Source organism: Microcoleus sp. FACHB-831 (assembly GCF_014695585.1).
Taxonomy (GTDB): domain Bacteria; phylum Cyanobacteriota; class Cyanobacteriia; order Cyanobacteriales; family FACHB-T130; genus FACHB-831.
The window spans coordinates 1-57,671 of sequence record NZ_JACJON010000035.1; the positions used below are offsets into that span (position 1 = coordinate 1).

The 57,671-nt window shown below is 44.9% G+C and carries 44 protein-coding genes and 1 pseudogene (1 of these 45 running past the window's edge); 25 read left to right on the plus strand and 20 right to left on the minus strand.

The genetic code is table 11. The features are described 5' to 3' along the window. Positions 1 to 161 precede the first annotated feature (161 nt). From H6F77_RS07765 to H6F77_RS07785, 5 genes are all read left to right on the plus strand, one after another. A complete protein-coding gene (locus H6F77_RS07765; RefSeq protein ID WP_190487014.1) occupies positions 162 to 2,756 on the plus strand; it encodes a sigma 54-interacting transcriptional regulator in 2,595 nt (864 codons plus the stop codon). 192 nt (positions 2,757 to 2,948) lie between these two features. Next, a complete protein-coding gene (locus tag H6F77_RS07770; protein ID WP_190487016.1) occupies positions 2,949 to 3,329 on the plus strand; it encodes a calcium-binding protein in 381 nt (126 codons plus the stop codon). An 11-nt stretch (positions 3,330 to 3,340) separates the two neighbouring features. Further along, positions 3,341 to 3,682, plus strand: a complete 342-nt coding sequence (locus tag H6F77_RS07775) for a 2Fe-2S iron-sulfur cluster-binding protein (RefSeq protein ID WP_190487018.1) — start codon at positions 3,341 to 3,343, stop codon at positions 3,680 to 3,682. 36 nt (positions 3,683 to 3,718) lie between these two features. Then, entirely contained in the window at positions 3,719 to 4,483 is a 765-nt protein-coding gene (locus tag H6F77_RS07780) for a GUN4 domain-containing protein (RefSeq protein ID WP_190487020.1), read from the plus strand. A 49-nt stretch (positions 4,484 to 4,532) separates the two neighbouring features. Continuing rightward, positions 4,533 to 4,985, plus strand: coding sequence for a hypothetical protein (locus tag H6F77_RS07785; RefSeq protein WP_190487022.1), 453 nt, complete (start codon positions 4,533 to 4,535; stop codon positions 4,983 to 4,985). 30 nt (positions 4,986 to 5,015) lie between these two features. Here H6F77_RS07785 and H6F77_RS07790 read toward each other — a convergent pair whose 3' ends face one another. Both H6F77_RS07790 and H6F77_RS07795 read right to left on the minus strand, forming a co-directional pair. Next, positions 5,016 to 5,300 (minus strand): DUF2470 domain-containing protein, encoded by a 285-nt coding sequence (locus tag H6F77_RS07790; protein WP_190487023.1) that lies wholly within the window; start codon positions 5,298 to 5,300, stop codon positions 5,016 to 5,018. A gap of 32 nt (positions 5,301 to 5,332) precedes the next feature. Then, positions 5,333 to 6,253 (minus strand): alpha/beta fold hydrolase, encoded by a 921-nt coding sequence (locus H6F77_RS07795; RefSeq protein ID WP_190487025.1) that lies wholly within the window; start codon positions 6,251 to 6,253, stop codon positions 5,333 to 5,335. 119 nt (positions 6,254 to 6,372) lie between these two features. On the opposite strand from H6F77_RS07795, the gene H6F77_RS07800 reads away from it, so the two are divergent. Next, entirely contained in the window at positions 6,373 to 7,254 is an 882-nt protein-coding gene (locus tag H6F77_RS07800; RefSeq protein WP_190487027.1) for an alpha/beta fold hydrolase, read from the plus strand. Here H6F77_RS07800 and H6F77_RS07805 read toward each other — a convergent pair whose 3' ends face one another. Further along, positions 7,255 to 7,839, minus strand: coding sequence for an endonuclease dU (locus H6F77_RS07805; protein WP_190487029.1), 585 nt, complete (start codon positions 7,837 to 7,839; stop codon positions 7,255 to 7,257). It lies immediately after the preceding gene. Between the two features lie 88 nt (positions 7,840 to 7,927). Between H6F77_RS07805 and H6F77_RS07810 the strand changes: the two genes are divergently transcribed. Further along, the gene (locus H6F77_RS07810) at positions 7,928 to 8,683 is read left to right on the plus strand and encodes a 4'-phosphopantetheinyl transferase family protein (RefSeq protein WP_242021993.1); all 756 of its coding nucleotides are present in this window, start codon (positions 7,928 to 7,930) and stop codon (positions 8,681 to 8,683) included. A gap of 7 nt (positions 8,684 to 8,690) precedes the next feature. Here the strand turns inward: H6F77_RS07810 and H6F77_RS07815 are convergent, their stop codons facing one another. Continuing rightward, positions 8,691 to 9,185 (minus strand): GNAT family N-acetyltransferase, encoded by a 495-nt coding sequence (locus H6F77_RS07815; protein WP_190487033.1) that lies wholly within the window; start codon positions 9,183 to 9,185, stop codon positions 8,691 to 8,693. Between the two features lie 352 nt (positions 9,186 to 9,537). On the opposite strand from H6F77_RS07815, the gene treZ reads away from it, so the two are divergent. The 4 genes from treZ (at position 9,538) to H6F77_RS07835 (ending at position 16,922) form a co-directional block, all read left to right on the plus strand. Continuing rightward, positions 9,538 to 11,367, plus strand: a complete 1,830-nt coding sequence (treZ, locus tag H6F77_RS07820; RefSeq protein ID WP_190487035.1) for a malto-oligosyltrehalose trehalohydrolase — start codon at positions 9,538 to 9,540, stop codon at positions 11,365 to 11,367. A 250-nt stretch (positions 11,368 to 11,617) separates the two neighbouring features. Next, positions 11,618 to 14,419, plus strand: coding sequence for a malto-oligosyltrehalose synthase (gene treY / locus H6F77_RS07825; protein WP_190487037.1), 2,802 nt, complete (start codon positions 11,618 to 11,620; stop codon positions 14,417 to 14,419). A 100-nt stretch (positions 14,420 to 14,519) separates the two neighbouring features. After that, positions 14,520 to 15,350 carry a class I SAM-dependent methyltransferase gene (locus H6F77_RS07830; protein ID WP_190487038.1) on the plus strand — a complete coding sequence of 277 codons (831 nt, stop codon included), beginning with the start codon at positions 14,520 to 14,522 and terminating at the stop codon, positions 15,348 to 15,350. A 45-nt stretch (positions 15,351 to 15,395) separates the two neighbouring features. Then, entirely contained in the window at positions 15,396 to 16,922 is a 1,527-nt protein-coding gene (locus H6F77_RS07835) for a trehalase family glycosidase (RefSeq protein ID WP_190487040.1), read from the plus strand. 17 nt (positions 16,923 to 16,939) lie between these two features. On the opposite strand, the gene H6F77_RS07840 is transcribed toward H6F77_RS07835, so the two are convergent. Then, positions 16,940 to 17,410, minus strand: coding sequence for a tetratricopeptide repeat protein (locus H6F77_RS07840; RefSeq protein WP_190487042.1), 471 nt, complete (start codon positions 17,408 to 17,410; stop codon positions 16,940 to 16,942). A gap of 74 nt (positions 17,411 to 17,484) precedes the next feature. Continuing rightward, positions 17,485 to 19,413 (minus strand): alpha-amylase family glycosyl hydrolase, encoded by a 1,929-nt coding sequence (locus tag H6F77_RS07845; protein ID WP_190487044.1) that lies wholly within the window; start codon positions 19,411 to 19,413, stop codon positions 17,485 to 17,487. Positions 19,414 to 19,802: 389 nt separating this feature from the next. On the opposite strand from H6F77_RS07845, the pseudogene H6F77_RS07850 reads away from it, so the two are divergent. Beyond that, a pseudogene (locus H6F77_RS07850) lies at positions 19,803 to 19,997 on the plus strand (IS1 family transposase); the annotation flags it as partial. A 53-nt stretch (positions 19,998 to 20,050) separates the two neighbouring features. Here the strand turns inward: H6F77_RS07850 and H6F77_RS07855 are convergent. From H6F77_RS07855 to H6F77_RS07875, 5 genes are all read right to left on the minus strand, one after another. Further along, entirely contained in the window at positions 20,051 to 20,668 is a 618-nt protein-coding gene (locus H6F77_RS07855) for a pentapeptide repeat-containing protein (protein ID WP_190487046.1), read from the minus strand. Positions 20,669 to 20,834: 166 nt separating this feature from the next. After that, positions 20,835 to 20,981 (minus strand): hypothetical protein, encoded by a 147-nt coding sequence (locus tag H6F77_RS07860; protein ID WP_190487048.1) that lies wholly within the window; start codon positions 20,979 to 20,981, stop codon positions 20,835 to 20,837. Next, positions 20,978 to 23,293, minus strand: a complete 2,316-nt coding sequence (locus tag H6F77_RS07865) for a PAS domain-containing sensor histidine kinase (protein WP_190487050.1) — start codon at positions 23,291 to 23,293, stop codon at positions 20,978 to 20,980. The genes H6F77_RS07860 and H6F77_RS07865 overlap by 4 nt, the downstream gene beginning before the upstream one ends. 249 nt (positions 23,294 to 23,542) lie before the next feature. Then, on the minus strand, positions 23,543 to 26,743 hold the full coding sequence (locus H6F77_RS07870) for a sensor histidine kinase (RefSeq protein ID WP_190487052.1): 3,201 nt from the start codon (positions 26,741 to 26,743) through the stop codon (positions 23,543 to 23,545). Positions 26,744 to 26,824: 81 nt separating this feature from the next. Continuing rightward, positions 26,825 to 27,838 (minus strand): BMP family protein, encoded by a 1,014-nt coding sequence (locus H6F77_RS07875; protein ID WP_190487054.1) that lies wholly within the window; start codon positions 27,836 to 27,838, stop codon positions 26,825 to 26,827. Between the two features lie 618 nt (positions 27,839 to 28,456). Between H6F77_RS07875 and H6F77_RS07880 the strand changes: the two genes are divergently transcribed. After that, entirely contained in the window at positions 28,457 to 32,344 is a 3,888-nt protein-coding gene (locus H6F77_RS07880) for a PAS domain S-box protein (RefSeq protein WP_190487055.1), read from the plus strand. A 475-nt stretch (positions 32,345 to 32,819) separates the two neighbouring features. On the opposite strand, the gene H6F77_RS27825 is transcribed toward H6F77_RS07880, so the two are convergent. From H6F77_RS27825 to H6F77_RS07910, 6 genes are all read right to left on the minus strand, one after another. Continuing rightward, on the minus strand, positions 32,820 to 35,723 hold the full coding sequence (locus H6F77_RS27825; RefSeq protein ID WP_242021994.1) for a GAF domain-containing protein: 2,904 nt from the start codon (positions 35,721 to 35,723) through the stop codon (positions 32,820 to 32,822). Between the two features lie 375 nt (positions 35,724 to 36,098). Next, positions 36,099 to 36,506: a protein tyrosine phosphatase family protein gene (locus tag H6F77_RS07890; protein ID WP_190487057.1), complete on the minus strand. Its 408-nt coding sequence runs from the start codon at positions 36,504 to 36,506 to the stop codon at positions 36,099 to 36,101. 134 nt (positions 36,507 to 36,640) lie between these two features. Then, positions 36,641 to 37,027, minus strand: a complete 387-nt coding sequence (locus H6F77_RS07895) for a response regulator (RefSeq protein WP_190487059.1) — start codon at positions 37,025 to 37,027, stop codon at positions 36,641 to 36,643. Next, a complete protein-coding gene (locus H6F77_RS07900; RefSeq protein WP_190487060.1) occupies positions 36,999 to 40,370 on the minus strand; it encodes a PAS domain S-box protein in 3,372 nt (1,123 codons plus the stop codon). Before H6F77_RS07900 ends, H6F77_RS07895 begins: the two co-directional genes overlap by 29 nt. A 132-nt stretch (positions 40,371 to 40,502) precedes the next feature. Continuing rightward, positions 40,503 to 41,399, minus strand: a complete 897-nt coding sequence (locus H6F77_RS07905) for an AlbA family DNA-binding domain-containing protein (protein ID WP_190487061.1) — start codon at positions 41,397 to 41,399, stop codon at positions 40,503 to 40,505. Between the two features lie 155 nt (positions 41,400 to 41,554). Continuing rightward, entirely contained in the window at positions 41,555 to 43,909 is a 2,355-nt protein-coding gene (locus H6F77_RS07910) for a response regulator (RefSeq protein WP_190487063.1), read from the minus strand. Between the two features lie 306 nt (positions 43,910 to 44,215). Here H6F77_RS07910 and H6F77_RS07915 point away from each other — a divergent pair, with 306 nt between their 5' ends. Next, positions 44,216 to 45,415, plus strand: a complete 1,200-nt coding sequence (locus H6F77_RS07915; RefSeq protein ID WP_190487065.1) for an FAD-dependent monooxygenase — start codon at positions 44,216 to 44,218, stop codon at positions 45,413 to 45,415. Between the two features lie 20 nt (positions 45,416 to 45,435). Here H6F77_RS07915 and H6F77_RS07920 read toward each other — a convergent pair whose 3' ends face one another. Further along, on the minus strand, positions 45,436 to 46,887 hold the full coding sequence (locus tag H6F77_RS07920; RefSeq protein ID WP_199321227.1) for an alpha/beta fold hydrolase: 1,452 nt from the start codon (positions 46,885 to 46,887) through the stop codon (positions 45,436 to 45,438). A gap of 382 nt (positions 46,888 to 47,269) precedes the next feature. Here H6F77_RS07920 and msrA point away from each other — a divergent pair, with 382 nt between their 5' ends. After that, positions 47,270 to 47,746: a peptide-methionine (S)-S-oxide reductase MsrA gene (msrA, locus tag H6F77_RS07925; RefSeq protein WP_190487067.1), complete on the plus strand. Its 477-nt coding sequence runs from the start codon at positions 47,270 to 47,272 to the stop codon at positions 47,744 to 47,746. Between the two features lie 114 nt (positions 47,747 to 47,860). Here msrA and H6F77_RS07930 read toward each other — a convergent pair whose 3' ends face one another. Then, a complete protein-coding gene (locus tag H6F77_RS07930; protein ID WP_199321228.1) occupies positions 47,861 to 48,955 on the minus strand; it encodes a spore photoproduct lyase family protein in 1,095 nt (364 codons plus the stop codon). Between the two features lie 504 nt (positions 48,956 to 49,459). Next, a complete protein-coding gene (locus H6F77_RS07935; protein ID WP_514131585.1) occupies positions 49,460 to 50,413 on the minus strand; it encodes a class I SAM-dependent methyltransferase in 954 nt (317 codons plus the stop codon). Between the two features lie 77 nt (positions 50,414 to 50,490). Between H6F77_RS07935 and H6F77_RS07940 the strand changes: the two genes are divergently transcribed. From H6F77_RS07940 to H6F77_RS07985, 10 genes are all read left to right on the plus strand, one after another. After that, on the plus strand, positions 50,491 to 51,522 hold the full coding sequence (locus H6F77_RS07940; RefSeq protein ID WP_190487070.1) for an endonuclease/exonuclease/phosphatase family protein: 1,032 nt from the start codon (positions 50,491 to 50,493) through the stop codon (positions 51,520 to 51,522). 398 nt (positions 51,523 to 51,920) lie between these two features. After that, positions 51,921 to 52,199 carry a hypothetical protein gene (locus H6F77_RS07945; protein ID WP_190487072.1) on the plus strand — a complete coding sequence of 93 codons (279 nt, stop codon included), beginning with the start codon at positions 51,921 to 51,923 and terminating at the stop codon, positions 52,197 to 52,199. A gap of 260 nt (positions 52,200 to 52,459) precedes the next feature. Further along, positions 52,460 to 52,687 (plus strand): hypothetical protein, encoded by a 228-nt coding sequence (locus H6F77_RS07950; protein WP_206753449.1) that lies wholly within the window; start codon positions 52,460 to 52,462, stop codon positions 52,685 to 52,687. Further along, positions 52,615 to 52,902: a hypothetical protein gene (locus tag H6F77_RS07955; RefSeq protein ID WP_190487076.1), complete on the plus strand. Its 288-nt coding sequence runs from the start codon at positions 52,615 to 52,617 to the stop codon at positions 52,900 to 52,902. Before H6F77_RS07950 ends, H6F77_RS07955 begins: the two co-directional genes overlap by 73 nt. Before the next feature lie 87 nt (positions 52,903 to 52,989). Continuing rightward, positions 52,990 to 55,203, plus strand: a complete 2,214-nt coding sequence (gene topA / locus H6F77_RS07960) for a type I DNA topoisomerase (protein ID WP_190487078.1) — start codon at positions 52,990 to 52,992, stop codon at positions 55,201 to 55,203. A 417-nt stretch (positions 55,204 to 55,620) separates the two neighbouring features. Then, positions 55,621 to 56,109, plus strand: coding sequence for a DUF6335 family protein (locus tag H6F77_RS07965; protein WP_190487080.1), 489 nt, complete (start codon positions 55,621 to 55,623; stop codon positions 56,107 to 56,109). After that, positions 56,096 to 56,233 carry a hypothetical protein gene (locus H6F77_RS07970; RefSeq protein ID WP_190487083.1) on the plus strand — a complete coding sequence of 46 codons (138 nt, stop codon included), beginning with the start codon at positions 56,096 to 56,098 and terminating at the stop codon, positions 56,231 to 56,233. The genes H6F77_RS07965 and H6F77_RS07970 overlap by 14 nt, the downstream gene beginning before the upstream one ends. 142 nt (positions 56,234 to 56,375) lie before the next feature. After that, complete coding sequence (locus H6F77_RS07975; RefSeq protein ID WP_190487085.1) at positions 56,376 to 56,588, plus strand: hypothetical protein; 213 nt, start codon at positions 56,376 to 56,378, stop codon at positions 56,586 to 56,588. A gap of 85 nt (positions 56,589 to 56,673) precedes the next feature. Beyond that, positions 56,674 to 57,423, plus strand: a complete 750-nt coding sequence (locus H6F77_RS07980) for an SDR family NAD(P)-dependent oxidoreductase (protein ID WP_190487087.1) — start codon at positions 56,674 to 56,676, stop codon at positions 57,421 to 57,423. Further along, positions 57,420 to 57,671, plus strand: partial view of a 2-phosphosulfolactate phosphatase gene (locus H6F77_RS07985; RefSeq protein ID WP_309228818.1) — the 5' portion only. The gene runs 489 nt beyond the window's last position; the window shows 252 of its 741 coding nt (coding positions 1-252); the start codon lies at positions 57,420 to 57,422; its stop codon lies off the right edge, out of view. The genes H6F77_RS07980 and H6F77_RS07985 overlap by 4 nt, the downstream gene beginning before the upstream one ends.

The window sequence follows — 57,671 nt, forward strand, 5'->3', positions numbered from 1 at the left end:
CGTTCATCGCGGCTGGAATCTCTTTTGTGAAGGAAAATGTCTCTTTTTATACAAAAATAGCCTTTTTATCTCCGTAATTTCCGATTGTGACAGTTGTGGGTGCGGAATGTGGGTTATAGTAAAAACCTATGATGATTGCGTAAGTTAATGGAGAGCGTAAGATGACATTAACAGATGCGGTGATATGGCTGCAAGAACGAACAGCGCTAGGGGTTTTGTCTGCATCAGTATTAAATGCGATCGCCCTCGTCTTAGAAGAACAACTGATACCGCCGCAAACTAACTTAGTAGTAGATGACACTACCCCACAAGGTCTGTATATTCTAAAACACGGCCACCTAGAGAGCCAACGCACCAACCAAACTTCGGCTTGGGCGATTGGTTTACTGCCAGGAGCCATCATTAACTTGCAAGAGCTACTATTAAACCAGCCAGCTCAAAGAACAATCATCACCACAAGCGAATCGTGTCTGTGGTTTATTCCAGCCGACCGATTTCGGGAATTAGTCAGCCAATACCCTGAAATATCGCAATTTTTATCACAGCAGCTAGCGCAAGAACTGGCTCAACTGTCTTCTCAACTATCTTACGAACAGGAGCGTCAAGCAGTATTACTGCCCTATTTAGTAACTAGGGCAAAACGAGGCATTGTGGGCAAAAGCCGCTATGCAGTGCGACTGCGACAGCAAATTAAACAAGCGTGTAGCGATCGCAAACCTGCTGTCATCTTCGGCGAACCAGGACTAGAAAAAGACAACATCGCTGCTTTGCTTCACTTCGGTTCTCCCCAGCGACGCGAACCGATCATCAAACTAGACTGTAGTAAATTGCAAGCAAGCGGGGGGGAACTTTTCGGTCGCGCAGGCGGCAAACGCGGGCTAATTGAATGGCTAGGCGAAGGCACCTTGGTACTCAACAACATTCAAGAACTTCCCCGCGATCTAACGCCGAAAATAGCTAAATTGCTAGAAACCAATACATACATTCCCGTCGGTGGGGAACAGGAAAAAGGGGGGGAAGAAATAAACCCCAAATTGCAATGTAAGGCACGCATTGTAATGATTTCCGAACGAACTTTGCCCACAATCGATCGCTGGGTACGTCATTCAATTAAAGTCCCACCGCTGCGGGTACGAAAAGCCGATATTAGCGACCAAATAGAATACTACATCCGGCTATTTTGTCGCGCTAAAGGTCTTGAAAGACCCCATGTAACACCAGAAGCTTTGCGCCGATTGCAAGCTTATGATTTCCCTGGAAACCTCAAAGAATTGCAAAGTCTTGTAGAAAGGGCAATCGTCCAGTCGGAATGTGCTAAAGAACTAACAGAAGAAGTATTCTGGTCGGTCGAAACCCATAAAAAGCGATTTCGCCTTAATCTCTTAAATTCCTACCCCCAACTGCGGCGATTTTTGCGTAGTTCTTGGTGGCCGGATAAGATTAATTACGGCTTTACTTTAGGCTTTTTTGCTCTAGTTGTAGCTGTCCTATTTCTTGGCCCCCAGCGTCGGCATGAAAATTTTGCTTTAAATATGTTTTGGGCATGGTGGTGGCCGTTGGTGCTAATAGGTTTCCCCTTTGTCGGACGGTTATGGTGCGCTGTTTGTCCATTTATGATTTATGGGGAAGTCACGCAGAAGCTTTCTTTGTGGCTTTGGCCGCGACAGCTGAAACGTTGGCCGCGACAGTCAGCTGAAAAGTGGGGTGGCTGGTTTTTATTTGGCTTATTCGTTCTAATTTATCTATGGGAAGAACTGTGGAATTTAGAAGATACGGCCTATCTTTCTGCTTGTTTGCTACTGTTGATTACTGCCGGAGCGATGATTTTCTCGGCAATTTTTGAGCGGCGATTTTGGTGTCGGTATCTATGCCCAATCGGGGGAATGAACGGGCTGTTTGCCAAGTTGTCGATGACTGAGCTAAGGGCGCAACAGGGCACTTGTTCGGCTGAATGCACGACGTATCAATGTTATAAGGGGGGGCCTCAAAAAGGGGAGGGTTTGGAGACAGGCGGATGTCCTTTGTATTCTCATCCAGCACAGTTGGAAGATAACAAAGATTGCGTGCTTTGCATGACGTGTCTTAAGGCTTGTCCGCACAGGTCAGTTGAACTCAATTTGCGTCCCCCTGGAATTGAGTTATGGACAACTCATGTGCCTCATGCTTATGAAGTGGCGCTGTTGCTGTTGTTGTTTAGCGGGGTGTATTTGCATCGATTACCTGAGTTGCGCTCGCTGTTAGGTTTGCAACTGGATTTGACTCAGTTTTGGCCTCATTTGGGCTTATCCCTAGCAGCTTTAATTATCCCCGCTACTGTGCCTTTAATTTGCTATGGCTGTATGCAGATGTTTTACCGATTGGGTAATTACATACAAGAAGTAAGAAGCCAAAGCAAAAATAAAAAATCTCAAATTCCAAATCTTAAGCCTCGCTCGTTTGTAGAGTTAGCTTATGGATATTTACCTCTAGTGCTAGGTGGGAATTTGGCTCATTATTTGCGGCTGGGCTTGGGAGAAGCTGGAAGAATTCTGCCAGTAAGTTTGGCCACTTTTGGGCTGGGTGGCGAGGGTTTACCAGTGTTGGTGGCTCATCCAGCTGCGATCGCGTTTTTGCAGGGGATAATACTAATTTTCTCCGTCCTTTTGAGTGTCGTATTAACGCAGAAGATTGCTCGTCAACCGCTGCGATTTCTGCTACCGCAACATATAGGGGCAATAGTGCTGGCTGTTGGTCTGTGGGCAATTGTTGTTGAATAACAAATGATTTGTCGTCGTTAACCAAGTAATGTCGTTGAACGGTAACATTGCTACCAATCGGGAGCTATTTGCGACTAATGGTAACTAACATATAGCGATCGCTATATACTCCTCAAATCTCAGAGGTAAATCTTTTGCGCTATCGCCCAAAAGATTTACCATATTACAAGCGATCTAAACAGCAGGTGCTACATGAGTGAAGTTGAAATAGACAAAATTCGAGAAGAGCGCATTGACATGGAGATAGTGGTCGATGCCTATAACGACGAAGAACGGGCGATGGGTTGGTACTGCTATCTTGAGGATAATCTCAATTTCCCCTTTAAAGCTAACTGGGTGAGAAAGGGACGCAAATCCTTATCGCCTGAAGCCAAAGAAGTTGAGGTGCTGGAAATGTCATCCGAGGAGGAATGCTTGGAGGATATGTTTGTGGAAATATTGTACAAAGATGCTACGGGTGATGATACTTTTTCTGCCCGTTTATCTGATATAAAGCCGATTGATGCTGATAGCGAAACTCAGGAAGCGATCGCAGACTGGCACTATTGGCTTGCCAGAGGATATGAGTTCTAAAGGATTATAAAATGGCAGTCTATCAAGTCCGGCTAGTCAATTCAACACTCAATCTCGACCGTACTATTTCTATACCAGACGATCAGTATATTTTAGATATCGCTGAAGATGCTGGGATTCGATTACCTTCGGGGTGCAAACAAGGGGAGTGTTCTGCTTGTGTCGCCAAACTGGTTAGTGGTGAAATAGATCAAAGCGAGCAAAAATTTCTCCGTCCACAAGAATTAGAGGCTGGCTACACTATTACCTGCGTTGCTTACCCGCTGTCTGATTGCACCCTAGAAACCCATCAAGAACAAGTTTTGTATAAATCTGCTCTTTATTTTAAGGCAGAGGCATCTAAGACAGAGTAATTTTTGTTATTACTGGGATAGTAGGAGGAGCAAATCATGCCCGATAATCCCAATCAACCAAAGCCTTATGATGCTGTCATAGGCGGTCAAAATCCGCCTCCCTCTAATGGCGCAGTTTTAGGAGGCTTGCAAGGTGTAAAAACGCGTATAGCTAATGCTTCTCTAGAGATAAGAAAGGGCGGGATAAGGGAAGCTCTAAAATATGGGCAAGATGGCTTAGAATTAGCAATTCAAGCTCTAGAAGATCCCGCCGAAGAAGTGCAGTGGTTCGCGTATTTACTACTAAAAACCCGGCCAGAAACCAGCATCAGAAATGCCTTGCAGGATTATATTCCTGTAATATATAGAAAGTTGCGCGACCTCTTGGAAACAGGAAATTGGAAAGACGCAGATGGGGAAACTGCGGCGGCTATGCTGAAGGTAGCTGGGAGGGAAAAACAAGGCTGGTTGCGAGTAGAAGATATCAGCAGGTTTCCTAGCGATGAACTGCGTATTATCGACCAACTTTGGCTGCGATACAGCAACGGACGCTTTGGTTTTAGTATACAAAAACAGATTTGGCAAAGCGTTGGCAATAATTATTCTCCATTTGGCGATCGCGTCCGCTGGCGACAGTTTGGCGGGTGGTTGAGTTATTCTCAGTTCAGTTTTACCGCAGAAGCCCCCGAAGGCCATTTGCCTGCTGCACACCTTACCTGGGATTCATTAAAGCGCGATCAGACATGGCTTTGGTATGGCGGTACCGTAGATGATGTGCGCTGGTTTGAACTTAAATCTCTTCTCTCGCGTCGAGATTTGTAGAGTAGAGCAGAAATTTTATTTGTACATTTACCTTTAATGCCAAATTGTTATGAGTCGGTTCCTCTACGAAAAATCAGTTTCCTATAAAGGGCATCTAATTATTCCGTTTGTTTTTGGGATAGTTGATGGAAATCCTATTTACTCATATGTCTTACTATCGGAGTTGGGACATAAAGGTAAATTTCATAAGTCAGAAAACCCTGTTGGTATGTATTCGTGTAGCATATCCGACATAATTGATATAGCAAAGTCCCATCTTGATGATAATTCCGATGTTGTAACTGAGGGAGATTATTTTAAGTCTAGATACACTTATCGCGGCGACATTATTATTACATACAAATTAGCAGATAAATATTTTTATGACCATTATAAAAATGACAGTTTAAATAATGTTGCTGCCCCCAGATTATTTGCAAGCGAACAAGAATGTATAACTTGGGTAAAAGAGGGATTGGATCGTTCGCATATAAATGAAGAAGTTGAACGGGCACAGGGATAAACGTAAGGTGGGCAGTGCCCACCTTATGTTTTATTGTGAATTGGAACGTGCTTGTTTAACCATTGCAATTAGAGTGTGATGGGCGTCTTCTGCATCTGCTAAAACATGATCGAACTCAACGCGGACTGGAACAGCAGCACCGTTAACGATGGCATTTAAATTCATACCCTGCGGATCGATTGAAAGCATTTCTGCTGAAGCAGCATCGGGAGTATTACCAAATTTTTGGGCGTAAAGAACGACAGCATTAGCATGATCGTCGTTCATGTGCTTGCAGATGCGATCGCTGATTTCAGGAGTGATAGGTTCAGACATTATTAGATTAATCCAACGCGATAATTCGACAGCTATTTTCCCACAAAGTCTGCGATCGCTGCGATAAACTCTGCTGTTGATTCATAAGGCAAAACATTCCTACCAGGAATTTTCATACCTTTGCTGTTAGGCAGAAGTTGCAAATATTCGGCCAACCTTTCATCTGGCGTTTCTCCCTTGCCTTTCTTACTAATACTAGATGCCTCCTCGCCTAACACTACTAAAGTTGGTTGCTTAATAGCTGCGATCGCGTCTTTATAATCTTGTCGCCAAAACCCAGCCAGGAAGGAAAAAACAGCATGGCGACTATCAGGATTTGCCGCACCTTTCACCAAAGTATCCAACCATTCAGCATCTACTGAATCTTGATCGGCAAATAATTGCCGAATCGAAAACGAATCTAAAAACTGCGGTCGCCGCGCATAGCGATAAAAAGCTTTGCCAAAAGGAGAATCTAATATGTTCCATCTCACTCGTTGCCGCACAGGCGGAGAATTTTTAGTTATCAGTGGCAAAGCAGGCGGGCCAGCCAGCACTAAAGCGCTAATTAAATTAGGTTCATTTTGTAGATTAACTAACTCAATTGCTACAGGCAGCAAGGCACCTTGAACTATTATAATTACAGGTTGTTTTACAACATTCTGCAAAAAATATTGCAACTGTTCAGCCCAATCTCTAGGGGTGCAGGCGACGTGCGGCATATCGCTATTACCGCATCCCAATAAGTCTGGATTGTAGATAGGATTAGAATGACCTGTTTTATACCACTCCGTACAGAATCGCTGCCAGAAATGCCGGGATAAGCCAACACCGATGGGATGGATTAATAGTAAAGGAGTAGCGGGAGCGTTATTGGCATCTGTCGGAATGTGGAATTCGTAAGCGCATTTGTAATTTTTCCAGGTGTAAAACTGAGTCGCAGTTTCCGTCGTCGGTGAAGTTTGGGTAGGCATATTAAAATTATCCCGGACTATAGCAAAAGTGCGTTAATTTGACAGTACAACAGCCAAACTGATTTTTTCAACCGCTGGAACATGATTTATTCAAAACAGCGAATAATTAACGAGTTTCTATGTTTGCCGCTTTTCTACCTGACAAATGCAATCAACTGAGAGATTCCACCTGTATTACCACCGTCCAAAGCCTCAAGCAGATTGCCATTACTACACCATTGAGCGATCGCACCATCGCCACAAATTACTATCATCAAGGTAAGGGCGGCACTCCCATTCTTTTGCTGCATGGGTTTGACAGTTCCCTACTAGAGTTCTTCCGCTTGTTGCCCCTACTCGCTGCCCATAACGAAACTTTGGCAGTGGATTTATTTGGTTTTGGCTTTACGGAGCGATCGCCAGGTATTCAGTTTAGCCCAGCTACCATTAAATCGCACCTTTTCTGCTTCTGGAAAACTTTGATTAATCAGCCGATGATACTGGTGGGAGCATCTATGGGAGGTGCGGCTGCAATCGATTTTGCACTCGCTCATCCCTCATGTGTTAAAAAACTGGTTTTAATCAACAGCACTGGCTATAGTGGGGGATTTCCTTTTGGGCAATTTCTGTTTCCCCCCTTCGAGTATTGGGCAGTAGAATGGTGGCGCTTCCTTAAACTTCAAACTTTAGCCAATGCCAGAAATCAACGCAATCCAGATCACGCTTATTTGGATGCTGTTTTGTGCGCTACCCTGCCTATGGATATGCCTGGTTGGTATGAAGCTATCCTCGGTTTTACAAAAAGTGGTGCTTATAATATTGAGAAAGATATCGCCAAAATTGATAAGCCAACTTTGATATTGTGGGGGGAGGGGGATAATATGTTGGGTACTGCGGATGCAGAGAAATTTAAAAGAGCGATCGCTCGCTCTGAGCTAATCTGGATCTCAAATAGCGGTCACGTCCCTCAATTCGAGCAAGCCGAAATTACCGCCAAACACATTCTCGCTTTTGCCTGCTAATTAAGCAGAACTGCCACTTTCTCCGTTAACCGTCGCCGCACCAATTAAATGTGCAAGGCGTAGCGCTTCCGGAACTTTGCCGCAATCTGTTAAACGTTGCAGAACCGCTGCTGTAACTTCTGGAGTTTCACCGCAAACTTGAAAGAAAAACGGTGGAAATGCATGAATTTCGCCAGCACGTTGCAATATTCGCAAGCGGCGTTCTGGCTGTGGCAAACGCCTAATTGCTTGTTCTACTGCGGGAAGATTTGGCTGACGGCGCATTACTGCAACGCAAGGAAGCGATAGAGTATCTGCAAGTTTGGGCAAATCGACTACATTAAACCCGCCGAAGGCAATTCCATCTAGCAACACAATATGCAGTTGCGGCAGAAATTTGCCACCGATTAGTAACTTACAGAGGGTGCCTGTAGCATTCCAACCATCCTGTCTCGCGTGTCCCCACACCATACCTTCAAAGCGCGTACCCGCACAAACCACCCCGGCTATGGATACGCGACTGCCACGCCGACGTTGGAATGGCGCATCGTCGAAGCCGATGACGCGAATGACGCGATGTAGTCTGAGTAATGATTCGAGATTCACTGTAGAAATTTTATCAGCCTACTGGGGAGGCGGAGCATCCCAAACTGCAATTCCCTGCGTATACAAATGAGGATATTACCTAGCGGCTATGGAAAGAGAGATTATGACCGGGAATAACGAGCTGTGGCGACCTGGAAATGAAAATTTGGCCTTATCCAGAGATGATGTCCATGTTTGGCGTGCTTCGCTAGACCAAGCGCCATCTAGGGTGGATTATCTGGCGCAAACGCTTTCTAGAGACGAGCGATCGCGAGCGGATCGTTTTTACTTCGAGAAAGACAAAAAGCGGTTTATTGTCGGGCGCGGGCTACTTAGGACAATATTGGGGTACTACTTAGATATTCAGCCTCATCACGTAAAGTTTAGTTATGGCTCAAAGGGTAAGCCAGCGCTGGAGGTAGGAGACGAGGGTTGTAGGCTGGAGTTTAACTTGTCCCACTCCCAGGGAATGGCTATATATGCGATCGCGCGCGATCGCAAGATTGGTATTGACATCGAACACAAGCGTACAATTACTGAAGTCGATCAGCTTGCCAAAAACTTCTTTTCTGCGCGAGAGAACACTATATTAAGCGGACTCTCTCCCAGCCAGAAGCAAGAGATGTTTTTCCATTGCTGGACTAGCAAAGAAGCCTATCTCAAAGCAATCGGGGAAGGCTTGACTAAACCGCTAGATGAGATTGAAGTCAGCTTGGCGATCGGGGAACCACCGAAGTTACTTAGCATTGCAGGCGATCCGCAGGAAGCACAGCGCTGGTGTCTCCATTCCTTGACACCCGCCGCCGACTATGTAGCGACTCTTGCAGTTGAAGGACACGGTTGGCGTCTCTCTTGCTGGGAGTAAATTAGCCCTAAGTGCCTAATTCAATCAGCATTTCCGTACTGCTTAGGCGAAAACCGCAGGATGCAAACAACCGCCTCGCCGCATCGTTGGGAGCAGCAGTATCGAGCCGAATTTGCTTAACTCCCTTTTGGCTAAAACTATCAACAGCCATCATCACCATCTGGCGTGCAATTCCGGCGTGGCGATATTCCGGCTCCACCCATAAGTCGTGAATAAAAGCGAATTCTGCTAGACGATAAATTGGGATTTCACGCTCGATAGTCGCCACCAGAAACCCAACCAGTTGAGCAGGTTGGGTTGGCGTAGCAGCTTCAGACTCAGCTACCAGGAACACGCTGCGATCGCTAGTCGCCACTTTACTCAACCACCGTTGATAACCCAACTCCGGATTTGCTAAAAATCCATACTTAGCCGAATCCCACAATTCGTGCAAAGCGCAAATCGCCGCAACCATCGGTAGAACTGCGGGTACATCAACTGGTGTGGCAGGGCGGATAATCATGTCATACCATTTTGGATTTTAGTCTCGTTCCCAGGCTCTGCCTGGGAATGCGGATTTTGGATTGTAAAACCCAAGCCGGATGGCAGATTTGCGGGATTTTAACTGTTGCAAGCATAAAGCATATATGGTGTCGGTTCAAGCGCAACGGCTCTCTTTGACAGCATAAATACTCCCTATGGCAGGTCTACTTAACGAAAAGTAACTATATTCTGGGAAAGGTTATGTAAACCCCCACGATAAGCCGACTTGTACCCGAATAAAGCGGCAAATACCTAAATATAACAACCCGTTTTCTTGTAAGAAAGCGGGTTGAGAGGAACCGAGATATTAATACAGAGCGAGGCGAATTAAGGTGAGAATTGGCGCTTATTACTTGGGCAACGGAAATTGTGAATTTACCGTTTGGGCACCCACTCTCCAAGAGGTAGCTGTAAAAATCGTTTCTCCTAAAGAACACCTGATTCCGATGGAAAAGGATGAATGGGGATACTGGAAAGCAACAGCATCGGGCATCGAACCAGGAACGCATTACTATTACAAACTAGAAGAAAACAAGGAAAGACCAGATCCCGCATCGAAATATCAACCCAAGGGAGTGCATGGCCCTTCTGAGGTAATTGATAATAGCACTTTTGCTTGGAATGACGCTGATTGGTCGGGCGTTCCTTTAGATGAATGGATTATTTATGAATTGCACGTTGGTACTTTCACGCCTGAAGGTACATTTGAGGCAATGATTCCCCGGCTGAGTACATTACGCGATTTGGGAGTTAATGCAATTGAGATTATGCCAATTGGACAATTTCCAGGCGATCGCAACTGGGGATATGATGGCGTTTATCCCTTTGCCGTACAAGATTCCTACGGTGGCCCGGAAGGATTTAAAAAACTCGTCGATGCGTGTCACCAACACGGTATTTCAGTAATTCTCGATGTAGTTTACAACCACCTCGGCCCCGAAGGAAATTACTTTAGAGACTTTTCCCCCTACTACTTCAATGCCAGATATTTTGGCGAGTGGGGAGACGCTATGAACTTCGATCATGATTACAGCTACGGCGTGCGTAATTTCTGTTTAGAAAACGCTGTTTGTTTTTTCCAAGAATATCACATTGATGCCCTGAGATTAGATGCAATCCAGGGCATTTACGACTTGGGTGCTAAACACTTTTTGCAGGAACTAGCAGACACAATTCACCACCTTTCCCAAGAGCAAGGACGCAAACTTTACATAACAGCCGAAAGCGATTTAAACGATGTCCGAGTCATTCGACCCAAAGAAGTGGGTGGCTGCGGAATAGATGCCCAGTGGAACGACGATTTTCATCATTCAGTACACACCTTACTCACGGGTGAAGACGACAGGTATTACTCGGATTTTGGCAAGTTAGAACAACTAGAAAAATCATACCGAGAAGGGTTTGTTTATTCCGGGCAGTTTGCACCTAATAGAAAGCGACATCATGGGAGCGATTCTACACAAGAACCCGGCTATCGATTTATTGTATTTACCCAAACTCACGACCAAATAGGAAATCGTGTTTTAGCAGAAAGAATAGCTAAACTTGTTTCCCTAGAAGGATTGAAACTAGGAGCAGGTGCAGTCTTCCTCTCTGCGTTTATTCCGTTTCTGTTTATGGGTGAAGAATACGGGGAAGACGCCCCATTCTTCTACTTTATCAGTCACTCAGATAAGGAGTTGATTGAAATTATCCGCAAGAGCAAGCAAGAAGAGTTTAAAGCATTTGCAGGACGAGGTGAGGCGCCAGATCCACAGAGTCCTGACACCTTCAACAAGTGCAAACTCAAATGGGAACAGCGAAACGAAGGTAAACACAAAGTTTTGTGGGAATTTTATCAGCAGTTAATTCAGTTCCGGCGGACGCTTCCTGCTTTGAAAGAGCTAGACAAAAAACGTCTAGAGGTGTCCAGCGTTGAAGCAGATAAAATATTGTTTCTCCGTAGATGGAACGAGGGTAGCCAGATATTCAGCGTTATGAACTTCAATCAGAAAGATGTTACATTTACGGCTAATGTGCCTAGTGGCAACTGGCGAAAGATTTTAGATTCTGCTGATACTAAGTGGATGGGTTCTGGCTCCACATTGCCTGAAAGTTTGGAACCGGGTAAGGAATTGACAATCAAACCCCAGAGTTTTGCACTCTACGAAATAGCAGGATGATAAACGAAGAACCGAGGCAGCAGCCCCGATCTTCTCGTTCCCAGGCTGGAGCCTGGGAACGCCTGCCGAGAGGGCTGCTGCCTCGTTGTTTGGAGAGGCTCTGCCTCTATGAATGCATTCCCTAGCAGAGCCTGGGAACGAGAGTGAGAGCCTGGGAACGAGAGTCAAGAGCCTGGGAGCAAGAGTCAAGAGCCTGGGAACGAGAGTCAAGAGTAAGATTAAAAGATTAATTAGGAGTGAAAATTAGATCATGCGTATTCCCAAAGCAACATATAGAATTCAGTTCAATTCTGCTTTTCCCTTTGAAGCGGCGCAAAAAATTATTGCTTATCTGGCTGAATTAGGTATTTCAGATATCTATGCTTCACCTATTTTTAAAGCTAGAGCAGGAAGCACTCACGGCTATGATGTAGTTGACTCCAATCAACTTAACCCCGAACTGGGTACAGAAGAAAACTATGAAGCATTGGTAAGCGAAGTTAAGAAGCATGACATGGGATGGGTACAGGATATTGTTCCCAACCACATGGCTTACGATAGCGAAAATTTGCTATTGATGGACGTGCTAGAAAATGGCCCTAATTCCGAGTCGTTTGACTATTTCGACATTGACTGGAATCACCCTTATGAAGCTATCAGAGGGCGGGTGCTTGCCCCTATGTTGGGAAATTATTATGGTGATTGTTTAGAAAATGGCGATATTCAATTAAAGTATGACGAAAATGGGCTGAGTGTCAATTATTTTGGTCTAACACTTCCTGTAAAAATAGAATCTTACGCTCGGTTCATAACTTATAATTTGGGCAAGCTAAATAGGGCATTGGGAAGACATAATCCCGACTTTGTAAAGCTTTTGGGTATTCTTTATCTGCTTAAAAATACTTCTGATGAATCAAAAGGCAAGGAACGATACGACCAGATTGCCTTTGTCAAAGGACTGCTTTGGGAACTATACAACCAAAATCCAGAAATTAAGGAATTTATCGATAGCAATATACAGTTTTTCAATGGAGAGAAAGGCAATCCAGAGAGTTTTAATCCTCTAGATAGCTTACTTTCTGAACAGTTTTATCGGCTTTCGTTCTGGAAAGTGGGCGCTGAAGAACTTAACTACAGGAGGTTTTTTACCGTCAATGAATTGATTTCTGTCAAAGTTGAAGAAATCAAAGTTTTTCACAAAACTCACGCTTTGATCGCTCAGTTGGTTGAGTCTGGCAAGATAACTGGATTAAGAATCGATCATATTGACGGACTCTACGATCCAACACAATATCTGGAAAGACTCAGGGAGAAAACAGCAGATGTCTACCTTACAGTAGAGAAAATACTGGAACATAAAGAAGACTTGCCGGAATATTGGCCAATTGAGGGAACAAGCGGCTATGACTTTTTAAATTACGTTAACGGCGTCTTCTGTAAGAGTGAAAGCGAGGAGCCGTTGACTGAGATTTACTCGCGGTTGACAGGTTTTAAAGATTCCTACGAGCAGCTTTTTATAGAGAAGAAAAGGCTAATTGTAGAAAAGAATATGGCGGGAGATGTAGACAATCTCGCTCACTTGCTGAAAAGAGTATCGGGTTATTCAAGAGTAGGTAGCGATTTTACTCAGCATGGTCTTCAAAGAGCATTATCCGAGGTGCTGATAGTTTTCCCAGTTTATCGAACATACATAAATCAAGACGGGTTGAGGGAATCGGATCGGTTTTATGTGAAGGAAGCGATCGCTAAGGCTAAGGAGCAAGTCCCCCTGCTGTTAAAAGAGCTTAATTACATCGAAAAATTACTGTTGCTGGAAGAGGAAGAGTCTTTAAAACCAGAACAAAAAGAGTTACAGCGTCACTTCGTAATGAGGCTTCAGCAGCTAACTGGCCCGCTGACGGCAAAAGGAATTGAAGACACTCTTTTATATGTGTATAACCGCCTTTTATCGCTGAATGAAGTGGGTGGAAATCCCAGCCAATTTGGTGTTACAGTTGCAGACTTTCACGAGTTCAACAAAAAGCAACAAGAACTCTGGACTCATAAAATGAATGCAACTGCAACGCACGACACTAAGCGCGGTGAAGATGCCAGAGCAAGAATTAATGTCATTTCAGAAATTCCAGAGGAGTGGGAAAACCAGGTAAAGCTTTGGAGCGAAATTAACAACTCTAAAAAAGTCAAAGATAAGCGCCGGACTATTCCCTCAAAGAATGACGAATACTTCTTTTACCAAACCCTAATTGGTTCATTGCCATTTGCTGAAAGCGAGTATGCGGAATTTGTGGAACGGGTTAAAGACTATGTAATTAAGGCTGTACGAGAGGCGAAAGTTCACACGGCTTGGCTCAGACCTGATTCCGATTATGAAAATGGTTTTATTGCCTTTGTTGAGGACGCGCTAAAGCCTGGGGAAGATAATGAATTTATGAAGGCATTTCTGCCTTTTCAGAAGTTGGTGGCTGAATATGGAATATTCAACTCGCTGTCACAAACTCTGTTAAAGAGTACGTCTCCTGGCGTGCCTGATTTTTATCAGGGTACGGAGTTATGGGAGCTGAGTATGGTAGACCCGGATAATCGCCGTCCGGTTGACTTTGAGCAACGGTTAGGGTTTCTAAAAGATATCAAAGAAAAAGCACAGAAAGATGTGTTGAAGCTGATTGATGAATTGTTGGCATCTTCGGAAGATGGAAGAGTTAAACTTTTCCTAACAACGAAAATTCTTGAGTCGAGAAATAAGAATCTAGAAGTTTTCCAGAATGGGGATTATTTACCCCTTGAGGTGGTTGGAAAGTTTAAAGATCATATCGTTGCTTTTGCGAGAAAGTATGAGAATAAGGTAGCTATTACCGTTGCTCCACGATTGCTAACAAGCTTGGTGGGACAAGGAGAATATCCCCTTGGCGAACAGGTGTGGCATGATACTCAATTAAAGTTACCGCAGGAAATGCCTTCGGGTTGGCTAGATGCGATCGCTTCTCAAGCGATTCAAGCTAATGGAACCCTTCTGGTAGGTGAAGCTTTGAAATATTTTCCTGTTGCTTTACTAATTGGTCAAATCAATAGCTAAATATCGCGATTTGCACGCTTCAACGATGAAATTTTTGGCTCATGCTCATACATTAGCTTAATTGTGGGCAGTGCCAGGCTAATTATTAGGAAAAACTGAAATGCTTGACGAGGAAGGTATCAACGAATTTAAACAGCAGATGCTTGTTGACTTCAATTCGAGAACTAATTACGACAACAAAGGGTCTTTCCACCCTCGTGTTGCTAATCGGTTGATTGAACTAGCTCCGCTGCAAAGCGGACAGAAAGTTCTCGATGTTGCAACTGGTACTGGTAATGTAGCGATCGCTGCTGCTAAAATCGTTGGTTCTTCAGGTCAAGTAATTGGAGTTGACATTGCTAGCGGGATGCTAAACCAAGCTAAACAAAAGATTGAGGCGGCAGGTTTAAATAATATCGAACTAATGGAAGCAGATGTAGAGCATTTAAGTTTCAGCGATCGCTGTTTCGATGCAATTATCTGTTCTTTGGCAATTTGTTACTTAACCGATATTCCTGCTGCTTTACGTCAATGGTATCGCTGGCTCAAAACGGATGGATTTGTGGCGTTTAATTGTTGGGCTGAAACAGCTTTTACGCCGTCTGTTTTGTTTAGAGCAGTTGCTCAAAGGTATGGCATAAAAGTTCCAAATCCTAACGAACCGCTGGGCACGATTGACAGGTGCGACAAGCTATTAAAGGAGGCAGGATTTACAGACATTGATATAAAAACCGAGCAGTTTGGCTGGTATTACACGCCGGACGCTAGCTATGCTGAAGGCTTGTGGAACATAAACTCTAAGAACCCCTTCGGTTTTCAGATAAATCAACTATCGCCGGAAAAATTAGAACAATGCAAGGCTGAATACTTCGCACACCTAGAGATAGAGCCAACAACAGAACAAGGAAATTGGTGTGATGCTACAGCATTTTTTGTATTAGCTAGGAAGTAATAGTTTTTAATTTTTTTGAAACGCTATAAATAATAAGGGCAAACCATGAAAAATCCAATTTTAAAGCAAAATCAACTGTTCCCAGCACCAGACCAGATTAAGGCAGTAAGAGCTTACATCAAAGAAACTTGGCAGACACTTTCTCGCTCTCATAAGCATATTCTAGAATCTGCCCGCGACCCTAAAATCGATCATGCCCCAAGCAAGCCTTGGCCTATTTATATCTCGCCCAAGGAGGACGTAGAAGTAATTAAAAAAAGCTTGGAAAAATCTATCAGCAAAGAGGAATTTGCTCAAATAGAAATTCGCGTTTTACCTGCCGAAGTAGAGCAAATTCAAGAGCATGGATTGCTCTACTTACCTCATGATTACGTGGTTCCGGGCGGTCGCTTTAATGAGATGTACGGCTGGGATAGTTATTTCATTCAATTGGGATTGTTACAAGATGGGGAATTGAATTTAGCGAAAAGTTTGGTGGATCAACTGCTATATGAAATCGAGCATTACGGAACGATTTTAAATGCAAATCGCACTTATTTGCTAACGCGATCGCAACCCCCCCTATTAACGCCGATGATTTTGGCACTCTTTCAGCATACGCAGGATAAGGAATGGTTGCAATCTTTACTGCCAACGGTGGAAAGATTTTATTACTACTGGACATTGCCCCCCCATCTCAATCAAGCAACGGGACTTTCGCGTTATTTTGCTTTGGGTGAAGGGCCAGCACCAGAAGTACTTATTTCTGAGCGAGATGAGCAGGGAAGAACTCATTACGATCGAGTTTTGGAGTATTATCGCCAGTTTGAAGTTGAGGATTATGATGTCAATTTGTATTATGACAGGGAGCAAGACGAGCTAACTAATTTGTTCTACAAAGGTGACAGAACAATGCGCGAATCGGGCTTCGATCCGTCTAACCGTTTTGGCCCCTTCAATGTAGATATTATTCACTATGCGCCCGTTTGCTTGAACGTTTTACTGTATCAAATGGAGCAAGATATAGCGCAGATAAATGATATTTTCGGTTATGAAGCAGTTGCTAATCAGTGGCGCGATCGCGCTGCCTCCAGGCAAGAATTAATTAACCGCTTCCTCTGGGATGAAGAAGCAGGGCTTTACTTCGATTACAACTTCACAACTGGCGATCGCCGCCGCTATGAATTCGCTACCACATTTTATCCTCTGTGGGCGGGTATCGCATCAGTTGAACAAGCCCAGCGAGTTGTGCATAATTTGCCCGAATTTGAAGCACCAGGAGGATTGCTCACCAGCACCCGCGTTACCGGAAGCCAATGGGATGCCCCCTTTGGTTGGGCACCTTTACATTTATTTGCCGTCCAGGGATTGCATCGATATGGCTATCACCGAGAAGCTGAACGATTAGCAAGAAAATTTATATCTTTAGTAGTCCAAGAGTTTGAAAAATGCGGAGCGATTGTCGAAAAATACGACGTTTTTAATTGCTCTGCCGATGTTTCAGATGAGATTCAATTCGGCTACAGTTCCAACGAAATTGGTTTTGGTTGGACTAACGGAGTATTTCTGGAACTATTAGCAACTCTGGAATAAATAGGGAATGCTCTGCATTAACTCAACCTAGCCGTACATTCAAGAACCAACCTTTGGTTCTCTACAGAGTATGGCTGAATTTCCAAAGCGCGTCGAAAAGCTTGTATAGCAGCGCGGTAATCTCCGAGTGCAGCATGGCATAAACCCATACCGTGCAATGCGCCAAAATGGATGGGATTGAGTTTAATTACCATCTCACAATCGGCGATCGCTTCTTGGTAATACCCTTGAGTAAAATAAAGAACTGCTCGTCTATTCCAAGCTTCAGCAAAATCCGGCTGAGTGTCTATCAGTTCTGTGAGTAATTCTTCTGCTTGTGCAATCTCTCCTGCTTGGAGCATTACTTGGCTGCGCTGAAGAAGTTCAAACCCCACCACTCCCTTTTGTTGGAACCAGATACGCCATAGTTCCTCAGTTGCCCGTTGGCGGACAGCTTCAGCGGGGTTTTTTAGGGCTTCTAGTAATGCATTGATTGATGATTTATCCATAAATTTGCGATGTATAAAAGGGTAAATTCCACTTACTCTCGTTCCCAGGTAGAACCTGGGAACGAAAACGATAATTAAGACTCGCGTCCTGTAGCCCACTTATCTCGCCATTTTACCGTCCCTTCATTGGCGATAACCCAACGACGACCTACATTATTTTCACGCAATGGTGACTGGCCTTCACGCCACAGCGCGTATTTGTAAGTTATCAATTTTCCAGCACTTTCATTAAAGGGAATTTCCCCAAACCAAGTGTTAGTGTTGATGTATTCTAAGGGGTAAGCTTTGGAGATATCCCAGTTGCCTAACTCCGGACAATCACCCGTCACCACAACAATTTCACCAGGCTGTGTTTGAACAGCATTGAGTTGTGCCCGCACGATGGTTTGCGCCTTAATTCGCTCCCCAACGTGACTGATGACAATTACTTCCCGCGCGCCTAATTCTAAGTTATGGATCTGTCCGTCTTGAACTTCAAATTTGCGTCGCGTTAAAACATCAGTATGTTCTCCCTCTGGTAACTCTGTACCAACTGCTTCAATCTTGACAGCTTCCCCACGATTCATTGCTACAAATACAATGGAATCGCGGTAACGCCGCACATAACAATAGACATCTGGAGTCAGATATTTTTGCCATTGACTGCCCATAGATACTGCTGGATTCAGTCGCCGCAAACCTGATAGCAACCGGGTATACCGATAAACCTCCGTTTCGGTGTCCCAAGTCGTCATCATCGGGCGGTTGTAGGGGTCATTACCGCCGTTTGTGTCGTCGTGGAGATACTGTTCTGTGCCGTAGTAGATGCAGGGAATACCTCTGGTTGTCATAATCAGAGCGATCGCTACCTTCAGCATTTCTGGATCTGGATTCAATGACTGAAAGCGGGGCATATCGTGATTATCAATAAATGTAATCAACTCTGTCGCCCCGTAGTAGCAATGGTCTAAATCGAGAACATCCTGAACTAGCTGAAATCCTCCTTCAGCGCCTTGGCCTAAAGCCCCCCGAATTGCCAAGCAAAGGCCAAAGTCCAACATTGTCATCCCAGATTCATTGGCAAATTCAACCGAACGCTCACTTCTGGGGTCGCTAAAAATCCACTCGCCAAAGATAAAAACATCCGGCTTGTGGGTTGTAATGTCTGCGTTAAATTCTTGCCAAAACCAAATGGGCATATGCTTAACGGTATCCACCCGCAAAGCATCAACCCCTCTGTCTAACCATTGCTTAATTGCTGATTTGATGTAATTTCGATAGTCGGGATTATTCTCGTTGAAAGTGGCTAACCCAGACAGTTCGCAGTTTTGCACTTGCCACTCATCTTCCCAGTTTGTAACTTCACCATAGTGGTGATACCAGCCATTTTTATCGTCGTTAAAGTCAGCAATTTTAACGCCGTCGTCGTAGAGTTCTCCCTTCTTACCGCTGAAATCTGGGTTGCTGTGGTTACACACAATATCCAGGATCATTTTCATTTTCCGTTTGTGTAACTCAGCAATCAAGCGGTCAAAAGCTGTATTTCTTGTTTCCTGAGTTTTGTTGAGAGAAGGTTCTTCACCTTGGGCAATAAAACGAGGATTTAGTCGCTTAAAATCTTTTATCCAGTACCCGTGAATTGCGGCTTGTTCAACAAATAATGCTTCAACTTGCTCAAAGAGAGGAGTTAGCCAAAGGGCTGTTACTCCCATGTCTTTTAAGTAGTCAAGCTTGTCAATAATTCCTTGGATATCGCCTCCCCAATATTTACCCCAGTCTTTTCCTTCGGGATCGTAAAGTTCTGGGTTTGGCCCTTCGCTGTTTTCCGGATCGCCGTCAAAAAAGCGGTCTACAACAATGAAGTAAATTGTCTCTTGACGAAATTCAATATCTCTGGTGTAAAGGAATTCTAAATCGATTTCGCTCTCCGGTTTCGGTTCGGCTATCAAAGCCTCAACTTCGGCTTCGGGATTGCTAACTTCATATTGAGATGAGGAAGCTTGAGACGGAGGAGTTGATACCATAATATTGAGTTCTACTACCCTAGAAATAGGTTGCCAATTTGATCCAAGTTTCCCAGTCACACCTCGGCGATGACGAAGGCAAACTTCTTTAAATTATTACAAACTGTATTATTTTTTGTGTATCTGGCTTTAGGTAGTAGTAAAAACTACACTTCTATGCTATATAACTTTGTATTTTGGTAGCAGTAAATATATAGTTAAAGGGGGTAGTAGTAAATATGTAGTTAAAGGGTAAATATATCAACTAAAAATAATTTTATTTTTACACTTTGCGGTGGTTATTTATTTGTCTGGATAAGTGGTTATTTAGACAATTAACATAATTAAAATCGATTTTTAAAGCTTATCTCATATTAAATGCTATATTTTTTAAAAATTATTAAATTGGTTTTTCAAGCAAACGGCATAAAGCCGTAGGTAAAAAAAGTGGGCTGACCAACCATATTGAGAGGTTTAATAATATGATGCGTCAAATAATTTATCGATTGGTTAGGAAAACTTTGTCTTCTTCTAAAAAGTTAGAAAACCACGTTGGGGCTATCTGGTATTTTATCCATAATTATAATGCGTCGCTATCTAGGTAGTAATTTTTTCACTACATATTTACCACTACCCATTTTCTATAGATACCGCCACGTCAGCATTCCTCATTCCGAATAGTTCCATCTGGCATGACCGTGTTTTGGAAGTATACGCGCCTGAATTCAACTCCTTCCAAGTTAGCCCCGGTCAAATTAGCTTCAACCAAGCCAGTGTAATCCAAAATGGTATTGCTGAGGTTGGCTCCGGTCAAGTCAGCTTTCCTGAATCCAGTATCTCTGAGTTCAGCACCACTCAGATTGGCACCACTCAGATTGGCACGGAGAAAGCCTGCCTCCGCCAAGTTAGCACCACTCAGATTGGCACCACTCAGATTGGCACTGTCAAGGGAGGATTGCCACAGGACGGCACCACTCAAGTTGGCATTACTCAAATTGGCATGACTCAGGCAGATCTCATCCATCCTAGCTCCACTCAGATTGGCACCACTCAAATCAGTTCCAATCAAGTAAGTACAACTGAATTTAGCTCCACTCAAGTCAACCCCGCTCAAGTTGGCACCACTCAGCTCCTTGGCTCCACTCCGGTCACCACGCTCCCACCTTTTTTCGTATTCGGTAAGCCCCAAGGATGCGATCTCAACATTGGCAAAATTTCTCTCCCCAGCAGCGTAGCGTCTGAGCAATTCCTCAAAAGTAATACTCTTCCTCTTCATAACTCAGTTGTCGAATCGCTTGACACCGTTAATAATAGCGGCCTTTCTGTGTGTGAATTCACCACCACCCTCACCACCACAGCCTTCCGCGCCACACCCAACTTAGAAGCCTACGGTCACTACGACCTCCTCGCCACCCGTATTTTTTAGGTATTTTGTAGCGTAACTAGCGATCGCTACTATAATTTGCCAACTTAGCCTTGAAGCTTCCATTACCGCAAATATAAAATGCACCCTTATGAATCAGCAAGCGATATTGTTCTATGCGTTCCGAAACTGAGTATTTAGTATAATTTGTTTCGTCTAATGTCACGCTAGAGGTAAAGTGAACCAGAAAGTTGAGCCGCGATTTGGGCGACTTGTTACGCCAATTTCGCCGCCGTGAGCGGTAATAATTTGCCGACAAAGATATAATTTAAGGCCGATGCCTGTAGAGCAGCGAGATTGAGGATCGCGCACGTAGAGATCGAATAAGCGATCGCACTCTAGTTGGCTCATGCCCACACCTTTATCTTCAATAGTGCAGCGAATCATTTTTCCCTCAACTGTAGCTTTGAAAGTTAGCTTCAGTCCGGGTGGATTGTGTTTCAGCGCATGGTTAAGCAGGTTTGCTACCACTCGCTGTAGCTGAGTTGGATCTGCCATAACTAATGGCAAATCTGAGGGAACAAGATTTTTTACAGCCGCTTTATTTGTCGATAATAAAGGTTGCAAGTCTTTGATAATCGCCTGGGTTAGCGCACCAAACTCGACTGGTGTCCGCTGAAGGACAACTCCCCTATCTTCAGTAGTATGAGTTTCTAACAACGAGTCAATCGTACCAAGTTGGCGCTCGTTACCCTGAATCATCCGCTCTACAATAGAGCGAGAAAGCGTAATTTTTTCATCCTGGCTTTTTAGCAAATTGTTTAACACCATTAAGTTTCCCATCACCGATGTGCGAAAGTCATGGGAAACTGTATGTAAAACTACGTCCTTAAGTCGGTTCAGTTCTTGCAGTTCCGCGACGGCTTGTTGTAGCTGCGCCGTGCGTTCCTCAACTTGGCTTTCTAAGGTGGAATTAAGCTCTTGCAATTGCTTGAACAGCGAAGACTGTTGAATGGCGATCGCTACTTGCGTTGCCAATTGATCCAGCAAATTAATTTCACATTGCTGCCAGTTACGAGGTGCAGAACATTGATTGGCAATCAACAAGCCAAACAGTTTGTCGCCTAACATAATTGGTACGCCTATACCAGCTTTTATCTCAAATTTATTGTGGTATTCTGCTATAAAGTCAGACTCATTTTCCTGCTTCGCATCGTTAACGATCCGAATCGGATATTTGTTAAATATCTCTTTTATTTCTTTGTAAGCATTATTATCAGTCACCCATCCCAAAATTGGCGGAAAATTCGCACCTACAGACTCAGCGACGACTCTACCTTCGCCATTTTCATCAAAGTAACTGATAAAAACGCGATCCGCTTGCAAAAGTTGGCGGACTTCCTCAACTGTGGTGTTGAGAATTTCATTGAGATCGAGCGATCGCCTAATTTTTAAAGCTATTTCTCCTAACAAGCGATCGCTTTGTGCAATCGCACCTAATTGCGTTTCTGCCTGTTTGCGGCTGGTAATATCAGTAACTACAGCCAGCACGCATTGCTCGCCATTAATGTTAACAACTTCTGCTGAATACAGCGCTACTATCACCCCGCCACACTTCCGGCGGAACTCAACTTCCTCGTTGTAAACAGCTCCCTGTTGCTGCAATATTTGTTGTATTCTGACGCGATCTTCACGATTCACCCAGCTATTTAACTCAAGGGAAGTACGACCAACTACCTCTTCACGGCTATAGCCGCTAACGCGCAAGAAACTATCATTAATATCAATAAATCTCCCCTCGTGTAGCGTGCTAATTATAATAGAATCAGGACTGTGGCGAAAAGCAATAGAAAATTTTTGCTCTGAAAGCAATAGTGCCTCTTCGCTAGATTTGCGCGAGGTAATATCTATCAGCAAGCCATTCCAAAAAATGTCGCAAGACGCCGTAATTATAGGACGTGCAGCAGATTGCACCCACTTAATTTTGCCCTCTTTGGTAATAACGCGACCTTCCCATATCCAAGGTTGCAATTTATCTGCTGAAATACTAATAGATTGTTCGTAATCTGCCCGATCTTCGGGATGGATTAAGTTATAAAGCAGGGTAGGTTCTGCGTGATGTGACTTTGACTCTAACTCTAATAATTCTTGACAGCCCGAATGTGCAAATAGCAACCAACGGCAGCTATCCTCATTGCGATTTATAAGGTTAAAAATTATTCCCTGCTTGTTTGCTGGGGGGTTTTCAAATTTCAACTCTGAGGCGTGTAGTGCAATTTCCGCGTGCAGGAGATTTTCCCACGAATAATCGGAAGTTACTTGTGTTGGATACTGGCTTACTATTTCCTCAACATTTTCAACTGCTGGATTAAGAATTTGCTTAAGCCGTTCAAAAGCTGCTTCATCTTTACAGCACTCCCGTAAAGCTTGCATATAGTTTAAATCGGGAATCATGTCCCTCCTAAATAATGGATAACAATTAAGCGCTGATGGATTAGCAGAATTTGATGCATTTCCATTAGCTATTTTTTCCCACATGGCAGCCACCCTCCAATATTAGTGTTACTGTCTTCAATTTAAAATGGGCATCGCGATCGCACTTCGTTCAGTTGATTCACCCAATCGGGTGATTTTCGGATGCGATCTCAAATGCTAAAGTCAGCACGCCACAACCCTTATGACTTTAGGCATAAATCTCGCGGCGTAAAACTTAAGGAATAAGACTTAATTCATCCTTAATTGTCCATATTCCCTCATTTTCTAGCCCTTTTATATTTATGACTTCAGTCAAAGCGCTGAAGTTGCATTTTGCGTTGCTAGAGGTAAAGTGAACCAGAAGGTGGCACCTTCACCAAGGGAACTGATACAGCCAATTTGTCCGCCATGCGCTGTTATGATTTGCCGACAAAGATACAACCCTAGACCGATGCCAGTAGAGCGTCGGGCACGCGATCCCCGCACATAACGCTCGAACAGGCGATCGCACGTCTCGGGGTTCATGCCTATGCCATTATCAGCAACCGTGCAGCGAATCATCTCTTCCTCAAGAGTGGCGTTGAGGGTGAGGCTAAGTCCAGGTGGGTTGTGGTTTAAAGCATTAGTAAGCAAATTTTCAAACACTCGCCTCAGTTGCAATGGATCTGCTGTTACTAACGGTAAATTTGTAGGAACTAAATTTATCAACGTAGCTTGATTTTTCGCCAGCAGCGGTTCCATATCTTGGGCAATGTTTTGAATTAACGTACTTAGTTGTACAACTTCATAGTGGAGTTCAACACCTCGAACTTCGCTAGAGTGGGCTTCTAAAAGAGAGTTTATTAAGCCGAGTTGGTTATTACTACTCTGGATCATTCGCTCTAAAATTGAGCGAGAAAGCGGTATCGTATCCCCTGGCTTATTCAACAAGTTATTTACCACCAGAGACATTCCCATAATCGGCGTGCGAAGATCGTGGGAAACTGCATGGAGGAACTCATCTTGGAGTTCGTTTAACTCTTTAAGTTCCCTATTTCGCTCTTGAAGTTCAGCCGTGCGTTCTTCAACTTGACGTTCCAAACTTGCACTGAAATCCTGCACCTGTTGGTAAAGTTTTGCTTGCTTGATTGCTATAGCTACTTGCGTTCCTAATTGCTCGATCAATTCAATTTCAAATTGTTGCCAATCGCGAGAACCGCTACACTGATGGGCAACCAATATTCCATAAAACTGCTCGTCCAACATTATCGATACAGATAAGGAAGCTTGAATGTGATAGTAAAGCAGGTAGTCTTTTTCGAGCGGGTATCTTTCCCACTGATTTCTATCGTTGAATACCTGAATGTTTCCTTGAGAAAAAAGTGCTATTACGTGCTGTATATAAGCTTCATCGGTAATTGCTAATCCTAGCATGGACGGCCAACTATCGGTTACAGATTCCGCTACAATCTTGGCGGTTTTCTCAGTTTTCATTAAACCAATAAAAACACGATCTGCTTGCAGAAAGTGCCTGACCTCATTGACTGTAGTGTTGAGAATTTCATCCAGATCTAACGATGCGCGAATGCGGAGGGCGATCGCGCCAAGCAAGCGATCGCGCTCTGCTGCGGCACGTAATTTAATTTCAGCCTGTCGGCGTTCGGTGATGTCAATTCCTAAAGCAAACAAGAAGTTAAGTTCGCCATTTTCTTTAAAAACTGCCCTGCCCTGCCACTCTACTAACAGCTTTTGTCCACTCTTAGTAATAACATGGTTTTCTTTGGCAGGCAGTTGCTTATACTTAGAGGCACTCTCGTGGATCTGATAAACTATATAACGCTCGCTTTCTGGAATAAAATTAGAAATATAATCCTTTCCTACAACTTCATCTAGCGTATAATCAAGCGCGTGAAGCATTGCTTCATTCATCATCCTGACTTTGCCATCGTGGTTGATAGCAACATAAAATGCTGGAGAAGTTTGGACAATGGTTGTGCTGAAATCTCTTTCTCCGCGTAATTTCTCCTCCGCCTCTTTCCTGTCGGTAATGTCTTGCGTCATTACCATGCCTGCCCAGATTTCTCCGCGTTCGTTTTTAAGCGGAAGTGCGTGCAAAAGATAAGCGCGATCGCGGTATTCTACTTCCTGAACGGTTGTAGTTCCCGCGATCGCATCGCGATAAATTTTTTCTATAACTTCTACTGTTTCTGGCGGGAATGCCTCCCAAATAGTCTTTCCTTCTATTGCATCTTTAGAAAGTTCGATATCGGCTAAACCCGCACCTTCAGCAATGCGGAAGCGTAGTTCTTTATCAAATAAGAAAACTGCACCGTTGGGAAAATTTCTCGCCAGCGTGCTGTATTGCTCCTCGCTTTGGCGCAGCGCCTCAATTAAACGGCGCAACTGAGCGGTCATTTCATTAAAAGTTGTCGCTAATACGCCTAACTCGTTCCCACCTAAAGACACTATAAATGGCGTCTCTACAAACGTATCTAAATTACCATCGCTAATTTCCGCTGCTGCCCGCGTTAAACGCTGCAAAGGTAAGACGATCTGCCGGGAAAAGTACCAGCCCAACCAAGCTGCGATCGCTATCGCCACAATTAACCCTATTACCATCACTCCAACCATTCTTCGCACAGGCGCATAAGCCTCAGCCGTAGGCAATTCAACTACGACGTTCCAGCGCCCGGTGCGGATGGTAGAACTCGCTCCCACTACTTCAACACCCCTCAAACCTCGATAGGTTTTAAGGGGGCGATCGCGGTTTAATTTTGTTAATTCTTTAATAAAATTTCTATTCGATAGATCTTGCAGCTTAAACGTTTCCAGCGCTTTCCCTTTTTCAGCTATTAAAAGCTTCCGGCTGTCGATCGCATAAGCATAACCAGTCTTTCCTACTTTTATATGAAAAAGAAAACTCCACAAAAATTTTAAGTTTATCCGCGCCATTAACACACCATTTACTTCATCTTGCATATTCCGTATAGGCACGGCTAAAATTACCGTTTGCAAGCGAGTATCCGGCTCTATTTTTACGCTGCTAACAAAATCTTCCTGTTGTTTATAAGCACGTAAAAATGCTATCTTCGCATCTTCTTTATCGAAGCTGGGATTACCATAAGGTGAAACAAAAGCAACCACTTTACCATTTTTATCAAAGGTCGCCACTGTTTCATAAGCACTGTGGTGGCGCGTTAACGCTACCAAAAATCTGCCTTGAACTTCAGGCGAAAGGTCTGTTAAACCAGGCACTCTCGCTAAATAGCTAAGTTTGCGTTGCAAATCATCCAAATAAGCATTAATCTCGCCAGCAGCCGCATGGCTGCGCTCCTGTTGGGCAATTTGCACCTGTTGCACTTGTGCCTTAAAGCTTAGATAAATTAACGTCCCCGATGCGAACAACAAAGCTAAAATTACTAGCAGAACAATTCCATATCTAACCTGATTCGCAATTGAAAAAAAACGATTACCTAATAAATTAATAAGTCTATTACCTTGAGGCGAAGCACTGCTGTGCTTTCTTTTCTTCATCGTGTCTCCTTGCCCAGAAAGTTCTTTATTCTCGTTTCCAAGCTATACTTTGCGAGAGAACTTCGTTATGTATAATTTTTCTTAAGGCGAAACATCTATTTTGCCAGTCATTATATCTTCTTTAATGGAGTTAACTAATTTTTCTTCTTCTGGTGTTAGCGACCCATAAAAAGGAGCGAAGTCTTGCACTCCCTCTAGCAGACCAAACTTGTACTGCTTGCCCTCCCATCTTCCTTGCTGTACCAAAGTCGCTCCCTCCAACAATAACATTGGCACTTGCTGCACAACGCTTGTGAGGATACTATTTGAAGTCGGTTTTTCCTTATCCAAACCCTCTATAGCGTGCAGACAGCGAATTACATAAACTTCCTTGTTTTGGGCAGCTACTTTAACAACACCTGCATTACCTCTATCGGCATCTACCATTAAAACATCAGCACCAGCACTAACTTTCTTGCTGGCAATCTGTATTGCTTTGTCTTCGTCTGACCAACTGTTAAGCCACTCGATCGAAACTTGGCTCCCCGGTTTAGTTTCCTGGACTCCCCGTTTAAATAAGTTAGCCTCTTCTTGCAAAATTGGATATGGTTGACCTCCAATATAAGTAACTTTATTAGTTTTTGTTTTGAGTGCTGCAACGACGCCAGCTAGATAACCTACTTCGCCGCTGCGGAATGCCAAAGCTCCTACGTTTCTATTGTCACCTGCATAGCCGCTTACTATGGCAAATTTAATGCGAGGAAAATCTTTGGTTACTTCTAGGGCTGCATCTAAAAAATTATTTCCATGACTGATGATAAAATCAAAATTTTTATTTGCATACTGCCGGAAAAGCCTAGAAGCATCGGCAACGGCTACGTCAGCACTGTAAGCCACCTCTGCTCCAAGTTGTCTTTTAATTAACTTCATACCTTCGTAGCCGGATTGATTCCAGCCTCTATCGTTTATTGATCCAGGGAAAAGTATGGCTACTTTAAAAGCACCTGCACTTTCAGGTTTAGATGTGGGTGATGTACTCTCGCGTACTATATTGCAACCTATTAATATTAAGGTTAAAATTATTACAATTAGTTTCTTGAGAAAACGCAAATACATAATTTTATTTAGTTAAAATAACCCGCCATATGTGGCGGGCTAATTAAGTTAAAAACCCCCTTTCTCTAACAAAAAGGGTTTCTAATGTTGTGTGCTTCGTGGCTAGCCGCTAAAGCCCACCAGAAATACGGCGAGCGCTCCCGCTAATGCTACCATTGACAGCACGAACCCCGCGTTTGGGCTGCCCTTCCAAGAATAGTCTTTGTCTTTCATGTCAAGTTCCTTTTTATTAAATTTCTATTTTCTATTTTTACATTTTTTAATAAAATTTCAAGCTTAGTAATTGGTGGGTGCGATCGCGAGCGCACCTAAGAAAAGCGCGTGCGGGGCTTTGAATTATCAGATACATCGGTAGATAGATACTATCAACCCTTATTTGATTTATAATTTATCTCTAAACGCAGATAAAAAACAATTATAAAAATGCTACCTGGGCACCAAAGGCAAATTGCAGAGGCGAGGGGCTTTGAGCGGCTTATATGCTGCAAGTAATACAGGAAAATTACCCCGGAGGCTGCGGCAAAAAGATTGAGAAAAACCCCGCTCCCGATTGGCGCTCGCGGCTTCGTTTGCTCAAGGCTCTGTAGTTTCTAGTTGAGAATACTGCCTCAATCGCCCATGCGTAGTTCTAACAACGTCACAGCAAGTTCATCTAGAGCCAGCATTTGGCAGCTTCTTAGAAGCCCGCTGATTACTGTACTAACGCTGCTGGGAATTGAACTGGTATCTAGAACAGTATTCCCCATTCCCAACCCCGGCCCTATTTACATCACGGCGGTTGTTTATTGTGCCTTTAGCGGTGGTTTGCGATCGGGGCTGATTAGCGCTGCCATTACGCTGGTTTATGCAGTCTATTTCTTATCTACTCCCGGCACCCTGTTTCAATATACCCCTGACAGCCTTCAGCGGTTAATAGTACTGCTGGTGACAACACCAGCGATCGCCTTGATGGTGGGGATTTTAAAACGCCGTAACGAACTCCGCGAACAGGTAGCGCGGAATGAGGCGATCGCCAGCGAACATAAACTCCGTGAATTTATTCAGGGACTTGACGCCATAGTTTGGGAAAGAAACCCAGCCACCAGCGAATTTACCTTTGTCAGCCAGCGAGCGGTTGAAATACTTGGTTATCCCATAAAACAGTGGCTAGAAGAACCGAATTTTTGGCAGAACCACATCCATCCAGAAGATCGCGATCGCGCCACCGCCCTGTATCAGCAAGCAATATTAAACAGAGGGCGAAGTGACATTGAGTTCCGCTTCATCGCTGCTGACAATGGAGTAGTCTGGCTGCGCGACAGAATGAATGTAGTGCAGGATTCCTCTGGTTGCTTGCAACAAATTAGCGGTCTGATGGTGGACATTACCGAACGCAAGCAGGTGAAAGCGGCACTAGAGGAAAGCGAAGAGCGGCTGAAATTAGCCCTAGAAGCGGCGAGTATGGGAACTTGGGACTGGAATATGACTACCAACAGCGTTGCGTGGTCTAAGAAGCAAGAAATGCTATTTGGCCTTACTCCAGGTACATTCGACGGAACCTTCCAAGCAGTAATCGAGTGCATTCATCCTGAAAATCGGGAGCTTTGGAACCAATCACTGACACGCGCCTTGGAGGAAAAAACAGACTACAAAGATGAATTTCGCGTAGTTTGGCCTGACGGAAGCATCCACTGGATTGCAGCGCAAGGGCAATTTTTTTACGACGAAACAGGTCGTGCAATTCGCATGATTGGTGTGTGTATGGACATAAGCGATCGCAAACAAAGCGAACAGGCTATCCAAGTTCAAGAAACCCGTTTCCGCAAGCTGTTCGAGCAGTCCCCCTTAAGCATCCAGATTCTTTCACCAGATGGACGGACGCTACAAGTCAACCAAGCTTGGCAAGAACTTTGGGATCTGACTCTTGAAGAAATCCCCAACTACAACATATTGCAGGATGAGCAGTTGGTAGTTAAGGGAATAATGCCCTATATCAAGAAAGCCTTTGCTGGGGAAGCATCGGCTATTCCTGCGAACGAGTACGAACCCACGCCAACTACTCGCAAACACCGCTCTCGCTGGGTGCAGGCTTTCATCTACCCCGTTAAAGATGACGCTGGAAACATCCGCGAAGTGGTACTAACTCACGAGGATATCACCGAGCGCAAGCAAGCAGAGGAAGTAGAAGCGCGATTAATCGCATCTCTACAAGAAAGCGAACAAAGATTTCGTCTCATGGCAGATACAGCCCCCATACTGCTATGGATGTCTGGCCTAGATAAGCTCTGTTATTACTTCAATAAAGTCTGGCTGGACTTTACGGGAAGGACTTTGGAACAAGAGATGGGCAACGGCTGGGCGGAAAACGTCCATCCTGAAGATTTTCAGCGTTGTTTAGACACATACGTGAATGCGTTTGATGTCCGCCAAGAGTTCCACATGGAATACAGAATGAAACGGTTTGATGGCGAGTATCGCTGGATTTGGGATAAGGGCGTTCCCCGGTTTAATCCAGATGGTAGCTTTGTGGGTTATATCGGCTCGTGTATAGACATCAGCGATCGCAAAGCGGCTGAGGAAGAAGCACAAAATGCAAACAAGCAAATTACAAATATCCTCGAAAGCATTACCGATGCTTTTGTTAGCTCCGATATCGATTGGCGATTCACTTATGCGAACCCCCAAGCAGAGAAGCTTTTAGCCAAAACGCGCCACGAGCTTAATGGTTGTAATATCTGGGAAGTTTTTCCCGCATTAACCGATTCACAAGCTTATGCCCTAGCGCACAAAGCTTTAGCAGAACAGGTGACTCTAGAGTGTGAAGAGTTTTACCCCGAATTTGGCAAGTGGTTTGCAGTCCGCTTTTTTCCATCGTCGGATGGTCTATCAACTTACTTGCAGGACATCACCAGTCGCAAAGCCGCTGAAGATGCTTTGCGCCAGTGGGCGACAGAACTACAGAATCAGCAAGCATGGCTTGAAGATGTGATGAACCTTCTGCCTTCACCGATACTGCTGATTGAGCCTGGAACGGCGCGGGTGACTTTCGCCAATAGAGCCGCTGACGAGCTGGCTGGGGGCACATTTCCCCGGGATAAACCGGGGGAAGAGTACCACACTATTTATTACTGCACTGATGCTAAAGGCGATCGCATCCCCGATTCGCAGATGCCTGGGGTGCGGGTGGCTCGTGGCGAACGCTTGCACGGGTTTGAGATGAACTGGCACACGCCTGAAGGCATACGCCCGCTGATCGTATTTGCCGATACTCTTCCGGGGATGCACGGTCATGAAGCTACTTGTGCATTGATATTCCAAGATATTAAGGAACTCAAGAACGCGGAAGAAGCGCTGAGGCAACAGGCTGAAGAGTTAGCACAAGCGAATCGCATGAAAGACGAATTTCTAGCCACACTTTCCCACGAACTGCGATCGCCCCTCAACGCTATCTTGGGATGGACTCAGCTACTCCGCTCTCGTAAGTTTAACGAAGCTAGTACGGCAAAGGCATTGGAGACAATAGAGCGCAATGCCAGGGCACAAACGCAGCTTATTGAAGATTTGCTAGATGTCTCGCGGATTATTACAGGCAAACTCCGCCTTACCGTGCGTCCCGTCGAACTTGTTTCAGTCATTGAGGCAGCCGTCGATACCGTGCGCCCAGCCGCTGATGCTAAAGCCATTCAACTCCAGACCATTGTTAACCCTTCGGCGGGGCTGATTTCGGGCGATTCAGACCGCTTGCAACAGGTAGTTTGGAATTTGCTCACAAATGCGATCAAGTTTACGCCCCGCGGAGGCGGGGTTATAGTTCGCCTCAACCCTGGTAAATTGCACCTTGAAATTGCCGTAAGCGATACTGGCCAGGGTATTAGTGCTGATTTTCTGCCTTATGTGTTCGAGCGCTTTCGCCAAGCGGATAGCTCGATTACTAGATCTTATGGGGGACTGGGGCTTGGGTTAGCGCTTGTGCGACATATTGTGGAACTGCATGGCGGGACTGTGAGAGCAGAAAGTCCGGGGGAAGGACTTGGGGCAACTTTTACCGTAAAGCTGCCGCTTCTGGTTGCGCGATTGGAGACAACTCAGGAAGAACCGATGCATCCTACGGCTGGTAAGGCAGCAGCCTTAGACAATCTCCCGTCACTAGAAGGTTTGCGGGTGGTTGTCGCAGACGATGAAACTGATGCGCGATTCTTTCTCAGCACGGTTCTGGAACAGTGCGGGGCGACTGTGACGGCGGTATCATCTGCAAGCGAGGCACTCGAAGCGGTGCAAGAGTTGAAACCAGATGTTTTGGTGAGCGATATTGGGATGCCAAATGAGGACGGTTACTCATTGATTCGCAAGGTGCGATCGCTTCCACCAGAGCAAGGGGGGCGAATTCCGGCGGCGGCGCTGACTGCATACGCCAGACCCGAAGACCGGACGCGATCGCTACAAGCAGGTTTCCAGATACATTTGCCTAAGCCCGTTGAGCCAGCTGAACTAGCTACTGTAGTTGCAAGTCTTGCTGGAAGGATCTAACAAACCCTGTCCCATAGCGCTCTTCCATCACTAAGGGCAGAAGAAAATAAGAAATCCTGAGAATATACGGTGTCCAGAATCGCACCTCGCATTCGATTCATCAGGGCAATTAATGTGGAAAAGCTAATAGATAAATGTGAAATGGGAAAAATCTTAAGCCAAGGTTTCAGTAAATTAAAAAATTGGTAAGTTTGGATGACTAGGCGTAAATTATTGAGTAGATTTGGCCATCCCCGATCCTCGTTCCACCAATTATGATCGTGAAATTTAGCAACAACTGGATCTATTGGTTAGTTGATGTATTTACCCTGAGTATGATTCAAAACTTGAGCATGAAGACTACCCATGAGATATGCACTCATGCAATCTCCTCTCATACCAATCCCATCTCTGTCAATTAACCTTGCTGAATCCTTACGGAATTTTTTACTTAAAATTTTAATAATAAGTAAAAATAAAAAGCTGTGTTTTGTCTCTAGTTGTCCGATTTTGTCCTAAGTACTGAGTGTAGAGTTCTCAGCAATTCTTGTGCTGTGTAAGGCTTAGAAACAAAAGCTTTAACACCTGCATCCATAGCTACACCAACTCGTTCGTTTGAAGCCAATCCGCTGACAGCAATAATATTGACAAGGGGGTTAAGTTTTTTCAATATCGGGATAGTTTTTAAACCATCCATAGATGGCATCATCATATCCATCAAGACTACACTAATCTCTTTTTTATGCTGTACATACTGTGCGATCGCCTCAATCCCGTCATTCGCAACTAAAACCTTATACCCATATGTTTCTAGGGCAGCTTTAGTAACGTCACGAATTGCCACTTCATCATCCACAACCAGAATTAGTTCTCCACGCCCTGGAGGTAGTTCAACCTCTTCTGCTTGCCGCGTTTCAGTTTCTTGCACCGCTGGTAAATACACTTTAAATTGGGTTCCTTGTCCGACCTCGCTGCACACATTGATGAAACCACCGTGCTTTTTGATGATGCCATGCACCGTTGAAAGACCAAGCCCCGTCCCTTTTCCTAATTCTTTAGTTGTAAAAAATGGCTCGAAAATTCTATCCAATAGTTGACGCGGAATACCAGTTCCCGTATCAGAAATAGTAATTACAACATAAGGGCCAACTTGGGCATCAAGATTCATCTGGGTATAATTTTCATCAATCACAAGATTTTCGGCAGCAATACTAAGGGTACCCCCATTTACCATTGCATCGCGAGCATTGACAGCAAGATTCATTAATACCTGATGCAGTTGGGTAGCATCCGCACACACAGACCAAAGATCGGATTCGATGTTCATACAAACATCGATAGATTTAGGAAAGGTCTGGTAAGCAATTTGCCTGATTTCCAACAGCAGGTGTCTAACTTGAAGCTTCGTTTGCTTACCTTCGGTTCTGCGTGCAAACGAGAGCATTTGCTTGACCAATGCAGCTCCTCGTTTAGCAGTAGTTTCCTGCATTTTAAGCAGCCGTTGAGTTGCCTCGTCGGCATTGGGGAGCTTTAGCTGTAGCAGTTGGGAGACCGCCAGAATTGGCGTTAGCATATTGTTCAAATCATGGGCAATGCCGCTAGCTAGCGTACCAAGACTCTCCAGCCGCTGAACGTGGAGAAATTGCCGTTCTAGTTGTTTCTTTTGCGTAATATCAGTATTAACAACAAGGATAGATTTTGGTTGCCCTTGTTCATCGCGCATGAGCGTGCAGCGGCTTTCAACAATAATTTCTTTGCCATCCTTAGTAACTTGATTTAGCTCACCCTGCCACTTACCTGTCTCAGTAACAGTTTTTTCTATATCATCTAGTTGAGGTGAAGCGTCCTGGTCTAAAAGCTCATTGACACTCATAGTAAGGGCTTCGGCTGCCTGCCAGCCGTACAACCGCTCTGCACCTTTATTCCAAAATAAGATTTGGTTATCGAGAGCCTGAACAAAAATTGCATCGGTAGTAATGTCGAGCAGAGCTGCTTGTTCGCGAATTTTCTCCTCTGAGCGTTTACGTTCGCCGAGTTCGGTTTGAACCTGCTCGAAGAGTGTAGATTGCTGAATAGCGATCGCCAACTGTGTTGCTAAGTGCTGGAGCAAGTTAAGTTCCAATGCCTGCCACTGTCGTGGTTCCGAACAATGGTTAGCTACTAACAATCCCCATAAATTTTCCCCTTGCACAATTGGTACCACCAAGTTAGCCCTAATCTGAAATCTAGCCAGTAGATCGAGGTGGCACTTGGATAAACCTGCGGTGTAAATATCCTCAGTAGCTTGGATACGACCCTGCGTGTAACGTTCGCGGCAACTAGCTTCTACAAAAAAGGAATCTTTAACTATTGTTCCCTGTATAGCCGACCAGGTAGACGCTACAGATTCTACTGCAACTATGCCGCTCCAATCTGGCTCGAAGCGGTAAATAAACACGCGATCGGTCTGAAGAAAATGCCGTACTTCCGACACTGTAGTGCTAAGAATTTCCTCTACGTTCAACGAACGGCGGATACGTTGGGAAATTTCCGTCATCAGTCGCTCTCGCTCAACTTGCTGCCGCAATACCTCCTCTTGGCGGCGGCGATCGGCAAGTTCAGCCAACTGTTGAGTACGGCTCTGGCATTCAAACCTAACTTTCTCACGGTAGTTGCGGAAAAAGTTAGCCAATTCAGGCTCCTCAGCTAGTAAAGCACTGAGATTATCTTGCACTCGCTTATCTGCTTCATATGCAACTTCGGGGTGGGCTTCCATCCACACATGGCACGTTTTGACGTAAGCGATAAACGTGACTAGATTCTCGTAGTTCACAACCCCCAGCAGACGGCGTAGTTCAGAGCGACAATATTCAGAGCCGTCTCGTTGCATAGCAATGAATATTGAACAGTAGAGTAGGCTTTCTTCAAGTATTGAGTTTGGCTCTGGCCACAATACCAGAAGTTCGGGTTGCTCTGCCAACCTTCTTAGGTGTTCATCAACATCCATTTCGATTGGGAGAGGTGCTTCAAGCAACTGCAAAACCTCTTTTGCATTTAGCCCCAAGGGGCGCAAGGTACAACTATGGCAGACCATACAATAAGCTACTGCACAAAAGCGCGATAGGTATGCAGAAAGTTTTTCCTTGAATAGGGCTGGTAGCGGATTATTCACATACGCAGAAAGTGTTTGCTGCCATAAATTTTCCAATACCTGTGGAGTTTGTGCTGCTGGCTCGAAAAACGGGGGAATAAAACCAAATTTGGCCTCAATTTCTGCCCTAATTTGTTCGCTGTTTCGCCCTATAGTCATAGCAGAGCTAGGCTCGATTTCTTCATTAAATGCTTCGTGCATTTTCTTTCCATCCAGGTGGCAGTCAGTAGCATTCAGCGTCAACTCAGGTTTGGGACAAGGTGTAATCATAATAATTACTGGATTAACCAGCTTCAAAATTTATGGTAATAATTCAAGAATCAAATAATCAATTTAAATTAGGCTAGCCTGTTTTAAGGTTGAAGATAAAGCAGCTTAGGGTTTAGATGCTGCCAAAGATAAAAATTGATTATTATATGGCTGGTGAGAGTGACGTAAAGATTTACGTTTTTCTATAAACAAATCTAAATTTGGCATTTCTTGCCAGCAGTTAGTACAGAACCAATAAATTTGGTGATGGCGAATATGGCGTAGCAGTTGATTGGAGCAGCAAGGGCAACTATTCATAGCTTTTAGGAACTCCAATTAGTAATTAAACAGTGTTCCAACAAGGTGCTTGAATGAAAGGAAAGCTCTTCCACCGCTTTAAAGCTTTTTAGGGGTATTGGTTCCAAACAAGCCAAGTTGTTCAGCTTGAGTGAATGCCTGACCCAAACTCACGCCTTGGTGCGTAGCAATATGCATAAGCGCGATCGCAGCAGAACGCATAGAATTGTTGCAATGCACTAAAGCTGGTTTTGATAATTCATCAATTTTCTGGAGAACTTGAGCTGCTACTTCATCGTTTATTCCCTCAACCTTAATAGGGACATTGATGTAGTACAGTCCTAAAGCTTCAATTTCTTGCTGTTCGTTACTTAGAAAACCTTCCTCATCAGGCGATCGCAAGTTCACTACCGACTTGAAGCCTTGCTGAGTAATCTGTGGCAACTGATCTGATGTAAGCTGTCCGGCGATCGCCAAATCATCGTTAATCTTCCTGATTGTCTTCATAAGTGTGCCTTTAACGGTCGTTTAAACAACCAACTCTATTTGCAGAGGCTAAGGAAGCTGGAATGCAACCTTCGTCCTACAGTTCTAGTTGTAGGGCAACAATTTGAGGAAGTTGTGAGGATATGGGTTTTGTTCTACTTTTCCAAGATCCAGCCCAAGGCTTGTGCTATTTGATTAGCTAGTTCTAGAGGATTGAAAGGTTTGGCGATCGCAGCCTTCATCCCCAACTGAGCATAGCGGCGGCGGTCAGAAGCCTGTACCTTAGCAGTCAGCAAAATCACAGGAATATGCTGGGTAGCCGGGTTAGCCTGTAACTTCTCAAAAGTAGTCAGCCCATCCATATCCGGCATCATCACATCGAGAAGAATAGCATCCGGTTGCTCAGTCTCCGCCTTAAGCAAACCTTCCCGACCCGAACCAGCAGTCAGAACTTCCCAGCCTGCTGTCGTCTCCAGACAAATCTGAGCGACTTCCTGAATATACTGTTCGTTATCAATGACCAAAATTCGTTTGGTTGTCATCGCTGCCATCCTGCCTGCATTTCTGGGTCATGCCCTGGAGTATTTCCATCACCCGTTGCTCAAATTCTTGCATCGTCACGCGGCTCTTAGTCAAGAACTCCGTCTGTCCCAGCCTGAGACGATTTCGATCTGCATCCTCCAACTCCTGAGCTGAATATATTACCACCGGGACTTTGTGCAGGCAGTTGTGCTTAGAAAGCCACTCTACAACCGTAAACCCATCTCCATCAGGCAATACCAAGTCCAGAATCAGCAAATCGGGTTTGACTTGCTGGCTAAGCCGAATTGCCTCCCGTCCAGTCTGAGCATAAAAGGTTTCAATGTCATGACGCTCCAACAAGGTGATAATTACTTGGGCAAGGTTGGTGTCGTCTTCTACGATAAGTATGCGGGCTGGCTTGTAGGGCGTCGCTAACGCTTGCTTGAGGGAGCCAAATAATGCTCCTTCATCCAGAGGCTTATCTACCCAATTGACAAAGCTGCCATCAGGAAGATCGCTCTCTGTTTGAGAGTAGACACTACAGATAACAATAGGAATCTCCTTAGTATCCTCTCGTTCCTTAAGAACCGTCATCACTTCCCAGCCATTCATCCCCGGCATCAGCAGATCGAGCAAAATAACATCAGGATGTAACATAGCTGCCTGCTCCACTGCCTCCTGACCCGAAGCCACAGTAACCACGCGGTAGTTTTGGTGTTGTAGCATGGATTCCAAGACGGTGCATATTGAGGGGTCATCATCGCAGACTAAGACTAAAGGCTGATTTGAAGCGATCGCCTCTGAAGCTGGTTCTTCTAGCAATATAGGTAAGGTGAAATAGAAAGTACTGCCCTCACCCAAGCTACTTTCAAGCCAGATGCGACCTCCATGCTGTTGCACGATACTGCGACAAATTGCCAAACCCAAACCAGTACCGTCATGGTGGCGCGAATCGGAAGCATCAACCTGTTGAAAGCGCTCAAACACAGTTTCGAGCTTATCGGCGGGAATGCCTCGCCCTTGGTCTTTCACTTGAAAAGTTATGTAGGGAATTGCGAATTGGGAATTGAGAAGTAGGGATTGGCTAGAGATATCATCCCCCAATTCAGCACTTAAGCAAACCACACCGCCCGCAGGAGAAAATTTAATCGCATTACTCAGCAGGTTAGTAAAAGTTTGGATAAGGCGGTCAGGATCGGCCCACAGCCGTGCGGATACGGGTTCAACAGTAAGATTTACGCCACAACGCTCTGCCATTGCTTGCATAACATTAGCGGCTTCCGTCATTAGCTCTGCTGCATCGCAATCCTGTTTCGCCATCGTCACCTTACCCGACTCGATGCGCTCAATGTCTAGGATGTCGTTGATTAAGCGTATTAAGCGCTCGGTGCTATCGACTGCAATTTCTAAGAGACGCTTACCCCGTTCCGATTCAACACTCAGCAATCCACTGTTGAGCATAACCAGAGAACCATGAATCGAAGTCAAAGGCGTGCGGAGTTCGTGACTGACAACTGAGACAAACTCATCTTTCATCCGCTCTACCAACCGACGCTCAGTGATATCCTTAAACGTCACAACAGCTCCCACGATGACACCTTGTTCTCGAATTGGGGTACTGACGTACTCGACTGGGAAACTCGCACTATTCTTACGCCAAAAGGCTTCATCCGCCACTTGATGAACAGTACCATCTCGGAGCGATGCAGCGATGGGAGATGCTTCAAAGGGATATTGTTCCCCGTCAGCTGTTGAGTGGGGCAAGATGAGGGAGATGGACTGACCGATAAGTTCTGAGACTTGGTATTCCAGCAATCTTACTGCTGCTGGATTAACAAAGGTGATGTTTCCCGCCAAGTCTAATCCGCACAGTCCTTCGCCTACTGAGTTTAAAATCAGCTCATTTTGGCGGCTTAATCGTTCCATTGCCTTCTGGGCTTGTTTGCGGTCTGTGATGTCCCGCCCTACGGATTGAAATTCAACAAAGCTGCCTTGCTCGTCAAATATAGCCCGGTTAATCCATTGCATCCAGCGAACTTCTCCAGCAAGTACTACCCGATGCTCAAGAGTCCCTACGGGATTTTCTAATTTTAAGGAGTCGAGTAGTTGCTTAATTTTTTCCAGATCTTCTGGAAATATGAAATGTTTGTAGCGATCGCCGATAAGTTCTGAGCGCGACTGCCCAAAATAGCGGCAGTATGCTTCATTAATAAAGGTAAGCGTACCATCTATCTGAAACCGAGCAATGAGTTCCGTCTGATCCTCAACAATGGCACGATAGCGCTCTTGGGATTGTTGCAGTGCTGCTTCTGCGTGTTTGCGCTCTTCAAGTTCAATGCGAAGCCGATCGTTGAGGCTCACTAACTCGGCTGTACGCTCTGCTACCCGCATTTCTAGCTCATTTTTAGCTTTACGCAACTCCTCTTCCGCCTGCTTACGAGCAGTGATGTCGTTACGAATTGCCACATACTGATAGGGTGTTCCTTCAGCATTTAATACAGGAACGATGGTTGTATCCACCCAGTAAAACGTTCCGTCTTTAGCGCGGTTCTTGACTTCACCTTTCCAGACTCGTTTACTCGTAATGGTCGCCCACATTTGTTGAAAAAATTCTTGCGGGTGGGAACCGGAATTGATAATGCGGTGGTTTTGTCCTATAAGTTCTTCTCTGGAGTATTTGGAGATATTGCAAAACTTATCGTTGACGTAGTTAATAGTTCCATTGCCATCTGCGATCGCTACTATTGAAGATTCGTCTAAGGCAAACTTGATATCTGCCAATTCTTTAAGTGACTCTTGCAGTTCCTGTTCTGCACGCTTGCGTGAAATGATTTCATTTATTAATTCCTCGTTAGCTAAAGTAAGTTCAGCAGTACGTTCTTTAACCCTTATTTCTAATTGATCGTTAGCCTTTTGCAAGCTATCTTCTGCTCGCTGGCGTTCAGCAATCTGATGTAGCAGTTCTTGGTTAGTCGCCTCTATCTGCGTCGGACTGGGAAGAGCAAGGGCTTGAGGGACTAAGGACACCAGCTCAATCGCTGTATACACAGACGCGATCGCAGTTATGGCTTTGATAGACCCTGACAACCAATAAATCGGATGCCAAAGCGTCCAAATTTCCATTAAATGTGTAGTACCGCAGGCAATAATAAAAGTGCCAAACAACCAAAATATCCAGTGGAAGGGCACATCAACGCGCTTGCGAACAAAATAGAGTAGGGTTAGTGGGATTGAGTAATATGCAAGCGCGATCAGAGCATCGGAGATGATATGCAGCCCTACTAACTCTGGCTTCCAGAGGTAGCAATGTCCGTGAGGGATAAAGAAATCGGAAGCAAAAAGATTCTTAAAAAAATCAACCACAAAACTCACCTTTTTTTATACTAAATACTGCTCTGAGTACATTGTTGCGCTAGTGTGTTAGCGCCTAATATATAGGCGTAAGTGTGGAGTCTAACGTTCGTGTTAGACCTCACACGGTTGTAAGAACAATTTTTATCGTAGCTCTATACTCGCTTTCTGTAGAGCATCGTCTATAGGATGGTATCGCCAGAAAATTTTAGCTATCTTATAGGCAAAGGAAGTTTGTTGAATATAAAACTTCCTTTCTGAATTTGATCTTTCAATTTTAGGCAAAGGAATTAGATACCGACCACCATCACAGCTTACAAACCTTTCTTTATGAATAATTGTCTCGAAATATCTAAGTTCAACTTCAAAGCTATGAGCGCTAGTATCAGGAAAGCAAGCTGACCACGGTTCAGGAGCAAAAGGCTCGTTAATCTGCTTATCTTGACGAACTGTAAACTCTGGAAACTGCTTATGATAAAGTTGGGTATCCTCATTAATGCTTCCCCAATCTTTAAAATCATTTAACAGTAGCTTCATTCTCTCTAAAGGCGGCAGTAATAATCCAAAGCGTTCACGCCACATTAATTCAATTTGTGCTTCAGATGCTGACCCTTTAAGCGGAGTATTCGTATCACTTAGGCGCGTATAAATAACTCCTGCACGTATTGTTTTGCCTTGATAAGTTTTATCTTCAACGAGAAAGAAAGGTTTATCTGGTCGGTTTTTAATGATTAAAATATCAATTTCAAGGCTAGATTGATATTTGATAGTTTGAAGGCTGATGGTGGGAATGCGATTAAAATTGCTTTGACTAAGAAAGTCTTGAATATCAGCGTTCTCCTTGCGCTTAGAATCAGATTGCACACCTACGATAGTCTTATCATCTGCAACACCAAAAACTAGATACCTATCTCCTTCTACATACGAATTCGCAAAACAGATAATGTCGTGAAGCAGGTCAATTTTGTTCTCATGGAACTCACGCTTGAAGTCAAGACTTTCAGATTCTGCTTGACTTAGTAGATCCTCTAGATTAACCACAACATCCTCTTAAATAACGAGCTAGACGACGGTTCTCACTACTTGAGTTTCCTGAGCGATCGCACCATAAGCAGCAGGCGTGTTCATAATTGCTTAGATTTTGTCTAAGACCCACATTCTAAATTTGTTTCAACTCGAAGCTTTGCCTACTAACTTCATATTGATTCGCACCTTAACACGCGATCGCGCCCAACTGTTTTGGCTTGATAAAGTGCGGCGTCTGCCGATCGATACAAAGATTGCACTTCAGTACCATCTTCAGGATACTGCGCTACACCCGCGCTGAACGTTACCCGAAACTTGGTATGGTCGGTGGCAGTAAATTCCTCTAAGTGCAGAGTTTCTAGCACATCCATCAATCTTTGTTGCCCATCAAATTTTGTCATTCCGTACATACCAATGACAAATTCATCTCCACCCCAACGCGATACAACATCTTCCCCGCGAAGCGATCGCGAAGCGCTGCTGCGAAGCGCAGATCGCAACAGCAGTTCTCCCACTCGGCGTAACACCGCATCTCCCGTCGCATGACCGTAGCGCTCGTTAATTTCCTTAAAACGATCCAAATCTAGGATAGCGAGGCATAGAGGTTGAGCTTGATGTTGAGCCTTGCTCAGGAACTTATCTAAGTCTTGGGTTGACTTGCGACGGTTGGACACTCGCGTAAGCGGGTCTGTTTCTGCTAGACTCCGCAGGAGCTTGATTCTCTCCAGGCGGTTGATAATCCGCGTGACCAATTCTGGCCCAACAATCGGCTTGCTCACAAAGTCATCAGCACCTATAGAAAACACCTGATTCACGGTATCGGCATCGGTGTAAGCGGTCAGAAACAAAATTGGCAATCCCCCCCACTGGCAATCGTTACGCACCACCCGGCACAGTTCTACGCCGCTTACTTGGGGCATCTTGATATCCAAAATCAGTAGATCTGGCTGAGTAGCTTCCAGAGTTTCCCAAAACCGCTGTGGGTCATCAAGCGTCGTTACCTTAATACCCCAAGGCTCAAGTAATCTCCGCAGAGTAGCAAGAATCTGCGGATCGTCATCCACAACCATCACCCTCGCTTGGGTTGAGCTTACCTGTTGCAGCACCTCACTAACTGCCTCTAGCACTTGAGCGGGTGATACTGTTTTCTGTAGAAAGGCACGTCCGCCCAACCGAGCAGCTTCTATCCGAGTCGTTAAACTATCTTCGGTTGTGAAGACTAAAACGGGTACGGGTGGTGTCTGCTTGCTTAGTTCTGCTAGTAGCGTCAAGCTATCTTCAGTGGTTCTGGAAACCGAGAGGTCAAGCAGCACGACATTAGGATGTTTCTGAGCGATCGCCTTTCTAGCTTCAGATAAATTCGTCGCTATTTCTGCGCGTATTCCTTGAATATCCGCTGCGTTAACTAATTCGAGGGTAAGAGCGCGATCGCCATCGACCACCAATAATAAAGGTCGTTCATCCTTATGCGTCTCCGTCGTGGAAACATATTTTTCTGGAGGAAGCTCGATTTCTTGGCGCAACGCTCCCACCAGTTTACGGAGTTGTTTGACCTCTTTTTGGCTAAATTCATTTTGAAATAAGCGTTCAATCTTGCGAGCTAACTGCGAACCTTTAGTAAAACCAAAAGTGCCCAATCCGCCAGCCAAGGTATGAGCTTCGCTTTCGGCGCGATCGCGTAATTCCCGATCCAGTGTCTCGTTCGACAGCGCGGTAGTAGCTTGCTCAATGACCGATACTTGCTCGCTAATCTTGCCCTTAAATCGCTCCCAGATCCCAGCTAACGCCGAGAGCGTCTGCTGCCGAGTTTTCTCGGTTGTCTCTGGAGAAGTTGGCGGCAATTCAATAACTTCTAAGGGTTTTAAGCGATAACCAATCCCATAAACCGTCTCAATTAGGTCGGTCGGAGCGCCCGCTGCTTTCAACTTCTGCCGCAAACCCTTAATGTGAGTTCTAACCGCTTCCTCTCCAGGAGTTTCCTCATACGACCACAGGTGTTCGAGAATCATCCCGCAGCTAAACACGCGGCGATTGTTTCTTAGAAGGAGTTCCAAGAGAGAATACTCCTTTGGCGTCACCTGTATAGGGCGCGTTCCATAACTGACTTCACAGCTAGTAGGATCGAGCCGCAACTCTCCCCACTCCAGCACAGGTAGCGAAGTCGAACTACCCCGGCGCAATAATGCCCGAACGCGAGCCACCAATTCTTCTGGCTCAAAGGGTTTGACTACATAATCGTCTGCACCTGCATCTAACCCAACAACTTTATCGTGGCTGCTGTCTCGGCCAGTCAGCAATAGAATCGGCATTTGATAGCCAGATTGTCGCAGTCGCTGGCAAAGGCTTATACCATCTAGCTTGGGTAATACAACATCAAGCATTACCAAGTCATACGCAAAGGCTTCCACTAGCGCCCAACCCGCTTGACCATCGGTTGCGACTTCAACAGCATAGTTTTGGTTGGATAGGACTGTAACGAGCGCTTTGGCAGCCAACTCGTCATCCTCTACGATGAGAATCCTCATGGTGGATAGCTTATTGAGCGATTATCAGGATTTATGTGTTAAATATTTGACGGGCTAACAAGCAGGCTAAATAGGAAAGTCGATCGGAACCCCTAACCCGAACACCCTTTTGAAATAGGGTAGCTTATGTAAGCTGGCCTGTGGAAATTGCTCGGCTTTCTTAGGTTGCCTTGCTGAAGTGGTGGATTTTAAAGCGAACCTGTGGAAGTCAAGTAAATAATTTAGAAATTGCCAGTTTCTGGGCGGGCTGAAATGGTTGCAAAGCTTGGAGATAAACTCCAAATATAAACAAACTTGGCGATACTAATGACTCAGGTTGTAATTGTTGGGGCTGGGCCTGCGGGGGCAACGCTTGCACTAATTCTCGTGCAACGCGGGATTGCGGTCAAACTGGTTGAAGCATCCCGCACCTTCGGGCGAGTATTTCGCGGTGAAGGACTAATGCCAAGCGGACTGGATGCGCTTAAACAAATGGGATTATCATCTTTGCTCGAACGCATACCCCATCGAGCTTTGGATGCCTGGGAATTTACGGTCGAAAACCGATTTTTATTTAGAGTGGATGAACCAATCGAATCGGGGGGTCAGCCTTGTACTCTTGTTTCACAGCCAGCCCTTCTTCAAGCGTTGATCGATGAGGCAAGCGTTTACGCCAATTTTGAATTTGTGCAGGGTAATACCGTGCAAGATTTGCTGTGGAGCGATCGCCGGGTTGTTGGCGTGAAGCTGGGCGATGGTCGAGAACTGGCTGCCACTCTCGTCATTGGAGCAGATGGCCGTAACTCAACTGTTCGTCAGCGAGCCAACTTATCCCTAGAACAACAATCCCATAACTTTGACATTCTTTGGTTCAAATTGGCAGATAGTCCCAAGTTTGAGTCCGAAAATGTCTTTTATTCCATTCTTCAAGATCGCCACGCCTTCGGACTGTTTCAAAGTTCCGAGGGAAATCTTCAGATAGGTTGGGCGCTGCATGAAGACGATTCGAGCGACTGGAAGCAAGTCAATTGGCCTGAAATGTTGGCGTCTAATTCACCCCCTTGGTTGGCCGAACATATCCGCACCCATGCAGACACGATTGAGCGACCCGTGTTGTTGTCTGTTGTGGTTGGTAGATGCCCTTCGTGGTGGACATCAGGCTTACTCCTCTTGGGCGATGCGGCTCATCCGATGTCGCCAATTCGCGCTCAAGGTATCAACATGGCGTTCCGGGATGTCATTGTTGCAGCAAATAATTTAGTCCCCCTATTGCGAGAGGGGGTAGGAGATGCAGCGATAGACGTTGTGTTGCCAAAGATTCAAGCAGAGCGATCGCCGGAAATTATTCGAGTACAGCAGCTTCAGAGTCAAGAAGCGGCTCAGGCGGAACTATTAGGTAAAAGTGCTTTACTCAGATGGGGGGCGAGTCAGCTAGCTCCTTTAGTTCGTCAACCTATTCGCCAGTCTTGGTTGCATCGACAGCGCCAGTTGCGTCAAGGAGTAACGCCGATTAAGTTAACAGTCTAATTTGGTTATTTTTTGGCTCATTAGCTAGAAAGTGGGAAGCCAGCCGCCAAAATCCAACCGAAGAAAAGAGCGCTGGCGATCGCAGAAATCCACGCTTCATCAATTAATGCAACCACCATTGAGAGAACGGCAATCAAAGGCGGAAACAGGGGCAATAATAAAAACATGAAACCCAATTGGGGCAAGAAGTTCAGAGTCAACAAAAAGCCACCAATCAAAATCGCACTCTGAGCAAACCACCAGCCAACGCGCTCTCCCCTCCCACTGCCTTGTTGTGCGATACCCGATGCTAAAAACCAGGGTAAACAGGCGGCAGATAATGGCAGCCAGAGTTTTAGCCGTGTTGGAATCAACCACCATTGCAGCCAGACAACCTGTGCCATTGCACCAAATGCCATCCACAAAAACGCGAATAGTATCAAGCCCAATCCAACTGTCCGGAAGGTGGGACGAGGTAGACGAGCCAGTAATGCCAGCCAGGTTACGCCTGCAACGACAAACCAGACTCCGACAGCTCCGCCCACCTGCACGCCGCCCAAGCTTTGTACTTGTATACTTCGAGCTAGGAGAATTAGCGCGATCGCTCCTGCTATCGGTGCAAGCAACAGTCCCCCCCACCGTTTAGCCGAGTGGATTTTCATCCCGTCAGTCTCGATCCAAGTGGCAATACTAGGCGCAATTGATGCCAATAGCAGCAACCAACCCAGAAGATGCAAACCGTACCATCCCATGCGGCGATCTACATAATCACTGGAACTAGACTGGTTGAATGTGCCATTGAGCCAGCGCAAAGCAGCTTGATGGCTGACATCGCTAAACAAAATCGTGATATGTTCCACATTCGGCACTACCACGAGTTCTCGCGCAGTTCCGGCGGCAAAGTTAGCATTTGTCTCGCCGCCAGCAGCCAGCAATCGTTGAGCATTAGAGATAAATCTGCCTTCCCAACTGCCTGCTTGAAGTTGTAGGTTATGGGGAGCTTGGGGGGTGATAGATGCGCCAGTGGGAGAAACAGCGATGGTCGCGGCAAAGCGGTCAACTTGCTCAATTCCGGCAGACATAACTATTCCACTGCCCATTGAGTGCCCTAGTAGCGCCAGACGGGAGCGGTCAACTTCTGGCTGCTCTAGCAGGGCATCCAAAGCCACATTCAAGTTTTGCTTTAACTGATAGCCTTCTAAAGAGTTGGGGTTTGCTCCATGCCCGTTAAAGTCCCACAGCATCACGGCATAGCCTGCACGAGCAAGTACGTGACCGTAGCCCAGCATCAACTGTTTAGAACCTGCATAACCATGAGCGATGAGAACGCCAGGGGCAGCCTTTGCTTGTTGGGGAGCGAGATATACCAGAGGAATGGTCTCGCGTTCAAAGGAGCGCACGACCAGTCCACTTCTAGCAAAGGTAATTCCCCACCACGAAAGTCCGATCAGAAAGATTGATAGAAGTAAGAGCGATCGCCGTAGACGCTTCAATGTAATTTCCCAATTCTAAATTGGCTTGACACTATACTATTTACCAGGATAAGTGCGTTGGCGTATAGCAGAAGATAATGCTGAATTAATGCGAAGACTAATCCAATAATGCTATTAACGAATTTGCCAAAAGCTATAAGCTAAAAATTTAAAGTCTTGGCAAGACTGCATCGTCTATAGCAATCCTAAACCAGTTGTGAAATCTCTTTGCCACTCTTTCCTTCGCGCTCTAACGCGCTGACGCGCTTCGCTCCGCTGGTGCGTCTTCGCGGTTCGTCATTTTTTTTACAAATCAAATATGACTGCTATATAACTGGTTGAGAATAGCAAAAATTGCATTCATGCAGTCATACTAAGAGCGTTGCCAACCAGGAAAAAAAGTATGGAAAAAGCTACATTTGCAGCAGGCTGTTTTTGGAAAGTAGAAGACTCCTTCCGTTATCTCAAAGGCGTTCTATCAACAGCAGTAGGTTACACCGGAGGACATTGGCCTCACCCTTGCTATTTAGACGTATGTGCTAGGGTTACGGGTCATGCTGAAGCCGTACAGCTTGAGTATGACCCCAGGCAGGTTAGCTATGAAGAACTATTGGATGTATTTTGGAATTGTCACGATCCTACGCAATTCAACCGACAAGGGCCAGACCGAGGAGAACAATACAGATCGGTAATTTTCTGCCACACTCAAGAGCAATTCGAGGCTGCCAGCAATTCTAAGGAAAAGTTGCGGCAGTCGGGCAAGTACGAACAGGAAATCGTGACGAAAATTCAACCAGCTAGCGAGTTCTATCTAGCAGAGGAGGAGCATCAACAGTATTTAGAGAAGAAACGGCGGAAGTTAAAACAAATAGAAGCATAGAAGCTGAAAAATCGGAATGGTTAATTTTGAATAATGAAGCGAATAGCCTGCGCGATCGCTCCACTTGCATTCCGAAATTCAAGCTTTCTTAAATTCGCCGCTACGCCAAAACGCTTAAGTCCAGTAGAGGATTTTACCGTTAGGAAAGCGCTTGGCAATTTCACCCTCAAAAAAGCGACGCAATGCCTTCATCGTATCAGCATCATAGACGTACTTGATGCCGCCAAACTTATTCCGCTTGACACTGCGATTTTCCTCATCCATGTCTAGCTTGCTATGAGGATACCACTGCGTCAGCACTTCCTTAGAACCGGGAGTAAAACGGTGAGAAATTAGCTCAAACGTTAAATCGCAGTCGAAATCTAAAGCAGCACTAATAGCGTCAAAAAGTTGACTGTAATGCAACTCCCACTCTTCAATGGGCATAATTGGCGCTATCACTATACCAACTGGATAACCCCCGCCTCCTTCTTTGGGGGGTAAAGCTAATTTTCGCAATGCTTGCAGTCGGGAAGTAACGGATGCAGTACCACCCTCAAAGCGCCCAGAAATAGGAGCTGCATTCACGCTTATCCGGCAACGAGTACCATTGTTATGAGGCAAAGAAAGTAACTCGTCTACACCGTCGAACTTCGACACCCAGCGCAACTGAGCGCGATCGCGAGTACCGAAGTAGCGAATGCACTCTGCTAAACTACCCGTAAGATGCTCGATCCCAAGCGGATCGGTATAGCAACTCACCTCAAATGTGGTCGTCTTCTCAGAACTTTCGTAAGCAGCTAAGTTATCTAAAATCTGCGGTAAGTTAGCGAATACTCGAATCACGGGTGGCCCCTGAAGGCTACCTGCTAGATAACAATATTGACAGTGGGCCGGACAACCCTCAGCAATATGGAATTGCCAATCAGCAGAAGGTGGAATAGGACTCAGCTTGAAACTGCTAGGGGGTGCGGTTACAACTGCCAGGGTGCGCTTGGAAATATCGTAGGTTTCGCGCTCAGTTTCTCCGCGCAGTCCGCTAAGGCGGTTTCGCGAGAGTTCTTCGACAGGTAGGTTGAGCGATCGCACTCGTGCCAAAATTTGCTGTCCCCAAGGCTCGTCTAAAGCAGCAGGGGTGAATACAACTCGCTCTGGCATCCACAAACGCGCTTTGTGGGTGCTTGACTCTGATGAAATCGTAGGATCGGCGATCGCATTTAATGACGACAAAATCATTTCTCCACATTTCAATCTATTTTTATTTTTACTCATTTCCCTAAGCCTAAAACGCTTTAGGCAGAGGGGATATTACGCTATTACAGGTATGGTTTATCCTATGGGCAAGTTCTGCTTTTGTTGCACTGCTAATTTTTAAAATTTCCTATAAATAAATTTTTATTTACTTCTATCGGTAGAAGTTTTATTTTTATTTTTGAGTATTCCTTATTGCCGATATTGAATAATTACGCTTTGCGAGCGCTAGCACAATTATGGCGTCTAGTTCCTGTTAATTCAGGCTCTACATCTTATTGATTTCAATTATTTATCTAATTTATAGAATTTCTATTAAAATCCTCAGAGCAAAAGTTAACGAAATTATTTTACAGAAAAAGTATAATTTTTTAGTAGTCTACCTGTTTTAATAAACAGGGTGGGTAAATAATGAACTATGGACGAATTCGCAGGCGATCGCTAACGTCCAATCCCAGTAAAATCATCTGTGACGACCGCCTTCTAAACAGATTTGCGGCTTAAAATTGTGCGATGGCGCGGGTCGCTGGCTACCGTCGCGATATACTCAAATCCTACAGTCTGCATTGCTGCTTCCACATTAAAGGTGTAGAAGTCATCCGACCAAGGTTCTGTACTTTTCATTAAGGTGAAGAGAACGGGCGGAAGGTTTTGAATAACCGGGGACTGCGGGTTGTTATCTACCACTGCCAAATAACCGCCGGGACGGAGCAACCGCAGCGCTTCGTGGAAAATGGCTTCTGTTGCATGGTGGGGTAGTTCGTGGATGACGAACTGGAGGGTCACTAAATCAAAAGAGCGATCGCCTAATCCTGTTTCCTCTCCTTTAGCGTGAATCCATTGGGCAATTTCACCGTTCGCATCTCGCTGTTTAGCAACCGCCAGCATATAAGGCGATAAGTCTAAGCCAACGGTGCGGACGGGAATGTTTTGAGTTTTTTGGTAATAGCGATGCAGCGCCAACGTTGAGATCCCAACCGAACAACCGATGTCGAGAATATCCTGCACTGGCTGGGAAATATGCGTAGCCAGAACTTGATGGAAACTACCGCGTAACCTTGCTTGAGCCTCTTGCCAGGTGAGTTGTTCGTTAGGCCATACCCGGAGTCCCATCGCGTGGGTTGCTGATTCGGCTTCAAATGCTGCATCCCAGCACAGGTTGCCTTCCTCGTAAGCATGGAATGGTACGTGGTAATAGTCGGGATAAATGACATCTGGATTTGTCATCAGCGCTAGCTGCTGCTGAATTCCGGATGATTGCAGTTTTTCGTAGTTCTCGCGCCAGGAAATGCCATTTTTCTCGGCTGTCTTAATCAGCACCTGTCTTGCCTGTTGTTTCATCACGGCATAGATCGGCTTGGTCTGAATTAGGACGTTAACGAAGCGGGAAAGGAGATCGTCGCCCGCCCAAGCGGGTTTACTCTGATGATCGATCACGGTACAGCTATCAAATCGGGACAATCCTCATTGTATAGAGCTATGACTGTATCAAAGACTAGGAGAGGAGGGAGTTAATGCCAATGCAATTGAAGCAGGCAGGCAAGTTGCTGTTCTCACTTTCATTTTGGGTCAATCTTCTGGCTGGTAGCGTGGCGATCGCTATGCTTGCGTGCTACGCGAGTCCGTTTTGGTGGGCCTTAGCGATGCTGGAACATTTCCGGTCGCAATACTGCCTGGTTCTTACGGTTGCCCTATTTGTCGGGCTAATTTCTCGTAAGCCTTGGCGAATGACACCCTGGAGTTTGCTGTGGACAATTCTCCTGTTCGCGAACGCTAGCTTGCTGTTGCCAGTATTTGTCGGATCTGTTCAGAGTGCAGAGGATGCAACTAGCGTTGCAGCTAGTCCTCCCACTCTGCTGCGAGTGCTTCATACTACGCTGAATCGCGACAATACTGATATTACCAAAGCTATTGAATACATCAATCAGCAGGCTCCAGACATCGTTTCGTTAGTGGAAGTCACCCCTCAATCTTTACCTCAGTTTCAAGTAGGTTTAGCAGGCTATCAACTGGTAATTGGGGAACCTCGAACTAATAGTCATGGCAGTGCTTGGTTCGTGTCTAAGCAACCGTCAAGCTCAGTCACAATACAAGAATCAGAAGTAATTCACTTACCTGCGAATAGCGATCGCCCTCTGGTTAGGGTAACGATCGCTATTGCCGGAAAAACCATTGAGCTGCTTTGTTTTCATGCAATTCGTCCCCGCGATGCTAATACTGTGAATTATCAGCAGGTGGAGTTTGCAGCGCTTGCCAAATGGAGTCAAAATTTGCGCCAGAACGGGCAGCATAATATCATCGCTATTGGCGATTTCAACAGTACGCCTTGGTACGGAGCATTCCGAAAACTACTGCACGACAGCGAACTAATTAACTCGCAAAATGGGTTTGGGTTGCAACCTACCTGGCATAGCGGTCTACCAGCCTTGCTGAGGCTGCCCATAGATCATTGCTTGCACAGCCGTTCTTTTATTACAGTAGATCGGAGTATAGGCCCGAACGTTGGCTCAGATCACTTACCGTTGCTAGTTGCCTTGCGCTTTTGATGGGGATTTAGTACTTTACCGCTAAAGCGCGATGTTGTCGGTTGCGTTTTGCGATTGACTATCTTAAACAAGTTAGTCAAGGTGTATTTAATTTAACTACCGAGCGGGTATTAGCGCTTCTGCCTACAACCCTTGGGTGCAATGTTATTTATGAATGGTTGCATCTAAATACCTTGGTTATTTAACCCAAATCTGGCGAGCTTTTTCAACTACAACTCAAATTTTTGAGTTATTGAATTTAAAGTAATGGCGGTAAAGAAGCACCAAATATCTGTAGCGTGGACAATACGCACCTTTTTTGTGGGTAATATGTGGTTAATTACAGTTTTAATTAATTAAAATCATGCTATTAATTCTTTAATGACTAGATGTATGGTTTAATATCACTTTCAAGAAATATGCCTATCAATAAAATTTATTGCTTTAGAGCAAACTACGAGCTTTCCACTAAATTCGAGGAGCGCCTAGCTCCCGCTTGGCTATCTTTGGAAACTGATAGCCAAGGATACAAGATATCAACCATTCCCGAAGTAGCGTCAGTAGCGCGAGTGTTGGGGAATTTAGAAATAGAAGAAGACACTGCTGATGAATGGATAGACTACTTGGAAAGCTTGGGACTTAAGGGTGTGTGCCAAGTTGCTTGTGAAGAGTGGTTTGAAGATAGAGGATATTCGTAAATTGTTGCCATCAAAAAAGACGCGATCGCACTTAGATTCAGGTTGACATAAGCAAACACAGTAAAAATTTAATTAGTAAAATAAACAGCAAAATTTAAATGCTTTAAGCAAGGCTTGTATCTATATCCAAAACGTTATCTAGCTTCCTTAACTTCTTACCGTGTAGACAACAGTCCGCTCATTGGTGCAATTCCCGATAAGCTATTACTGGAATTAGATAAGCTTTGGGTTGGCACTGGTAACGGTTCTGTCAGTTGCAATTGTCAGCACCCGATAACCCTGATAGTTATAACTGCTGGCGATTTGCCATCAGCGCAGAACTACCAACCGGGAAAGTGCTACTCTACAGCGCGTTGTCGAACGAGACGCCTGCTGCTACTCTCGATGCAACTGCTGGAAAAATTGTTGAAGTGCTTTGGCTTTTGTGCGAGGATTCGATCGAGTATGCGAGTGTCAGCTTGGTGGTGCTACTGGCATTGGGACTCTAAGGCGCAATGCTAGCGGTGGCATCAACTTCAATCCTATAGGAGGCGACTTAAAGTTACTGAAGCTGTCGAAGACTTCTACTAGCGCGAAGTATTATTCTGGCTGGGTTGACGATGCTCAAATTAATCCTTACCCAACGGTTGTTCCGCAAGAACGTCCAAAAAATCCTCAACCCAATCCCCTCAAATCTGCGGCTGCAACAATTGCAGGCAAGTAGCTCAAATTCAATAGGTATAAATGAGTGAGATGCTTATACTTGGGCGGTCAAAGTATATTTTAAAAAAATTTGGACGGAGTACATAGCATGAAACTTGTTTTAATAGAAAGTCCTGGCAAACGGCAGAAATGGCAAAAAAGCCTTGGTTCTGGCTTTTCTGTCATGGCGAGTATGGGTCATGTTGTCGAACTTGCTAAAGACGGGGAAGATGCGCTGGGGTTCGATCTCGATGGCGATCGCGTAACTTGTCGATTTGTCCCTCGTGGCGACCGAGGTAAAAAGGTCCTCAAGGAACTTAAACAAGCGGTGAAATCAGCAACAGAAGTTATATTTGCTACAGATCCAGACCGCGAAGGCGAAATAATTTCTTGGCACCTAGCACGAGAACTTAAAGTTAAAAACCCCCGGCGTGTAGTGACGAGCGAAATTACAGAAACTGCTATTAAGAAAGCAATTAGCAAACCCCGTCCCTTAGATCAAAATTTAGTAGATGCAGCTCTTTTAAGAGCGTGTCTGGATAAGTTAGTTGGCTTCAAAGGTTCCCCTCTAGTCTGGTCGCTCAAAAATGGAGCTAAATCTGTAGGACGAGTACAAAGCGCCACGTTGCATTTATTATGCGATCGCGAGAGGGCAATTAATGCCTTTGTTCCAGAAGATTACTGGTCTGTTTATGTTGATTATGCTGAAGGTTTTCGAGCCTTTTATGCAGGAGAAACCAGCAACTCGGATGAGGCTGAAATCGAAGAAACTGATGATTCAGAATCGCCTGACGCTAAAGAAACTACTGAAGGAACCAAAGTCAAAACGCAAGCTGAAGCAGATCGACTGGTAGCGATCGCTAAAAGTCATCCTCATCAAGTAGTCAGCGTACAAGGTAAAGTTAGTTTCAAAAAGCCACCCGCCGCGTTTACCACTTCCTCCCTTCAACAAGCGGCTGGGTCGCGTTTGAAGCTAAATCCAGAAAAAACTATGCAGGTGGCTCAAAAGCTGTACGAGCAAGGATACATCACTTATATGCGTACAGATAGCGCAATTTTGTCTGAAGATTTTTGCGCTTCTGTGCGTAAATATCTGGAGCAAAATGACCCCGATAATGTCCCCGATAAAGTGGTAAAACACAAGAGCGCATCTGGCGCGCAAGAGGCGCACGAGGCAATTCGCCCCACAGAAGTTACCCGGCTACCGTTGGCAATTAAAGCCGAGTTAACATCAGAGGAAGCTGGATTATATGACCTAATTTGGCGACGAGCGATCGCTTCTCTATGCAAACCAGCGCGACTCTTAAAAACGAAAGTTATTACAAAATCTGGTAGTGCCACATGGCAAGCTAGAGGCCAAGTATTGCAGTTTGAAGGCTACTTGCGCTACTGGCGCGATATTGGCTCCGATCAAGTATTGCCAACTCTAAAAGATGGGCAATCTCTTACTTTTATTAATGCTAATGCTGATAAAAAGCAGACGATGCCACCGCCACGATATTCTGAGCCTAAACTAATTCAGCTAATGGAAAAACAGGGAATTGGGCGTCCCAGCACCTATGCTCCGACTATTAAAACTCTCAAAGAACGGGAGTATGTGACGCTGAAGAAAGCGTTGCTCGTTCCTACTCAGTTGGGGATGGAAGTAGATGAGTTTTTAGGCCGAGTATTGCCTGACTTAATAAGTGTAGATTTCACCGCCAAGATGGAGCGAGAATTAGATGCGATCGCTTCGGGTAAACTCGACTGGCAAAAGTATTTAACTAGCTGGAATCGGGATTATTTTGCCCCAGCGCTAAAAAAAGCAGGCGCACAACTTCCCTCTCATTCTCCTACTATATCTAAATCTAATTCAAGTCGGTTTGAGGTAACTCAACCGGAGAGCGAACCAACTAATAGTCGCTCTGAACCAACTAATATTCCTTGTCCCAAATGCAAACATCAACTTACGCGGGTTTACTCGAAATCTAAACAACTACAAACCGACCATTTTTTAAGCTGCGATGCGCGTAATAATGGCTGTGGTGCTGTGATGTTTTTTAATGTGTCAACGCTACAGTATGAGCTGTCCGGTTCTACTAAACCTAAATCCTCGGCTAAACCTAAATCCTCGGCTCCTCCCAAGTCGCGATCGCAGCATTCTTGTCCGGTTTGCAGTTCTCCCTTAGAGCGCTACGAATATACTAAAAATGGCGAAAATAAAGTGATGTTGCGTTGCTCCAATCCTAAGACTAAACAGAATAAGTGTAAAGAAGTAGCTTTTTTTAAGAGCAAAACTGGTAATTGGTGGTCGCCAAAATTTGGTGAACTTAAGGGGAGTTAATTGACAATTGCATAGGCAATACTTTTCGCCTGCATCAATTGATTTTTAGCAAGCTGAATGTTCTACTTAAGGAGTGGGAAAAGTACCCTGGCTTTTGCAAAAATTAAAAGTCTGTGTATTGCCGTCTTCGTCAGCTATTAAAAATATTTACTGGAAGCGGCGATCGCTTGCTTGCTAAATTTATAACTTTTAATACAAATTTAAGTAGAATAGTCACCTTGCCTTCAACCAACTTATACCCAAAGCATAGGTTTATTATTAAGCCTGAGAGTATTTATAAATACAAAATAAATTAGCATACGCTAAATATGAAATTTTTTATAAATTAGGAAATTTTCATCCTATTTGCGGAGTTTGCTAATGCCATCTTTAGATATGTTGCATTTATAGGCATTCGCAGGATTCCGAGGAAGTATTATGGCTAATGTGACTAGGAAAGCAAACAACGAAGCAAATGCGAACGAAGAAAGAAATCTTTCAGATATACCCATCGAAGATAATGACCTCGTTTCGGATATACCAGTAGAAGATATTGGCGAGCCAATTATTTCCGATTTACCCCAGGGAATTACTGAATCATATGGAACGGGTGTTGCTGTAGAACCGGGACTGGTAATCGGCGGACGAACCATGAATGCTCGGATGGAGCAGTACACATCGACTGGCCCAGAATTAACGGGGGGCGATATCGATGCTCGTTGGGATCAGGCTGCCATAGTTGGTGACGAGGCAGTGGGGGGAACTGTTGCTACTCCCGATCAGAGTATTGTTGAAGAACTGGGAGCTGCTGTTGGCATCGATTATGACGACGGGACACCGATTCAGACAAACGATATTTTGGAGGGGCGAGATTCCCAAAGATGGGAGCTAGATCCCATGTCGTCAGAAGATTATGAAGAGCATTAAGAACCCTCTGGAAATTTGCGATCGCATAATGCTTTTTATACAAAGCAATTGCGATCGCATTGCATTTACTGACGAAGAATTAATCGTAAATGTCCGCCAGCCTGCACCAGACGAAATTATGTAGTAAAGCAAGCATTTTTTTAATTAAAGGAACAGACTCTATAAGAATTTGAAAAGCTTAGAGAAAACTATTGATAGTTATATCAATAGATTGTCAAATATATTTTCGATCGATGCTAAATATTCGTCTATCCTGTTTTAAAATATTGCAGTTAGCGCAGCTCAAAACTAAGGTTATTCAGCATTTGACGCAATTCAACGCGAGTTCGGAGATCCTCAGCACTGGCAATGCGATCGCTCGAATGCGGCGCGAATGGAACCTCAAAGCGCATAGGGTAGATATAATTCCGGATTGGCAACCGATGGCACGATGCGATTTCCATCGCATCGAGATCCGAAGACCATGCCGCGTGGAATAGCGATCGCGTTAGTTCTTAGGTTCGCAAGCAGGAAGCATCGAGAATTCCTAAAAAAATCTATAAGCTGAGAAATTAAGGAGTATGTATGGCAAGGAAATTAGACTCAAAAGTAGCAATCGTCACTGGTGCATCGGCGGGAATTGGAGAGGCGACTGCGATCGCCCTAGCTGCGGAAGGCGCTAGCGTAGCGATCGCAGCACGACGTTTTGACCGACTCAATGCGATCGCAGAACGCATTGCAACGACGGGTGGAAAAGCATTGCCAATCGTGGCAGATATCACCGATGAAACTCAAGTTCAGAACCTAGTGCAAAAAGCAAACGCACAATTGGGTCGAGTGGATATCCTCGTCAACAATGCAGGGATTGCATTAGTCGGCAACATTGAGGGAGCAAATACCTCTGACTGGCGACGCATGATCGATCTCAACGTTTTGGGATTGATGTATGCAACTCATGCAGTTCTTCCCATCCTCAAGGCGCAAGGTACTGGGCATATCGTTAACATTTCATCTGTTGCAGGTCGAACAGCAAGGGTAGGCATCGGTGGCTACAATGCCACAAAATGGGGAGTCAATGGCTTCTCGGAATCGTTGCGCCAGGAAGTATGCAAGCACAACATTCGCGTAACTATCATCGAACCAGGCATGGTGGATACGGAAATCGATAACGAAATTACCGATCCAATAGCCAAACAGCGCACCCAAGAACGGCGTAAATCGATCGTACCTTTGCAAAGCGAGGACGTTGCAGCCGCGATAGTTTATGCTGTTACCCAGCCGCCGCGAGTGAATGTCAACGAAATTCTAATTCGACCCACTGACCAAGACTGGTGATTGACTGCACAATGACTTTCTACGACCAATCTGATTTTGAAATACGGTGTGAATGGGGAGAAAAGGGTGTTGAGCAATTAACTTCAATTAGCGATGTCATTATCATCGTAGATATTCTCTCATTTTCGACTTGCATTGAAATTGCCAATAGTCGAGGAGCGATCGTCTTCCCCTATCAATGGAAGGATGGATCTGCACAAGAATTTGCAAATTCGGTTAATGCAGAATTAGCAGGTAGGCGGGGTAGT

Excerpts from the sequence above, each read along its gene's own strand:
- H6F77_RS07765 (WP_190487014.1), top strand. The coding sequence starts at position 162 with ATGACATTAACAGATGCGGTGATATGGCTGCAAGAACGAACAGCGCTA.
- H6F77_RS07770 (WP_190487016.1), top strand. The coding sequence starts at position 2,949 with ATGAGTGAAGTTGAAATAGACAAAATTCGAGAAGAGCGCATTGACATG.
- H6F77_RS07775 (WP_190487018.1), top strand. The coding sequence starts at position 3,341 with ATGGCAGTCTATCAAGTCCGGCTAGTCAATTCAACACTCAATCTCGAC.
- H6F77_RS07780 (WP_190487020.1), top strand. The coding sequence starts at position 3,719 with ATGCCCGATAATCCCAATCAACCAAAGCCTTATGATGCTGTCATAGGC.
- H6F77_RS07785 (WP_190487022.1), top strand. The coding sequence starts at position 4,533 with ATGAGTCGGTTCCTCTACGAAAAATCAGTTTCCTATAAAGGGCATCTA.
- H6F77_RS07790 (WP_190487023.1), bottom strand. The coding sequence starts at position 5,300 with ATGTCTGAACCTATCACTCCTGAAATCAGCGATCGCATCTGCAAGCAC.
- H6F77_RS07795 (WP_190487025.1), bottom strand. The coding sequence starts at position 6,253 with ATGCCTACCCAAACTTCACCGACGACGGAAACTGCGACTCAGTTTTAC.
- H6F77_RS07800 (WP_190487027.1), top strand. The coding sequence starts at position 6,373 with ATGTTTGCCGCTTTTCTACCTGACAAATGCAATCAACTGAGAGATTCC.
- H6F77_RS07810 (WP_242021993.1), top strand. The coding sequence starts at position 7,928 with ATGGAAAGAGAGATTATGACCGGGAATAACGAGCTGTGGCGACCTGGA.
- H6F77_RS07815 (WP_190487033.1), bottom strand. The coding sequence starts at position 9,185 with ATGATTATCCGCCCTGCCACACCAGTTGATGTACCCGCAGTTCTACCG.
- treY (WP_190487037.1), top strand. The coding sequence starts at position 11,618 with ATGCGTATTCCCAAAGCAACATATAGAATTCAGTTCAATTCTGCTTTT.
- H6F77_RS07830 (WP_190487038.1), top strand. The coding sequence starts at position 14,520 with ATGCTTGACGAGGAAGGTATCAACGAATTTAAACAGCAGATGCTTGTT.
- H6F77_RS07835 (WP_190487040.1), top strand. The coding sequence starts at position 15,396 with ATGAAAAATCCAATTTTAAAGCAAAATCAACTGTTCCCAGCACCAGAC.
- H6F77_RS07840 (WP_190487042.1), bottom strand. The coding sequence starts at position 17,410 with ATGGATAAATCATCAATCAATGCATTACTAGAAGCCCTAAAAAACCCC.
- H6F77_RS07845 (WP_190487044.1), bottom strand. The coding sequence starts at position 19,413 with ATGGTATCAACTCCTCCGTCTCAAGCTTCCTCATCTCAATATGAAGTT.
- H6F77_RS07855 (WP_190487046.1), bottom strand. The coding sequence starts at position 20,668 with ATGAAGAGGAAGAGTATTACTTTTGAGGAATTGCTCAGACGCTACGCT.
- H6F77_RS07865 (WP_190487050.1), bottom strand. The coding sequence starts at position 23,293 with ATGTGGGAAAAAATAGCTAATGGAAATGCATCAAATTCTGCTAATCCA.
- H6F77_RS07870 (WP_190487052.1), bottom strand. The coding sequence starts at position 26,743 with ATGAAGAAAAGAAAGCACAGCAGTGCTTCGCCTCAAGGTAATAGACTT.
- H6F77_RS07875 (WP_190487054.1), bottom strand. The coding sequence starts at position 27,838 with ATGTATTTGCGTTTTCTCAAGAAACTAATTGTAATAATTTTAACCTTA.
- H6F77_RS07880 (WP_190487055.1), top strand. The coding sequence starts at position 28,457 with ATGCGTAGTTCTAACAACGTCACAGCAAGTTCATCTAGAGCCAGCATT.
- H6F77_RS27825 (WP_242021994.1), bottom strand. The coding sequence starts at position 35,723 with ATGATTACACCTTGTCCCAAACCTGAGTTGACGCTGAATGCTACTGAC.
- H6F77_RS07890 (WP_190487057.1), bottom strand. The coding sequence starts at position 36,506 with ATGAAGACAATCAGGAAGATTAACGATGATTTGGCGATCGCCGGACAG.
- H6F77_RS07895 (WP_190487059.1), bottom strand. The coding sequence starts at position 37,027 with ATGACAACCAAACGAATTTTGGTCATTGATAACGAACAGTATATTCAG.
- H6F77_RS07910 (WP_190487063.1), bottom strand. The coding sequence starts at position 43,909 with ATGAGGATTCTCATCGTAGAGGATGACGAGTTGGCTGCCAAAGCGCTC.
- H6F77_RS07915 (WP_190487065.1), top strand. The coding sequence starts at position 44,216 with ATGACTCAGGTTGTAATTGTTGGGGCTGGGCCTGCGGGGGCAACGCTT.
- msrA (WP_190487067.1), top strand. The coding sequence starts at position 47,270 with ATGGAAAAAGCTACATTTGCAGCAGGCTGTTTTTGGAAAGTAGAAGAC.
- H6F77_RS07940 (WP_190487070.1), top strand. The coding sequence starts at position 50,491 with ATGCCAATGCAATTGAAGCAGGCAGGCAAGTTGCTGTTCTCACTTTCA.
- H6F77_RS07945 (WP_190487072.1), top strand. The coding sequence starts at position 51,921 with ATGCCTATCAATAAAATTTATTGCTTTAGAGCAAACTACGAGCTTTCC.
- topA (WP_190487078.1), top strand. The coding sequence starts at position 52,990 with ATGAAACTTGTTTTAATAGAAAGTCCTGGCAAACGGCAGAAATGGCAA.
- H6F77_RS07965 (WP_190487080.1), top strand. The coding sequence starts at position 55,621 with ATGGCTAATGTGACTAGGAAAGCAAACAACGAAGCAAATGCGAACGAA.
- H6F77_RS07970 (WP_190487083.1), top strand. The coding sequence starts at position 56,096 with ATGAAGAGCATTAAGAACCCTCTGGAAATTTGCGATCGCATAATGCTT.
- H6F77_RS07980 (WP_190487087.1), top strand. The coding sequence starts at position 56,674 with ATGGCAAGGAAATTAGACTCAAAAGTAGCAATCGTCACTGGTGCATCG.